Consider the following 57,671-nt stretch of genomic DNA (forward strand, 5'->3'; position numbering starts at 1 on the left):
CACGGTTTCACAAAAAAGGTTACCAGATCTTCGCCCAGGGGATTTTTGGAGCCGGTGTATCTGTTTTGTATCTTTCAGCCTACGCTTCCTTCAATTATTACCACCTGGTCTCCCAGACAGCCGCCTTTGCATTGATGTCAGCAGTAACCTTAACAGCATTTTTCATGGCGTTTCGTTACGATTCACTGGCGATATCACTGCTCGGCTGGGCCGGCGGCTCACTTACTCCTTTTCTGCTGAGCACCGGACAGGCCAATGAGATCGGCCTGTTTATCTACCTTTCCCTACTTCAAGCGGGCTTTCTTATTGTCCTGACCAAGAAAACATCCTGGACAATCCTTGAACCGCTTACATTTATTACGACATACCTGATATACTTCCTTTGGTTTAACAAGTATTACAGCCCGGCGGACATCATTGCCACAATTGTTTTCCTGACAATATTCTGGGGATTGTTCCACTTATTCTACATTTTCAATATTCTTCGTACCAAAGTGGTGCAGATGAGCCAGGCCATCGCGGTGCTGAACGCTTTTATTTATTATGCGGCGATGTATTTGGTTATTAACCATGATCATCACCAATGGATGGGCCTTGCCACCCTGGCAATTTGTTTTGCCTATTTTATTCCTCTTATCCTGTTTAAACAGAGGCTCGCCGGCGACGCTAAAATATATGCTCAATATGTTCTATCATCAATACTATTTTTAGTAATAGCAACCGCGAACCATTTTGACGGCTTTAAAATCCCTATTTTTTGGTCTATTGAAGCAGCTTTTTTAGCATGGTATGGAAACCGCTACAAGATAAATTATGTGTGGTTATCCGCCGTAGGGCTGCTTGCCCTGTCATCAATTTGGCTTGCCTTAACCAAAGGAGCATTTTATTATTTGCCAGTTGACCAGTTCAACCTTATCTTAAACCTGCGCTCACTTGCCTTTATCATACTTGCCGCATCGCTGGGGCTGACCTCTTCTTTCTGCAAAAACATCGAGTATAAGTTTAAAGACATGATTGCAGCATCTCTCCATTATGGATGGTGTGTAACACTCCTCATACTCTTCACAATAGAAATCAATGATTATTTCCGTAGCATGCTGCTTAACGTTAACAGCTTAGATGCCCAAAGCCTAATTTTCAAAGAATATTTAACATTATCAATGGTTTGGATGGTTTATTCACTCATCTTGACGGTAACTGGAATAAAAAGAAGGGTCCTTTCCGTTTTGCACTGCGGAGTTGGTGTATTGGCTCTATCCGCCGCGGCTGCCATATATTCAGGTTTATCATACAAACCTATTGACTACTTTACACTGGTGTTTAATTACCGCTTTGCCGCATTCCTTGTAATTATTGCCGGGCTTTACATCAACAGCCGTGTTTTCGCGGGTGAAGGTGAAAAATTCACATGGATGGGAAAGGCGGCGTTAGCCGCACAGGTTGTTCTGGCACTCACGATATTTGAACTGGTTACTGTGGAGACAATCGATTATTTTAGTAAACTGACTGAAGGAATGAAAGTTTATTCTCCCGATTACAAATTCCTTGAATTTTATAAGTGGCTGACTTTGGCAGTAGTTTGGATAGCATACAGCTTGCCGGTTTCCCTATTGTCGCTCAGAAAGAAACTGCTGCCTGTTTTTTACTGCGGCGCCGGCGCCTTTGTATTATCGGTGCTAACTGCGACTATACGGGGAATTGCTTTTGCACCTATAGATTATTTCAGTTTGCTGCTCAATTACCGGGCTGCCGCCATGCTGTTTGTAATCGGCGGTACACTTGTTATTGCAAGGGCTCTTAAAAATTATTCACATTCATACAAATGGCTGGAGCTGCCGGCGGCAGCTGTACAGGTTGTCCTGGCACTCACTATATTTGAACTGGTTACCGTGGAGACAATCGACCATTTCAGTAAACTCATTAAAGAAGCCGGAGTTGCTCTAACAATTTATAGAACCTATGAATTATACTCGCGCATGACTCTGGCGATGGTGTGGATGGCGTACTGTCTGCCGGTTTCCCTGTGGGCGCTAAAGAAAAAAAATTTACCTGTCCTATACTGCGGAGCGGGCGCATTTGTATTATCGGTAATATCTGCGGCAATTCGTGGAACTATTTTCACACCTATTGATGATTTCAGCGTACTGTGCAACTACCGGGCTGCCGCAATGATGTTTGTAATTTTCGGAACACTCTTTATTGCCAGGGTTCTTAAAAAATACTCTCATTTATACAACTGGCTGGAAAAGTCTTTAACTGCGGCGCAGGTGTGTGCCATTGTATTAGGGTTTCTCCTCATATCGGGTGAAACATATGACTACTTTAGAAAAGAAATTTATTTATTAAGCATGTCCGGCACGGACTTCCGCGACGGATACTCCAATTTAAAGAACATGCAGCAGATGGCCATGTCGCTGGCCTGGCTAATCTATTCCATATTTTTAATGGTCCTTGGTTTCAGCCGGAGAATCAGGAATATCCGTATTATATCAATAATCCTTTTTGGGTTGACAATAATAAAAATATTTTCATATGACCTGTCATTCCTCGAAACTTTATACCGGATTTTCTCGTTTATCACCCTCGGCCTAATTTTATTGGCTGCATCTTTCTTATACTCGCGTTATAAATCAGTTATTCTCGATTTTGACAACAAAAAGGGGCCTTCGGAGCCCCCAACCGCATAACCAAGGAAAGTTATGTTACATTCGGGGACGGTTCTTGCCTGTGGCATTCTACAACAAACTAGACACAGAACCGCACCCATTGTCAACCATCGTCAACAATTGTCAAACCATGGTCACGCGTTTTCCGCAAATTTCACATGTACAATATTGGAGCTTTTGGTTTTGTCACTTTGTGCCATGTAGTCAATTATTTTCTGGTTCCAGAAATCCTTGTTCTCCAGGCGTGAAAACAGCGGGTATTCATCTAACACCTCTATCCTGGGGTCCCACCCGGACATTGTTTTCACGTCATTAATACCCCATTTGAGAAAGGCGGACTCATCGTGGCCGGTTGCTTTAAGGCCGTTGTTCACGAAAGGCATGCTGTACTCCGACACCGTGTCAAAAACTATTTCTCCTCCCGAATAGTGGTCGGCCAGCAGCCTGAATAATCCTTTTACTTCCGGTTCTTTGAAATAGTACAGCACCCCCCCGGCCAGGAACAGGATATTGGCACTCGCCGCCTGTATTTCCTCCATCCAGGACGGATCAAACAAGGATTTTGCTATACATTTGGAACGGTCGCTTTCCGGGATTATTTTTTTTCTAACCTCGATAACATCAGGCAAATCCAGATCATACCAGCGCAACCGCCCGTTATCCACTCTGAAAAATGTAGTGTCCAGACCGGCGCCGAGATTTACAATCACAGCTTCAGGCTGCCCTGACAAAAAAGTCCTTATTGTATCGTCAAACATCCTCGCCCTGGTTACCCAGCCGACATTAAAAAAATCAGTAAAAATCTTCTGTATGCTTTCAAAATCACTTTCAGCCAGCTGCTCAACGATCTCTGCCGCTTTGGGATCATTTAAAACCGGGTTCCCCATTTTAGTCAGCTTCGCCCTGCCCCACAACGGCAGGAGCAGCGTCTTCTGGACGTCTCTTAATCCAATTTCCATCTAAACAACCACCTTTCTTCTGGATGAAAACAAAAAGAACGACCCTCTTTCTCGCAGTCAGGAGCGCTCTAACGTCCTTCCTGATGCTGCTTTGTTCTTTTTAAATGCAACACCGAGAACCGTCCCCACTGTCGCACGCGACTGTCGCAGAGTTAACAAGAGACGGTTTCGTGTCAACAGAACCGTCCCCTTGACACGAACGTGTCAAGAGAACCGTCCCCTTGACACGAATGCGACAGCCGAGAACCGTCCCTGCTGTCGCACTCTGTCACCCTAATTTGTCAGGGTTGTATCTTCTGTTTTCGGCACGTATTTTTTCTTCCTAAGCTTCAGGCCCCAGTCGTCCAGGATACTGTAGACGACCGGCACCAGGAACAGGGTGACAAAGGTGGTGGCCAAAAGGCCCCCGATAACCACGGTAGCCAGCGGAGCATTGGTCTCGCCGCCTTCTCCCAGTCCTGTCACCATCGGGCTCATAGCCAGGATGGTGGCCAGGGCCGTCATTAATATGGGCCGCAGCCTGACCCTGCCGGTCTCTGCCAGCGCGGCCGTCCTGTCCATGCCCGAAGCAATCATTTGTTTCAGGTAGTCAATATAAACAATAGCGTTGGCGACAGCTATCCCAACCAGCATGATCAGCCCGATAAACGCCGAGACGCTGAAGCTCCTCCCCGTCAGCAGCAGCGCAAAAATGACGCCGATTACCGCTCCGGGCAGGGAGAACAGGATCACAAACGGGTCTCTGAAGGACTCATACTGTATCACCAGGACCACGTATACGAGCAAGACCGCCATTATAAATGCCAGCAGCAGGCTGCCGAAAGATTCCGCCATCTGCTCATTGGCCCCGCCGAAGTCAATGGTGTAGCCGGCCGGGAGCACTATATCCGCGAGCTGTGCCTGAATATCCTTGGTAACACTGTTCAAATCCCTGTTTAACAAATCGCAGGAAATGGTCGCCTGGCGGGACTGGTCCTGACGGTCAATCTGCACCGGCCCGGTTGACAGGCCAAAACTGGCAATATCGGATAACGGGATGCTGTTGCCCTGAACGGTGAGGATCTGCAGTTGTTTCAAGGTCTCCATATCACTGTTTTCGTTTACCGTGCTGGTTACCCTGATATCCATCTCGTCCCCCTCGACGCGGAATTTTGAGGCAACTGAGCCGTTAATGGCAGTTCTGATTTCGTTGGAAACCTGGACCGGAGTCAACCCAAAATACGCGGCCCGCTGGCGGTTGATCTTCACCTGCACCTCAGGATTTCCGTCCCCCATTGAGGATTTCACTTCACGGGTTCCGGGGACCTTTTTCACAATGCCTTCAATCTGTTTGGAGATGCTCCGGAGCGTATCAAGATCATCACCCTGGAGATTGATTTGGACGGCGCTTTCGCTGCCCATAGACATTTCTTCGCTTACGCTTACTGACTTTTTAACACCGGATATGTCATTGAGTGACTGCCTTATTTCTTCAGCCACCTGTTCCACCCCTGGCCGCTGGCCTTTGGGGATCAGCTGGACGCTGAAAGTGGCTGTATTGGTTGGGGCGCCGTTAATCGACATCATCCCTTCACTGCCGATCCTGGTATATACTATATCGACAGCAGGATTGCCGAGCAGCTTCTCCTCGGCTACCATGGCGATTTTGTCCACATCCTCAATGATTGATCCCTTGTCTGCTTCGAGCGTGACCGCAATACTGCCGGAGTCGGAGGCCGGCATAAACTCAGCGCCGACGAGGGGAAGCACACAAAGGGATAAAACTATTAAGCCCGTCACGCCGAGTATGACTCTGCGCCTGTGGCCCAGTGCCCATAGGATTGCTTTTTTATATTTTTCGCCCAAGCCGTCCAGCCAGTCTCCCAGGCGGTGGAACTTTCTGCTGATGAAGCCCCTGCCCGCGCCTTTTTTCTCCATGGCTTTATCTGTCAGCAAGCGGGATGACATAAACGGGACCACCGTCAGGGATATCAGCAGGGAACAGCCGATGGCTATAGCGATAGTAAAGGCCAGCGGCTTGAACATGACCCCCGCGATCCCCTCCGCTAAGCCAATGGGCATAAACACCATGATCATAGTCAAGGTGCTGGCCAGGACTGCCCCGCCCACTTCACCGGTGCCCTTCAGGGCTGCTTCCCCGGCAGAAAGGCCCAGGCTCCGATGGCGGTAGATATTTTCAAAAACCACGATGGAGTCGTCGATCATTCGCCCCACCCCGAGGGCCAGGCCCCCGAGCGTAATGATATTCAAGGTGCTGCCGTTATAAAACATCACGATAAAAGTCGCCACCAGCGACAGGGGTATGGCTATGCCGACAATGGCCGTACTGCGCAGGTTGCGCATGAACAGGAAGATAATCAGGACCGCCAGAATGGCCCCCTCGACCAGCGTCTTGGCAGTACTGCCAATAGATTTATTAATATAATCAGACTGGTCCATGAGGTAATCCACATCTATTTTGTCACCGAGTTCGGCCTTGATTTTCTCCATTTCTTTTTTTACATCTTCACAGGCTGAGACAGTATTGGCGTCGGTCCCTTTCTGGCACAGGATGCTCACCGCGGCCCTGCCGTTAACACGGCTGATTTGTTCAGTCTCTTTATATCCTTCACTAATTTCGGCAATTTCTTTAAGCTGGATTTTGCTGCCGCCGGCAGTTGTAAGCGCCACGTCTCCGACATCATCAACGCTTTCAAATTCCTGCAAACTGCGGACAAAGTACTTTCTTTCTCCAAAGGAGATATCTCCGCTGGACATATTGTAATTCTCCGCGGCCAGAACACTGGTTACCTGGCTGAGGCTCAAGCCGTAATTCTGGGCTTTCACCGGGTCGACCGCCACTTTCACCTCACGTTCACGGCCTCCCAGAATGCTCACCGAAGCTATTTCAGAGATGCGCGACAGCCGGGGTTCTATGTCATCTTCAGCAATGCTCTGCAATTGCGCCAGGGACAGCTCGTCGGAACCAATGGCAACCGCGATGACCGGCATCATGTTCAGGTCCATTTTCATCACCTGGGGTTTAGCCGCGTCTTCCGGAAGAAAAGAATCAGCCAACGAGATTTTATCCCGGAGATTGGCCATGGCAGTGTCCATATTTGTTCCAAAGTTGAAGCCGATCAAGACCACGGATGAACCGGACCTGGACTGGGATATCAATATGTCGATGTCACTCACCGTGGCAACCATATTTTCAATTGGTTTGCTGACCTGCTCTTCGATTTCTTCAGGGCCGGCCCCGCTGTAGCTGGTGACAACAGCCACGTAAGGCAGATCCATTTGCGGCATCAGGGCAACAGGTATCTGGGCCAAACTCATCACGCCGATCAGGATAAGCGCTGTAATCAGTATGATCACCGTTGCCGACCTATTTACCGCAAACTGGGCAATTTTCCTGATCATTGAGCAATTCCTCCGTCAACAAAATTCAGGGCGCTGTTTTCATCAATGAGGGTATTGCCCCTGGTGACAACTCTTTGCCCCACCTGAAGGCCGCTGGTTATTTCGGTATAGGAGCCGTCATTCAGCCCGGTTTGGACTACTACGGCCTGGGCCCGGTTTTCCCCGTTTATAACAAACACGGTATTCTCACCGCTTTTCGGCAGTACCGCCACCATGGGAATACCGATGACACCTGTCCGGTGCTGTGTCCCGAGCATAACCTCGGCAAACATGCCGGATTTCACCTGTGCCGCCCCATTATTGGTGAGGGAAACCTTTACCGGATAAGTGCGCGTAACCTGGTCGGCGACAGACGCCACACTCTTGACCGTACCTGTAAGCGGTTCTTTGCCGACGGCGTCGATCATCACCTTGACAGCCGTGCCGTCCTGGACAGATGAAATATCCGCTTCACTTACCTTAACTTCAACTTCCAGGTCAGCGGTATTATTTATTACGGCTACAGGGCTCTGCGTACCGGCCATGTCTCCAACCTTTACATCAACCCGCCCCACGATACCGTCCATGGGACTGGTAATCTGACAATCGGACAGATTCTGCAGGGCCATGCTGAGCGCGGCCTCAGCCTGGGCTACACCAGCCTCCGCGGCGCCGGTGTTGAGCGCGTCATACTGGGCCTTGGCCGCCTCCAGCGCCTGGTCGGAAATGGCATTGGCATTGTGCAGCTCCAGCATGCGGTTGTAATTGTTCAGGGCTGTCTGCCGCTGGACCTCATTGGCAGCCAGCGCGGCCCTGGCGGATGCCACCGCCGCTTCAGCCTGCCGGACGGCTATATCCAGCTTGCTGCTGTCCAGGCTTACAATAACCTGCCCCTGGCGGACCGGCTGCCCTTCGCTCACATGGACCGCTGTGACCCGGCCCGACAGCTTGGGCATCACTGCTTCTTCATTGCTGCCTTTAACCCTGCCGGAATAGCCGGCATATTTCGTTATGTCCATAACCTTTACGACTGCCGTTTCAACGTTTATGGCATCCGGGGCTGCCTCTTCTTCCTTTTTGCCACAGCCGCTTACAACGATTAGCAGCAGCATGATCACCAGCACTACTATGATATTGCGACGCCTTGTTTCCACCAAAAAATCCTCCTCTTTAATGAATAAATATATTGAATAATTCTTCATACCATTTTAATAACGTCCTATATCGCAACCGTAACCAACTGTTTATTCATCTAACTTATAAAAACTTATACCCGCCCCGCCGGCCAACTCATTTTTCAATTATACTTACCGATGATTTTCATAGTCAAGCAGATTATGGCAAGTACGCATCAAACCGTTTTTGGCAGCCCGCACGTTACCATATCAAGCTCCCTGATTTTGCTCTCACAGCTTAATACTCCGCACATGACCATCTTCCAGAACTCAGCAAGCACCTGCTTGGTGCCGGGGTCGCTGCCGTCGAGGCTGAGCAGCGCCTCAACACAGGTATGTATAATGGTCCCCAAAAGGTCTATGTCTATATCCGGCCTTATATCTCCGCTGGCCATGCCCTGCTCTATAAAGCTCCTTTTTTGCCGGGACAAAAAGCGCTGCATGGCCATAAATTTCTGCCATTCAGCCGGGTAATGCTTTTTGAGCTCGATAATCCTTTCCGGATCGCCGCTGATAATCGCCGTAATCTTGTCCATCCAGGCACTGTCGGACTCAAGTATGCCAAGGATCCTTTCCTTTTCCATATCCATAAAGCTTGTACAAACAGCGCTGATAATATCGTCTTTTCCTTCAAAATACTTGTAGACGGTCTTAGTGCTGATCCCCAGGTCGGCAGTGATATCTTTGATCGTAAATCTCCGGAAACCGTATTTTTTAATCTGCTCCATGGCCGAGAGTATAATTTTGTCTCTCATTCGGCTGCCCTCCCCATGGAAAATATTTTATTTTCTATCTTTTCCATACTAGCACTGCCCTGCTGGAAAATCAACCATTATTTCTATAAACAGTACTCACAGATTCATCCTGCCATATATGTATAAAAAATCGGGGACATTCCTCCGTAGAGGCCTGTCCCCGCTTCTTATTGGGGGGCTCATTAGCCCGCCATTATGCTCATACTGCTTTTTAACACTTGAGGCTATTCATGATTCTCGCACCCACATCCTACGTCTCACTTCACCCGCTCAAAAAGATAATTCCCCGTACATTCAAGCCTCCGGACCTTGTCCTGCTGACGGAGGTGCTCCAGGTGGGAGATGGCCTCCCCGGTGGCAAACCACATCTGCTCCAGGGGGAACTGCTCCCAGGAAGTGTAGGACAAATCCCAGGTTATCCCTGCTGCAACCTGGTAGGCACTCATTATTTCATCGCCCAGAACAGTCAAAACCTCATTCAGCCTGTTCTCGTAATGGTGTTTCAGTTCGGCAATCCTTTTATGCACATCGCCGATTACCTGCCTGTGACCTGGTAAAACCAGTCCGATCTCCATCCGGTCTATCTTATCCAGGCTCCGCAGATATTGGCCCAGCGGGTCCGGCAGCCCTTTATAAAACATGGTGATATTGGGCGAAATATTGCCCAGGATATGGTCGCCGGAAATCAGCATTTTTTTGTCCGGCTCATAAAGGCATATATGCCCAGGCGTGTGCCCCGGGGTTTCCACGATGGTAAAACGGTAATCGCCAACTTCCAGGATATCGCCTTCCCTGACGATGCTGAAATCATGCTCAGTGTCGGGGCTGTATTTCTGGCCGGGATGTTTAAGGAGAGCCGCGCCGAACTCACGCAGCGGGAAGCCGTATGATGCCACAAAGGACAGGTTTTCCGGCCAGTATTCGGGCGAAAGCCCCCAGTTAATACGTCTCGCGTCAACCTCGCTGCAATATACCACGTTCTTATCGGTGGCCACGGCCGAGACCAGGCCGCAGTGGTCCGCGTGCAGGTGGGTGATGAAAATGTCCGTCTGGTCAAGGGAGGCGCCCAGCGACTTCAATCCGTCGAACAGCGCCGTCCTGCATTCTTCCTGGTTAAACCCGGTGTCAATGAGCAGGCTGCGTTCCGGGCCTTCGATCAGGTAGCTGTTTAAAGCCTTGAGGGGATTGCCCGGGAGAGGCACTTCTATTTTGTAAATGCCGGGCAGGATTTCATCAACTATTTGTGTTCACTCCTAACTTAGCTGTCAAGTAAAGCTGATTATTTCACGGGAATGGATATCCTGGTCAGAAGCTCGCTGTCCGGAACTTCATTCGGCGCGTTATAGTAATATTCATAGTAAGCGCCGGCTGGTTCAAGGCCCTTTTCTTCCATCCATCTGAATATTTCCACGTATGTTTTCTCCATCATGCCGTACGGCCCTTTATACATGCAGGAAACATACTTACCCGCGGGGACCTCGCCCGGTTTAATATCATCTTTTCCAGGCAGGGGCTTCGCTACCGGGAATCCCATTTCCACGTCCAAATCCAGCATGTCCAGGTTGTAATAAGCCGTGTAAGGCGCGCACGCCGGCGGCTCACCCAGCTCAGCCATGTACTCCGCAATCTTCCTGTAGGATTCGCCAATGAGTATCGGCAGCTCATCAAATGGCGTCTTAGCCCTGATGCACAAAACCGGCTGCGCCTCCTGCTCGTTCAGCTCGATATTAAGATCCATAAAGATTACCTCGCTTTCGGTTACTTGGTTTATGCACAACTGGCTTAAAATAGCTGGAATTACTTTTTTAGAATATCACAATTTGGGTGCAGTAATTTAGTTTTTATTATTATGCCATTAATTGATGATACGAATTAATGGGGGAGATAGAAATACCAGGTTCCCGGCTTATAGCGATCTTTTTTGATTTCACCTGCCTTTTCTCCTTTCTTCTCAAATTCCTCCCACACTGTTTGCGCTTCCTGCCCTGTGGGAGTATTGTATATTTCATAGCCTACACCAGTTCCTTAATAGTAAACAAATGCAGATTCTATAATTTTTTTGGCTTCTATTAAATCTGAACCAACGTAACATTGTTTCGTCGCGCCGGCATGAAGCCTTGCCCTATCATCATCAGAAAGTGTCAATAACCCTGCCCTATCTGGAATATTAATAGTGAGTTCAATAAAAATTGAGTCTTTGTAGGTGGCTAGCTTTAAGACTCTTTTTTTGCCGTGCCAGTAAGAATAGCCTGATTTGCCCTTTGTTTCAGCTAACCATTTAGCTGCTATTCCTCTTAATTCATCTAATGTGGATAAAGGCAACCCCTAACCGTGTTTTGCATAAAAAGGTCTAGTCAGCATTAGTACAACCCCCTATTATATCTTTGTCCCTTAGTTTGTGCCTAATAAGAACTAACCAACCTCTTTAAACCTGTTATACCTGATCTCAAGTCTGTTCTGGTCTGGCCAGAGCTTTTTACTTTTAGGCAAAATTATTTTTTGTTCATGAAGCTGCTGGATACCATGCCTTAACATCGGACCATCAATCTCCTCCAAGATATCATCTCTTACTACCAGATTATAATCTGGGGTTACACCTATAATATTACTGTCAAATGCAGCATGGTGTATTTTGCACAAAGAAAGTCCGTTGTTTACTATTGGCTCTCCTAACTCTTCAGAATCACAAATAATATGGGCAGCATCTAGTAACTCAACATGTCTGAGTCTGCAAAACGCACACTGGCAACTGTACGCTTCCAGTACTCTTTCTCGAAATGACTTTTGATGCAATCTTTGTTTGATGGTCGACGTTATATAATTTCGTTTATAATATGTGCCATCATCGGCAACGTATGGTAATTTGTTATATGAATTATTGTTTAAATACTGCTTGATTGACCCAGGCATATCCTCAGCAATTGTAAATGATAACGTTGCTGGGTTGTCTCTAATTATGTAAACAGGCCATATAGTGAGATACCTACTCTTCACGACGCCATGAAAATAAATAAGTGGAATCTGCCGCTTCATCGCCTCGCGCAATCCAACATTGTCTCTGTGATTTGGATTATCTCCTCTATAACGATATACCAAAAAACCGTCTTTTGTGAAAAAGTCATTATATGGGCCGCCAGCAACAGTAGTGATAGTAAGAGGTATTTGTTCAAATAACTTGGGCTTCCATATCCCTTGAGGCCCAATTAAGGTTATTCTTTGATCATCAAATATAAAGCCCTTTTCAAGAAGATTACGCGGAAGCACATCCCCGTGTATCTGTATTTGCTCCGCTATCCAATTAAATGCTGCAACCCTTATTTGCTCTTCCATATTGATCCTGCTCTTTTATTTTGATATACATTTGTTAATCACTCAAATATCTGGTTGGTCCTCTGAAAACTTCTTTCAAATGCCAATTGATGTATGTTTCCTTTGGTTTATATACAGGATTTTGTGGAGGTCGTATACTTTTTCCGTGGAACTTCAAAAGCCATTCATCAAAACCAACCGAACCATAAGCTGCTTCAGCAACCCGGAATTGCAAGTTATCACTAAGAGTAAAAACTCCCAGGTCAAACAACTTATGGTGCATTGTACATAATGCTATACCGTTTTCTTCGATATCCGGGCCTCCTGCTTGATGCCATTTTATATGGGCAGCCTCAACACCAACCAATAGGTTCCCTAAATGAACACTAAATCCGCAAACCGCACACCTGTATTCGTAAGCCCTTAAAATACGCTCACGGAATAGTGGATTTCGATTATGTTTACCCGTTGATTCCATATTTAGGCCAATTTCATTGAGAATATCCTCACGCATTGTATCCGGAAAATTTTGTTCTAAAATAATGCTGGCTAATTCACGTATAAGGTTTTCATCCTTAGATATTAAGGAATAAACCTCTTCTGTAAAGCCTCCCTGTGTTTCATTTTCCAGAAGTATTTGTTCATTCCAATCATGACTGGTATCCAAATCTTTCTTTCCTCTTATTTGCCAAATTCCATCATTAGAAAGACGTACAAAAGGATATCTTGGTGTAGTACGCCTGTTGGGGCCAAATTCCACCAGGAGATGCATAAGTATTTCCTCTGCCTCTGAATATGAAATCAACCTTGGTTCATTCCTATCCACACGGCTAAGGGCATAAAGAAGCAATAATGGCTTATGTGGAGCACGCTCTCCATTCCGTTTCTATGTATTAATTTTAGAAAAAATTTTTTTTAATTCTGTAGAATCCATATTGATAATACTTCGACAAAATATTCCATAATCCTTTACATAATATGGTTAGAGGTAGGGAATCTAGTAATTAAAAGAAAGAAGCATGAAAAAAGCCCCTGCAACTGCAAAGGCTTTACCGTTATTGTTGATCAAAACTTACTTGCTCTTCCTTTATTTCAACTAATTTACTTCTCCCAATCAATCCAAGGTTTTATCCTCTTCTTCACTGCAATTTAAAACAAAACCCAAACCAGGTAGATGAACAGTACACGTTCAGGCTCGAAGTAATTATAAGCGCTGGGCTGTAGGGATAAGCATTCATCCCGCTGGTCTTAAAGAGTACGTAATGGGTGTTGAAAAAAACAGTCGCGCTGAACCCGGCAGACAGAAGCAGCAGCCTTTTGTCCTTGAGATATATGAAAGCTAGGATCGCTAGGGCGACTGCCGGGAACAGGTATCTTTCATAGCATCTCGGTGGACAGGTTGAATACGCCGTAACGGGAGCAAAAAGGCTGCTCCTACCCTTGTAGTATAGAAACCACGCTAGCAGAGTCACCGCCACGATGGAGATCATCCCCCAGGTGTGGTAGTTGAGGCCCCAAAAGACAGCCGAGTCCGACATCCAATTTTTCTCGAGCAAACTGAAGAAGTTGCAGGCGTTTACAGAAGCATAGGGGTACTCCTTCGTGGTTTTTGCAAAGAGGTTGTAATCCACATCACACCCTTGTTATATGAAAACGGCAGGACGATGGATTTTCTCTCTGGATTATCGAGAGGAGCATTCCGTAGACTGTGTCATGAGGACAGTTTCTAAGAGAGTTTTTCCTGAGAACGTGTCATGAGGACAGTTCTCCTGACACGATTTTCTTTCTGGATATAAAATTCGCAATCGTGTCAGGAAAACCGTCCCCAAGACACGCTCCCAAGGACTGTTACCTACCTTGCCCTAACTTTGCTCTCTTAATTTAACATCCGTATGCTTAATGGGGACGCACCTCCATCTCAAGCCGGTTTCTTGGGCCGAGGGATGTCCCCTCTAGGCCCTCCGTCGTTTCAACGCCTTGACTGTCAGGATCATCCCCGTTACCGTCATGAAAATCAGGCTGATGGCCACTAAATCCAGCACAATTGAGATGTCCGTGCCGCCTATTCTGCCGGAGTGCAGGCCTTTGACAAATGACGCGAAGCTGCTTCCCTGGCCGGCGGGGTTAAGTTTGCCGTCTTCTTCCATCACCAGTTTGTCTGGACCACGCCTGCCTGGCACCTGGCCTGAATTGGATTGATCTGCTGTGGCCTGCTGTCCCGCCTGCTGCTGGCCTGCCGCAGGTACTTCCGGCACCTGTCCGGTGGTGGGCTTGTTAATCATTACTCGCTGTTCTCCCCGCAGCTGGCCCATGAGCGCGGGTTCCACCAATAAAAGTCCTGTGACAGCCTCGATCAGTATCAGCAGTGAAGTAAACAAACCTATCCATAAATGCAGGTTGCGAGTTTTTCTCACGGTATCCTCTCTCCTTGTTAACATGGCATTTTTTGATTAATCCCCAATATCGATTTCGTATAATGTGCCCCCGCCCGTGGAACCGCCCTGCGGGCCGCTTTGAGCGGAAGTGTTGTCCTGTCATTCCTCTTTAAGCACCTCAGTGCTGTTGGCGATGATCCAGCTGGTCACCTCACCGGTTCCGCCCCTGTGTCCGCCTCCGCGCCGGAACCTAACTCGTATGCAGCCCGTGGCAGGGCTTAGGCTATTAATTATTAAAAGAATTATATCCACGTTAGCTGAATTGTTTCTTAATGGTAACTGAAGGTTCATTGAGTAAAAGCTGAATGTATGCTGAAAATAAAAAGGGCCGGGTACCAGCTCAGAAATGAGAAATGAGAAGTGGGACGTGAGAAATGCAGGCCTGCTTCAGGGGTAAAAACAAAAAACGGTCGGATAAATCCGACCCTACATAGAAATGGGGACACAACTCTGCCTGGAGAAACCCGGGAAATTTCCCCGGTTGGAGTAGCGGGTTAAAACCCGCCATACAGGAGGCTTGTAGTGACAAAGGGTGGTTCTCTGTCACCTATAACTTTGAATTCACCTGGCTGCTTCTCTGCGGAACGTATTTAGAGGATAGTGCTATAGACACGGTTCAATTTTGGATCGTGTCAGGTTCAAGCGAAAATGTCTCCGAGTTCTTATTCAGTGGAACGTGTCATGAGGACGGTTTCTTAGAGAGTTTTTCCTGGGAACGTGTCATGAGGACAGTTCTCCTGACACGATTTTCTTTCTGGATATAAAATTCGCAATCGTGTCACGAAAACCGTCCCCAAGACACGCTCCCGCGGCACTTGTGCGTATTATGGTTTTTCTTTCAGGTACAGCGCGCCCGGGTTTAGCCCGTAGTAAATATTGTCCCGGCGGGGATCAACGTTGATGTCGACGTTGTTGAAGATCAGCAGTACGGATACTTCCTGTGTTTCCAGCCGCAGGCTCATGTCCTCGAAAGACGCCTCGGTGGGTTTTCCCTCGCCCGGCGGGTATTTTGCGGAAATCCGGTCTATATAGGAGTTCATGTATTGCTCGAGGACCACGCGACCGTCAAGCTCGATTTTTAAAGTCGCCACGCCATTGGGGGGGTTCACGGTCCAGCTGATCCGGTACGTACCTTTGACGCCGTCTACCGTGACTGAATCATTCCCCTTCCCGTAGTAATTCTGCAGGTTTACCGCCCAGTTGAAATCGCTGATGTCAACGGCACCCGGCGGCAGCATCAGCGCGATACCCATTCTTCCCCCGTTATATATATCCTCTGTTATGGGCCAGGTCTGTTCAAAGCCGAGTTTGCTCTTAAATACATTGCTTTCGCCAAGGCGCCGGTCAAACCAGTCCGGCAGCTTCGCGTCCCCGGCATAGGCTAGGAAGGTGACCGCGTCGGTAATTGACTCGCGCACGTCCTGTTCCGGTACGGTTTTCGCGGGGGTCAGCTGTTCGCCCGCCAGCATCCCCTGGCTGGCCAGCAGTTTTTCCAGGCGGCTCACCTGGGCGGTAACCGGCAGGGCATGGTAACCAACCGCCGGCAGCACCGAAAAAACAGCTGCCGCGCAGACCAGGGCGGCGATCGCCGTATGGGCTCTGGCCTTCCGGACCAGCAGCAGCACGGCGGACACCACGGCGATAACCCAGATCAGGGCGAAGGAATATTCGGTTGTTTTGAGGCCCGTCCGGCCCAGCTGGATAAAAAGTGCCCAGGCCTCAAAAGCCAGGATCACCAGCGTGGTGACCGGATAGACACGTCTATAGAATTTCGCCGGCCCGGATTCAAGGTGGGTGACCATTACATGCAGCCAGATCCCGCCGGCGGCGTAACCGGTCGCTATACCGTACAGCTGCACGAATACTGGCCACGTCCCGGTAACAACAGTGCGGCCGGCCCAGAGCAGCAGGACGGCGGTCAAAGCCAGTACGATCGGGACCAGGATGTACTCGAAAAGGATTTCGATAAAACGCGGCTGTTTCTGGGCTTCTTCGCGGTGCTCGTCCACCCGGCCCCGGCGAAAGTCCGGAAAATAGCCGGCAAAAATGGTAAAGCCCAGGAAGCCGGTCATGGTCGCGATATACATGTATACTTTTTCACTCATTTCAGGATAAAGCAGGGCCTGGACTGCGCCCGCGACGCTGGAGGCGCCGGCCGTAATCACCCCGCCGTAGACCAGGGCGATAAACAAGGCCTTTTGGGTCATGAAAAGGGAACGGGCGAAGTCCGACTGGTCCTCCGGGTAGCCGGCCAGGACAATAAAGGCCAGGAAACTGGCCAGGATGGCCACGAGGACACGTGACGTGGCGATGCCCGAGACCACCATGTAACGGGAAACAGCCGCGTCCGGGCTCGTCCCGCTGGTCAGGTAAAGCGCCAGGAAGGTCACGGCCGCGGCCGCGGCGCCCAGCAGGTTGGCAGCCAGGAAAGCCCGGGCGTTGTTGAAACGGCTTTGGGCCGCGGTGATCGCCGCCAGGCTGAATACGGCGCCCATGGCGAATGACCAGTGCAGGCAGTCGAACAGGAAATTGTATGGCTCCTGCATCGGCCAGTCCAGCTGGATCCTGATCATCGTGACAATGGCGAACGCCAGCGCGCAGGCGATCGCGGCGGGAAAGGTCTGAAAGGCTGAGGCTGCTCCTTTGAAAATTTGCGAGATTGACCGGATAAAAGCATTCATGGCCCGCACCTCCTAAAAGACAGGATCCGGATTATTTTATCGATATTGCAATAAATTACCGCTCCTTTGACACTTATTATACTGGATATTGGCTATGAAATTATTAAGCAAATCTTAAATTTGTACCCAAAGCGTGTCAAGGGGACGGTTCTTTTAGATGTGTCAAGAATAAGGTTTCTCCTGACACGCTATCTCCGAGGTTACTTTTTCCGTGGAACGTGTCATGAGGACAGTTCTCCTGACACGATTTTCTTTCTGGATATAAAATTCGCAATCGTGTCACGAAAACCGTCCCCAAGACACGCTCCCGCGTTCAACAAAACCGTCCCCAAGACACGCTCGCCGAACCGTCACCTGTCACCCTTGCGAAAAAAACGTGTCAAGAGAACCGTCCCCTTGACACGTTTTGTGCGCCTCAATCCTTCTAATCCAAGTTAAACTCATCAAAGACCAGCGGTATGGGCCAGAAGAAATAGAACTCAACATTATCAGCCGATTCCACAATAAGCGGAACGGGCTGCTCATCAGCCTCTTCTCTCTGTTCTGTTGCTGGCGCGCTGTTCATGGCTATACTTGGCAGGACTCCCCGCTCTATTTCTTTTTTGCCATCGCCGGGGTCCACCGCCGGCATGCTGAGTCCCGGCATCAATAATACTGAAGAGATACTCATTAGCAATACCCCCTTCTATTTTTACTTCTCAAAGCGGAGCGCTTCGATCGGGTCCATGCCTGATGCTTTTTTAGCGGGATAATAGCCGAAGAAAATGCCAATTAGAGCTGAAAAACCCGCCGATAATAAAATGGAGTAAAATGTCACGTAGGTGTTCCACCCGGCGAACTTTGAAATTAAACTGGCTCCCACAGCCCCGAGCAGGATGCCCGCGAAGCCGCCTGCCAGGCAGAGCACTAGGGACTCCACCAGGAACTGGTTGCGGATATTGCTCTCGGTGGCTCCGACCGCCATGCGCAGTCCGATCTCCTTGGTCCTCTCCGTCACGGAAACGAGCATGATATTCATGATACCGATGCCGCCCACCAGCAGTGACACCGCCGCGATACTGGCCAGCAGCATGGTCATGGTGCCGGTGGCTGTTTCCATCGCTTCCAGGACAGAGGTCAGGTTGCGCACGTTGAAGTCATTTTCCGCGGCATCGGCAATGCGGTGCCGCTGTCTGAGAAGTTCTTCTATATTACTTTGGACGTAAGTCATGCTGTTTTCGGTTTCAGCCTGGACATTAATTGTACGGACATTTTTTGAGCCGACCATCCTGGTTTGCACCGTGGTAATCGGCACATAGATCATGTCGTCCTGGTCCTGGCCCATCATGGCCGCGCCCTTGGAGTCCAGTACGCCGATGACGGTGAAGCCCAGTTTGTTAATCGTGATTTTTTCACCCACCGGGTCGATGCCGGATGAAAAAAGGTTTTCCGCGACCGTGCTGCCGATTACCGCCACCATGCCGGTGTTGGCCACGTCTTCGCCGGTGAAAAATGAGCCGGAGATGAGTGTCCACTGCTTGATTTCCTGCATTTCCGGCGTAGTGCCGTCCACCGTGGAGGTCCAGGTCTGGTTGCCGTACTGCACGTTGCCGCTGGTGCTCAGTTCAGGCACGGAATTGGCCACCAGGGGCAGCTCGCCGATGGCCTCGGCGTCCTCCAGGGTGAGGGTGTTGACGCTGCCCGTGCCGCCCCGCATGGGGCCGGCGCTGGCGCCGGGGTAAATCATGAGCAGGTTCGAGCCCATGCTGGAAATTTGGTCGGAGATCCTCTTGCTGGCTCCCTGGCCCACCGAGATCATGATGATCACTGCTGCGACGCCGATGATGATGCCGAGCATGGTCAGGGAAGACCTCAATTTATTTGCTTTTATCCCGTTGAGGGCTACTTCAAAGTTATTTGAGAATTTCAACTCACCGCCCCCGCTTCCTCCGGCAATGCGGCCAGGTCCGCGGCGGCGCTGCCGGTATTTGTCACCGGGGTGTCTTCTATGATGCGGCCGTCCCTCAGGATAATCAGGCGGCGGCAGTATTGGGCGATTTCTTTTTCGTGGGTAACAATGATGACAGTAATGCCCTTCTCGCTGTTTAGACGCTGAAGCACGGATATAATCTCCACGCTGGTCCTGGAATCGAGAGCGCCTGTCGGTTCGTCCGCCAGGATCAGGGAAGGGCCGTTCACCAGTGCCCGGGCGATGGCGACCCTCTGCTGCTGGCCGCCGGACATTTGGCCGGGGTAGTGGTTAATGTACTGCGACAGCCCGACCCAGGCCAGGGCTTCTTTCACCCTTTCCTCCATCTCGTGTTTTGGAGTGCCGGCGTAGACCAGAGGGAGCAGCACGTTGTCACACACGGACACTTTGCCCAGCAGGTTGAAGCCCTGGAACACGAAGCCAAGCCTCTTGTTGCGTATTTTGGCCAGCTGGTCTTTATCTAAATCTGAAACATTGTCGCCGTCCAGGTAGTAGGTGCCCTCAGTCGGCCGGTCAAGGCAACCGATCAGGTTGAGCAGTGTGCTTTTGCCCGAACCGGAAGACCCCATGATTGCTGCCATCTCGCCTTCCTGCACGCTAAGTGAGACGCCCCTCAGGGCAAAGACCTGGGTTTCTCCCATGTCATATGTCTTTTTGATATTTTCCATCACGATTGCTGCTTTTCCGGACATATCGTACCATCCCAAGTTCAATTTGCATTCAGGCGTTGGACCAAGAGCCGTCCTACCGGGGCGGCCCGCCCATAAACACGGCGCCGCCTGTGCCTCTGTTATTGCCGCTGCTGCCGCCGCTGCCCGAACCTGGATTTGTGCCTGAGCCTGACGTGCCGGAATTGCCGCTGCCGGCGCCGATCACCACTGTTTCGCCTTCACTGAGCCCTTCTTTTACTTCGTAGCTGCTGGAGTCCGACAGCCCCAGTACCACCGGCCGGGTTGATAAGTTGCCGGACTTATCCATAACAATGACGCTGGCGCCGCGGCCGGGGCCGTTTCCTGTCCCGGCGGACTGTTTGGCGGCATAGGTGACTGCTCCCTTGGGCACGGTAAGGACGTCTTCAGACTCCTCGACAATTATGGTTATGGTCGCCGGCATGCCGGCTTTCAACTCGTTCTGGTTGTCATCCAGTGTGATCACCGTATCATAGACCTGCACGTTTGACACCGTGGTGGCTATGGGCGAGACGCTGCTGACCTTGCCGGTAAAGGTCTTGTTGGGAAAAGCGTTGACGGTAAGCTCCGCTGTCTGGCCTATTTTCAGACTGCCGATGTCAGCCTCGTTGACCTTGGCCTCCACCTGCAGCTTTTCCGAGATTACGGTCATAAAACCGCTGCTGCTGCTGGTGGTATTGTTGTTGGCGGTAGCCCGCTGGCCTTCGCCGCCGTTGATCACACTGACGATACCGTTCATCGGGCTGGTCATCTTCGCCCCGGTCAGTTCCTTCTGTGCCATCTTAAGCTGGGCGCTGCTGCTTTCATAGGTGGCTTCCGCCGCCGCCAGGTCTGCCGCCGTGGCGCCGGCCAGGGTCGTCCTCAGCGCGGCCTCGGCCTGCTTCAGGCTGCTTTCAGCGCTGATGTATGTACTCTCCGCCGAGTCCAGGTCGGCCCGGGAAACGGCCCCCGCCTGGAAAAGCTGCTGGTAGCGCTCCAGGTTTGTCTTGGCCTGGTCGTATGAATTCTGTGCGGTTTTGACGCTGGTCTCAGCCTTGATTATTTCTTCCTCCGTCGCGCCGTCTGCCAGGTCTGCCAGCTTGGCGGCGGCGCTTTTCAGGCTGGCCGAGCTCTGGGACACCTGCGCCTGCAGGTCGTCTTCTTCCTGTTCAGCCAGGAGCTGCCCGGCGGTCACGTAGTCGCCCACCTTGACGTAAATTTTCCTGATGATCTCCGCGTTTTCAAAGCTCAGCGACACGGTGCTCACCGGCTCTATGGTGCCGGTGGCCGGGATGGTATTTGAGACAGTGCCTTTTTTAACGGTGCTGGTTATGTATGTGCTGTCCTGTTTGCTGCCGCCCCAGAAAAAATAGCCGCATATGATTAACAGAACTGCCGCGGCTATTGTGCCATAAAGAAATTTTTTCTTTTTAAAGATTCCCGTGACCTTATTAAGTTTTAGTGAGCTGAAGATATTTTTCATACGGTATCCCCTCGGCATTTTAATCTCGCAGAACCTTTATTTAACAATAATATCTTTGTTACCTGAATTATCCCTTAACGGAAACTGAACATTAACTGAAAGTGTGCCAAGCGTGTCAAGGGGACGGTTCTCTTGACACGGTTTTGCGGGAAGCGTGTCAAGGGGACGGTTCTCTTGACACGATTTGTGGGTAATTTGAGCAGTTAATTGGCATTTAATGATGACGGGTCGTTTAGGAATCACGGGAACGTTCCTAATGATTCATCGCGAGCTTGTTAGCCGGGATTCATCAGGCTATTTGGAAGAGCACCTCATAAACAAAAATAGGCGGGTAAAATCCCGCCCTGCCAGGCAACTTCTGTTTTTTTGAGAATATCTATTTGGTAGTGAGCGGGATTCAAATATTGCATCTCATATTACCATTTTTCAATGGTGTTTCCCTTTTCACTCTGTATTCAAGAATGCGACAGGAGAAAACCGTCCCCCTGACACGTTTTTAGGGGAGCCAAATGATAAAAGTACAGCCTTCTCCTTCTTTGCTTTCCACGCTGATGGTTCCACCGTGGGCGTTTACAATGGACCTGGTAATCGCCAGGCCGAGGCCGGCCCCGCCGTATTTGCGCGTGCGCGAGGAGTCGCTGCGGTAAAAACGGTCAAAGACATGGGGGAGGTGGCTTTCGCTGATCCCCGGCCCGTTATCCCGGACCGTCAGCTGCACGCCGCTGTCCATTTTAGCGAGCGAAATCCTGATCTGTCCCTTTTCAGGGTCAGTGTGCTGCACCGCGTTGTGAAACAGGTTCAGCACCACCTGTTTCATTTTGTCAGTGTCAAAACTGCATATTATCTCAGGCTCGATATCCAGGTCAAGCTTCCTGCCGCCGGCGAGAATGCGCAGCTGCGGCTCCATATCCTCGAACACGGTGTCCAGCCGCCCTTCCTTGAGATCGATGTTTGGCTCGCGGTCCAGCTTGCTCAAGAGCAGCAGGTCGTGCACAAGTTTGGTCAGGCGCACCGATTCGCCGTGCATGCTGTTTAAAGCTTTATGCAGCTGTTCCGGCTGGTCGGCAGCGCCGCGCAGCAGCACCTCCAAAAAACCACGGATGGAGGTCAGCGGCGTGCGCAGTTCGTGCGAGGCGTCCGATATGAAGCGGCGCATCTGCTCCTGGGTTTCCTTTTCCGCCTCAAACGAAGCTTCCAGCCGCTCCAGCATCCCGTTAAATGATTCCGCCAGGCGGTCTATTTCCACCTGCCCCTGGTTGGTCGGAAATCGCTTGTCTAAATTACCGGCGTCGATCTGACCGGCGGTGTCTACCATGTTGGACAGGGGATCCAGTGTCCTTCGCAGAACCGGCAAAAAGGCGAGCAGCCCGAAGATCATGGCGGCCAGGGAAAGGAACAGGAATGTGAACAGCTGGCGAAGAAGCAGGTCTGTCAGCGGGCCGGTCTTAGTACTTACCTGCACGATGCCGAGGTTCTGGCCGTGCTCAAAAACCGGCTGCAGTACCAGTAACTGTTCCACTCCCCCGCTCTCAACAACCTTAAAGTTTGACCTTATCACCAGCTTTGCCCCCGATCTGGGCTCCGGCCTGGTATCCTGCATAGGCCTCCTGTTTAAGAATTCCATATACTCCTGCGTGCCCAGCCTCGGCGGCTCTAAGCCGTCCGGCCCGTTGGAGAGCACGGTGTAATTGCCCTGCGTGTCTATAAAGGCCAGTTCGGTCTCGGGAAAAAAGAACCGCGGCAGTCGCGTGTCGCCGTTTTCCTTTATTGAGCCGAGACGCTCCCAGATAGCGGGGTAGAAGGATATGAGCTGGCTCTGCATGCTCTCCGCTTTATTTCTGTAGATAACCTCTTTCATGAAAACATATTGAAATATGCCGATCAGCGCCAGCAAAACGGCCATGATCAGCAGGGTGCGGGACAAAAGCTGGACCCGGAGCGAGTTGGGAGTTAATAAAGATTTGAGCCGGGTGGCGAATTTCTGGTTCATGGCAGGTCAACCCGGTACCCGGATCCGCGCAGGGTCCTGATCAGCTGGTGGTCCTTGTCGTTCAGCTTATCCCGCAGGGAACGGATGTAAACCTCGACTATGTTTTCTTCTCCCCCGAAGTCATAGCCCCATACCTTATCCAGGATCATGGTCTTGCTCAGAACCAGACCGTGGTTGAGCACCATAAATTTCAGCAGTTCGTACTCGGTCGGCGAAAGCTCCAGGACCCGGTCATTCAGCCTGATTTCTTTGCGGCGGTCATCGATCTGAAACGGCCCGATTACCACTTCCCCGAACAAATGGGGAAACTGGTTGCGGATCCTGGCGTAGATCCTGGCCAGCAGCTCTTCAAAGCTGAACGGCTTCACCATGTAGTCGTCGGCCCCAAGATTGAGGCCCTTCACCCGGTCGTCCACCTCGTCCTTGGCCGTGAGCATGATTACCGCTACGTTCCCGGTTTTTTTGATCATGCGGCAGACTTCAAAACCGTCCATGCCCGGCATCATGACGTCGAGGATAGCCACATGGGGCTGGAACTCCTTCAGCAGGGTGATGGCCGTCATGCCGTCCTGGGCGCTTTTTACCTCAAAACCCTCGTTTCGCAGGCCGAGCTCCAAAAACTGCAGTATGTTCGGCTCGTCGTCCACCAGCAATATTTTTATTCCTTTCAGCTGCTGCATAACTGTCAACCACCTCTTCGAGCGTGTCAAGGACGGTTCTTTTCGTGTCATGAGGACAGTTCTGTTGACACGCTTTTGTCCCAAGATTTAATATTAGTAATCGTGTCAACAAAACCGTCCCCAAGACACGGAACCGTCCCCTTGACACACATTGAATTTTTATCCAGTGCCCCTGCTTATATTATCCGGGCCATTGCTGAAACCATTCTGAATGGAAACTGAAAATTTGTTGAATAAGTGAATATATAACCAAATTTTATTAATTGTAAATATGATTACTTCGTTATTCCACGAAAAAAAGACAAATCCTCGTTAAGAGGACTTATAATCCCGTCATCGAAATTTATATTAGCAATCCTCCTGAAGGAAGTGGATATTATGTCCCCTGTACTAACAGATCTCTTTGACCAGCTCTACCGGGACAATCAGGACAAGGTATACAGGCTGGCCCTGGGGCTTACGAACAAGCCGGGCGACGCCGAGGATATTACCCAGGAGGCCTTTTTCCGGGCTTTTCGTTCCTATCATACCTTTCGTGGAGAAAGCTCTTTTTTTACCTGGATATATAGAATTACCCTGAATGTGGCCAACAGCTACCTGAAAAAAAGGAACAAGCTGCCGATTTACGTGATGACCGAAGATTTGGGCATCCCGGTCGAGGAGATCCTCGACCTCAACCCGTCTCACGACCCGGAAACCGAACTGCTGGCCCGGGAGGCCAGGATCCGCTGCATGCACTGCTTTACGGAATGCCTTCCTGTCAACCAACGCAAAGTTTTCTGCCTGGCGTATACCATAGGCCTGCCCTACAAGCACATCGCTGAAATTTTAGACTGCTCGGTCAGTTCAGTTAAAACCACACTGCACCGGGCCAAGAAAAGAATTACCGGCTACCTGGAAAACCAGTGCCAGTTAATTAAAAAATCAAACCCCTGTCACTGCAGCCAGTGGGTCCGCTACGGTCTGAAGCAGGGCTGGATTAAAAAAGAATACCTGGTAAATCCCCGCCCTGAAATCATCATCAAAGCCGAGGATGAGATCGTCGAACTGAAGATGCTGCGAGATGTCTACCAGTCCCTTTACCGGGACACCGCCGACGAATCTTTATCAAAAAGGGTCAGGGAAGGCATAAAAAATAAAGAATGGGAAATTTTGTCCTGAACTTTTTGTAACCTTTCAGTACCCGCGGCAGTCTAACTGATAAAACAAGGGAAAGGAGGCTACCGTTATGAAAGGCTCAGCTGATTTTACTCTAACAGGACCGTGCGGCATTTACTGCGGTGAATGTGAGGCCTACAAAGCAAAGGACGACCCCGCTTTATTGGAATACATGAAGAAAGCTCTCAACACAGACGCGCTGCCCTGCCCCGGCTGCAGGACAGTCCAGGGAAAATGCCCGGCCATAGCCGGCACATGTGAAACTTATACCTGCGCAGCTGAACACGCGGTTGATTTTTGCTACGAGTGTAAAGGATTCCCATGCGCCAGGTTAAACCCGGCTGCAGACCGGGCAGAAAGGCTGCCCCATAATATTAAAGTTTTCAGCCTGTGCACCATCCAGAACCAGGGACTGGCCAGCCTGGTTGAGAAGTACCCAGAGATAAAACAAAGGTATTTCAAGGGCAAAATGGCTATCGGCAGGGGACCGCAGCTGTGATAACCCGCTTTGGGTGTAAATGGAAGGAAATTATATTAAGAGAGGGGATAGTGAAACATGGATAGTAAAAAACCCAGTGTCCCGGACAAAAAGCTGGCCGCCGTTTGCGGGCTGTTCTGCCCTTCTTGCACTGTATATATCGGCAACCATAAGGACCCCGGGAGGCTTGAGGCGATGTCCAGGCGTATCGGTCAGCCGCTCGACAAGCTGCAGTGCAACGGCTGCCGCTCGGATAAACGCTCTTATTATTGTGAGAATATCTGCAAGATGTATAAATGCGCCGCTGAAAAAGGGATCGACTTTTGCGGAGAATGCGGGGAATACCCGTGTGCCGACCTGAAATCGTTTCAGGCAGAGATGCCGCACAGGCTGGAACTGTGGAAATCCCAGGAACGAATTAAAGAAGCAGGCTATGAAAAGTGGTTCGAGGAAATGGACCGGCATTACTCCTGTCCCTCCTGCGGCACAATCAACTCCGCCTACGACATGGCCTGCTGGAAATGCGGCACGGCTCCCGGTTGTAACTTTGTGAGCGAGCACAAGGAAGAAACCATCAGGATGATGGCCAGTAAAAAGTAAAACCGTGTCAAGGGGACGGTTCTCTTGACACGATTTTACCTGTTCTATTGCAAAAAATGCGATTATACCGGCTTCAGGTACTCCACCTTAAAGTGCGCGTTGGCCAGGATGGCGGGCCATTTTTCCACCATGCTGCTGACGCGCTTTTTCCACTCTTCGTTCAAGACGTCCCAGGACACCAGGTTGGGGTCGGTTTTCAGCTGTTCGTCACGGGATACACCGAATTTCCAGCCCAACTCTTTTCTATGTGCAAACCAGTTGTCATGCGTATATTCGGCCAGGCTGAGTATTTCCTTTTCACTCAGCTTGATTGCCTCGGATTTTCCAATTACCGAAACGATATCATATTGAAGCCGCACCATGGCGTCCGGGATCTGCCTGATGTGCTCCCGGTAGAAATTCCTCTCATCCTCCGGCATGGCTTCCCAGCGTTTTTTCACTGTTTCATGGCTGATACCGTCTTTTTCGATGGTTTTCTGGACCATTTCAAAAATAGCGTGGGTCAGGCTTTCAATTTTTTCACTGTAGAACACGTCATGCATCAAGTGGCGGGTGAACTGCTCTTCATCCACGTGCAGCTTCAGCTGCTCCTTGGAAGGCAGGTGTGACTGCTCCCATTTTTTGGCGTTGGTCAGTATGCTCATGTCCATGATCGCTTCCATGGACCTTGATTCATGCTTGTACCTGGGGACCTTCAACAATGCCCGCAGCACCCCGTTATCGATCTGCGCCTCACCCCTGTCGTTAATCAGGTGAGGCAGCTTTCTCTCAAAAAAGGACCTGAGCAGCATCGCCCTGCGGATGACAAAAAGCTGGTCCACCCGGTGGTTCGCCGGGTTCGGGCCGAGGATGTTGACGTTCCCCCTCAGACGGCTGATGAAATCCGGTCCTTTCGCGCTTTTAAAATCCATTACAAACCGTTTCTTTTCCTCTTCGTCCGTGATTGTCTCGCCGCAGAATTCCTCAAATGTGCTGCTGGTCCCGCCCGCGAAAACAAAAATTGCCTTTCCGATCGGGTGCACAGCGTCCTCTTCTCTGAACAGCCCGTCCTGCATGGGAGCCAAAAAGTACTTCAGCCAACCCAGCTTTCCTTCAAAAGAAGTGTCAAATTCATCAAAAACAATCAGCGGCACCTTCCCCCGCAGCGAAAAATCCCTTGCCTTATGAAAGACCTTCGCCAAATCGGAAGGAGACCGGAACTGGGACAGGTTAAAGTTCAGCTTGGTGATCAGGTCAGGCGCGATATTCGCCGCCACCTCGGTTACCCCAAAAGATTTTCCGGAGCCTGGAGTCCCGAATACGGCGATGGAAAGGGGCCTGAGCGCGTTTTTCGTGGCAATGTACTCGCCCATCAGGTTGTTGATGCTGCGGTAGCTTTCGATCTCTGTCCGGTCCACGGTTTTCAGCTGGCCGAACCTGGCCACCGGGATAAACTTCAGGACCTTCTCATCGCCGTTTTTTACAATTTCCGCGGCAATTTCCACCAGGTTGGACGGGCTTTTATCATTTAAAATATACCATTTGTCCTGGCTGTTATCATTGATTGGAATGTGGATCTTTACATCCTGCACACTTTCTTTTGAAATTGCATCACTGTCATCTTCCGAGAAGATTTTTGGATTGGGGAAAGTAATCCCAGATGTACTCCCGCCAAAACCCTCGATATAATACTTTTGCGCGGCCACGATGCCTTCGCGTATGCCGTCATTGATTGAAAAAACCAGTTCTTCCTCTTTCATTCCATTCGCAACAATACTTTTTACCAACCCGGCGACAAAACAGGAGGTATATCCGTACATCCCGCCCTGGATTTCCTTCAGGAAATCCCCCTCGAACTGATAGGGCATAAAATAGAGCCGTGATTCGGTAACACCGTTACATTTATAATAGATCGCTCCCTCCAGCCCGAAAGTAAAAATCAGGTGCCTGCACCCCACCAGAAATGAAAGGTTCGGGTTGTTGTTCAGCTGCCATACAAAATCCTGTGCCGTCCTTTCCCAGGAGATGCTTTTGCTGATGTTCACGCCCTTGGCACGGAGGTCTTCACTGTTGATGATGATGATCATTTTTTCAATATGTGTTTCCACCAGGTGCTTCCATAAAGCGCTGGACATGTTCGGATTATTCACTTTATACAGGACCAGGGGATTTTTCCCTGCACTTTTCAGGGCCAGCGGCCAAAAGTCCGGCTGCTCGTTGAATCCATTGTTCTCGTCGTCAATGACGACCATGGCCGCGTCCGCGTCATCATCAAAAACAGGGAGCAATTTTGGCAATCCGGATGGCGTTCCTGTAAAACCAAGAAAGCGGCTGGTCCGGTATACTTTACTGGTGTCCTTTCTCCCTGGAATTCTGGGAAACAGTTCTATCTCTGCTGTGGAATGAAGGAATTCATTAAAATTAATGGATGCCGTATTCCGCATATCCGGAGCAAGGACCGTTTGGCCGGTTGCCAGGGAGATAAGCCTGGCCAACAGCATGGATTCACCCGGCACCGATATCCTGCTCATATTTTCCTGGGTCTGCCAGTTCCAGCCGTTCTGAACCTGCGGGGAGGTGGTCCAAAGAAGTTTATTAATGCAAATATCGCCGCTTGCTACGACTGTGTTGTTCCGCTCACTCATATATTTTACCTCAATAAAAATTTCTGCTGTGTCACCGATGCTAAAATACCGGTACAACTATAAAATTCACCATCCAAACAATATCCCCTCTCTAAGAAAGGGGATATTTGCGGGTGTTTTGATTTAACTTTATTCCAGCCACTGCTTCCATACCTCGGGGCGGTAGCCGACTGTCGCCCTTGGGCCGCTCCTGACCAGCGGCGTTTTAAACAGGAGAGGGTTGGTCAGCAGCGCCTCTTCCACATCGTGCGCGATATACTTCAGGTTGCGCCTGGCATATTCTTTCCCGGCTTTGTCGATCAGGTTTTCCAGGCCGACTGCCTGCTTGACCTTTTCCAGTTCGCCCTTGCTCAGGCCGCGCACGGTCAGGTCGATGAAATGGTAGGGGATGCCTCGCTCCTTGAAGAAGCGCTCCGCTTTCCTGGTGTCCTGGCATTTCTTCAGTCCGAAGACCTGGATATTGTACTTCTCTGCCATCAGTCGATCACTTCCTGCACTCTGCCAATTATTCCGTTATCCAGACGCACTTTGATACCGCGGTTGTGGAAGGGGCTTTTGGTAAGGATGTCTTTTACCACTCCCTCGGTTAACTGCCCGGTACGCTGGTGCTGTTTCTGAATTACTTTTACTTTCAAGCCCGGTCGTATGTTTTTTCGTTCGTTCCCAATCACGGCATATCCTCTATAAATTTAAATTTTCCAGAAAGTGTGAGACTTCCGCGCGAAACTCGTCCGGCCGGCTCTGCATCAGTGTATGTGCCCCGGTCGCGTAGAACACGGCTTTAGACGACAGTATCTGCCTGGCAACACCGGCGACGCGGCCTTCAATATTGACGACCAGGTCATCCGCCAGGCTGGCTGTCAGCAACACGGGGCATTGGATTTCACCCAGCCTGCCTTTATAAAAGCTTTCCCCTGCCCTGGCATTTTTTACGACCAGTCTTGTATCTAGACTGATCACATCCAGCCAGTCCTCGCCATGCGCCCTGGCCCAGAAACGGGCCTGCCTCTCTGTGATAACCTTGCGCGCGTTCGTCACAGACACAATGTCGTCTTCACCGGGGAACTCGCCGGGTATGCTGTCGGCAACAACGCATTTAACCGATCCACGGGACAGTATCGCCACATTGAGTCCAATCAACCCCCCGCCGCTGGTGCCGATAACAAAAATGCCGGGGATCTGCAAAGAGTTGATCAACTCCACGCACATCAGGGCGTTATACCACCAGAAGTCAATGGGGAAACTCTCCACCCTGCCTGACTTCCCGTACCCGTGGTAGTCTGGACATATCACCCGGTAACGCTGTGAAAAGTATTCAATATCGCCTTTGTGAACGGACGAAGAGCATGTGTTACCAGGCAGCAGCAGTACTGTTTCTCCTTCTCCTTCATCTCTGTAAAATATCTTATTACTATTCCAGCTGAAATATGGCATGGTAATCACTCCGCGTCGGAATATTATACAATTTAAGTATATCAGAAAAATTCCCGCATTTATTAATGTGTTATCAAAAACAAAAAGCCAGAGAAAGGCCCCTGGCTCATTTTCGATATTTACAACAGGGAATTCAGTTGTTCCAGCGCCTCAGCGGCCGTCTCGAAACCGTCCTCCCGGGCTAAAAGCCTCGACAGGAAGCCCGTGAAAGGCCGCGAGAGAGGCAATACCTCCTGCCATGGCATTTCAAATAAAGCTTCGTCCTCTACCCAACTGGTGAAAAGGTCCACAGCCACGACCCCGGCCCCGAAAAGGTCGCTGCGCGGGGAAATTTCCGTGCGCAGCAGCCGGTAAGTCTCCGCGCCCGGTATCTTTTTTCTTGACGGCAGATCGCCAAGCCGCCTCAAGAGGAGCTCACCGCCTAAGCTGTTGCTGTATTTGTATTCCAGCGGGTCGGGGCAGGAGAGATTCCTGGGCAGGTCGAGATATCTCGCGAATCCAAAATCTATTAAAAATAGTTTGTCGTCTTTCAGCAGCAGGTTGGAAAGTCTCAGGTCGCGGTGGACCACGGCGTTCTCCCGCCGTGGCGGAGAGTGCAGGCTGTTCAAAATGGAAAGAAGCTGCAGGAGAAGTCCCTTTACCTCTCCCTCGCTGAAACGGCGGCCCGCTTCCAACAGGCTGCTTAAAGGCATTCCCGCCACGAACTCCTGGACGATGCAGTAGATATCGCCGGCTGTGAAGGATTCCACAAAACCCGGTACCCGTGGGTGCGCAATCCCCCTGAGGATTTCTGACTCCAGCTGAAAAGGAAGTTCACCCCGCGGTTGGTCTTCCCTGTCTATCAACGCCTTAATAGCGTAATGACGTCCATCCCGGCCGGCCTTTATTGCCACCCCGTAGCTTCCCTGACCGAGTAATGCTTCAACAGTATATACCCCGAGCCGGGGATGCTCCCTTCAGGAAGAAAAGATGCGGCCCAGGAAACCCCGCTTATGGCGCCGGCGGGAACTGCTGCCGTGATGGTACCCGTGCTGGTACTGGTCCCGCGGGTAATGATGCTGCGACGGCGGTGGCGGGGGAGAATTTGCCGGATACTGCTGGTTCGGCTGCCCCTTTAACGACGTGCCGCAGTGGGGGCAGGACACCCAGGCCGGATCGACCTTCTTCCCGCATGAGTAACAGCTGCTCACTATTTGCGCGCCGCAATACGGGCAAAATTTAAAATCTTCCTGCAGGGCTTTCTTACAGCTAGGACAGTTCATTCAAAAACCTCCTTTTGTTTGTAGATTCAAATCTCCATGCTCAAGCATCTCAAGGCTTCCATTTTTATTTGTTTCCATATTTAGTATATCACAGCATAACCAGTGTTAGCCATAAGGTGTCTGAGGAACGGTTCTCCTGGGACACTGGGACAAGGAACCTGTCCTCCTGTCCCTGCCTGCAATTTCAAAAGGCACTCTCCCCTGAGCAAGGCGTGAGGTTTACTTTTCACCAAGCGCTGCATTTGTCTTCTGAAACTCAACTCAACCCTTTCGCTTTTCCAAAACATATTGTTTCCCTTATTGTATCTCATTATAATCATCTACTTGACAAAATAATTTTTATGTGTTATCATAAAATTTTTATCTATTGACTGTAATTCCTCAAATATGATATATAATATGTGCACGAAAATTACGGGGGTCGCCCCATTGGAGGAGATAGGATGAAGGTAGCTGATGGAGTGGAAATGCTGGAGCTCTCTGCGGTTGTTATGGGAGAGCAAAATGTTGTTAATCCCACGCTGATCTGGGACGATGTCGAAGTGATCCTGGTGGACACGGGATTTCCCGGCCAACTGCCAAAAATCCGCGCAGCGATGGAGAAAGCGGGTATGCCGTTTGGACGCATCGGCAAAATTATTTTCACCCACCACGACATAGACCATGTGGGAGGGATGCCGGCTGTTCTGCAGGACCTGCCCCAAAAGCCGGAAGTGCTGGCCCACGAGGTCGAGAAACCTTATATCCAGGGCGAGCTGCCCTCGGTCAAGCTGACGCCGGAAAGGATGGCGCTGATTGACTCACAGCTTGTCTCCCTGCCGGAGGAACAGCGCCTGGTCATGAAAAAAGTTTTTGAAAACTTCAGGGACCTCAAGGTTGGGGTAGACCGCACCTTTACTGACGGCGAGGAACTGCCTTATTGCGGCGGCATCATTGTGGTCCACACCCCGGGCCACACCCCGGGCCATACCTGCCTTTACCTAAAACGAAGTAAGACTTTAATCGCCGGGGACTCCCTGTTTGTTACCGGCGGCCTTCTGGTGCCTGCCCCGCAATTCATTAACCATGACAGTGAAACCGCGTTAAAGTCTCTGAAGAAACTTACCCTTTTTGACATTGATACGGTGATCTGCTACCACGGCGGCCTGTACCGGGACAACCCCGGCCGGTGTATCGCGGAGCTTGCCGGCTGAAGTCAAAACCGTGTCAAGGGGACGGTTCTCTTGACACGCAGAACCGACAGGGGGACAGGTCCCTCGTACCCAATCCTGAAAAATTCCTTAAGCAAGGTGAAATACTTGAAACAAAACAAGGGCAGCCTCACCGCGCTGTTGACCGCCTACGCCCGGGCCTACCACGCAGTGCACGGCGAAGCAAAGATTTTTGACGACCACTTGGCGTATCATTTTTTTACAGCAGAAGAACGGGCAGATCTTGAACGCAACCTGGCGGAGTCCCTGAAATTTTTCGATCCCGAGCGCGCAGCCTCCTGCCCCGACCAGGCATCCGCCCTGGCCTGGTACATGCGCATTCAGGGCTGTCCGGCAACCATCAGCCGCTCGCGGTATGCGGAAGACTGCCTTGAAACCGCGATGCAAAAGGGCGTGTGCCAGTACGTGATCCTGGGCGCCGGCATGGACACGTTCGCCTTCCGGCGGCCCGACCTGTCTGGCCGGCTCGAGGTCTTCGAGATCGACCACCCCCTGACCCAGGCTTTCAAGCTCAGCCGCCTTAAGGAACTGGGCTGGGAGATGCCCGGGCACATGCACTTTATTCCGGTTGACTTCACAAAAGAAAACCTGGCGGGCGCACTGGGGCAATCTTCGTATGACCCTGGTAAACTAAGCTTTTTCAGCTGGCTGGGAGTAACCATTTACCTGGACCGCGCCGAGGTCATAGCCACGCTGCGGGCCATTGCCGGCATCGCGCCCGCAGGCAGCCAGGTTGTCTTCGATTATCTGGACACCGACGCGTTTACCCCCGGGAAAGCGTCCAGACAGGTCCAGTTGATGCGGGAAATCGTACAGAGGGTGGGCGAACCGCTCAAAGGCGGCTTCGATCCGGACGCGCTGGCTGCGGACCTTGCCGGCGCAGGCATGGTCCTCCAGGAGAATTTAAGCCCGTCCGACATCGAAAAACGTTATTTCCTGGGACGCACCGACGGCTACCATGCCGCCGGGCACATGCACTTCTGTCTATGGGGTCAGGCTTGAGTTATTTACTTTTGGTGGGACAAGGGGGCTGTCACCCTGTCCCACCTTTATTTATATAATAAGCATAAATTTTAGGGGGATACTATTCTTGGAAAAAACTTTAGAAATTTTTTGGAGAGGGCAGCTTGGAAAACACGCACAATTTTTTATTACCCCCGAAAAATTTAATTGGTATAGGGGCTTTTAAAGACCTCCCAAATGAAATGCTGGCCTATAAGCTGAGCAAAGTACTGATTGTTACCGATAAAAACATGATCAGTCTGGGATATGTTGAATTTTTGGAAAAGGTATTAAAAAACCTTTTTATCTCCTATGACATTTTTGATGGTGTGCTGCACCCAAATCCAACGGTTTCTTTCGTTGAAGACGGTATAGCATATTTTAAATCCCTGCAAATAAGAGGCTATAAATTAATTTTTTCCATAGGCGGCGGGACAAACCACGACTGCGCCAAAGCCATCGCGACAGTTGCCGCCAATGGCGGTTCAATCATCGATTATGAAGGATATAATAAGGTAAGCAGACCGGTTATCCCGCAAATTGCCATAAATACCACGGCTGGATCCGGCGCTGAGTTAACAATGACTGCAATAATTGCTGACACTTCAAGGAAAGTCAAAATGACTATAACCTCACCTATGTTGACACCGTTCTTATCTGTTAATGACCCAATATTTATGACAACCATGCCTAAAGAGGTTACTGCAAGTTCGGGAATAGATGTTGTCTCACATGCCCTTGAAGCATATTCTTCGCTGGAAGCTTCTCCTATAACTGACGCCCTGGCTCTTGGAGCTATAAGGCTGGCTTTTGAGTATCTCCCCAGGGCTTATGAAAACGGCAATGATATGGAAGCCAGGGAGAAAATGATGTATGCGGAAATTATGGCAGCTATGGCTTTCAACAGTGCCGGATTGGGGTATCTTCATTCTCTTGCGCACCAAATGGGCGGATTTTATAAAGGGCCGCATGGTGATTATACTGCTGTATTGCTGCCATACGTCCTGGAATTTAATTCGGTTTCAATTCCCGGGGAACGGATAATGAATATGGCTAAAGCAATGAATCTGAAAGCAGGCACCAAATCTAAGGCTGTAGACAAAATAATGAGTGCGCTAAAAAAACTCAGTAAACAAATAGGAATACCGGACCGGGCGGCCCAGATGGGCCTGGCAGCCGAAGATATCGAGGAAATGTCACAAAATGCGTTGAAGGATATATGTTCTCTCACCAATCCCAGACAGGGAACCATTGAAGATATAATGAATATCTACAAAGCATCAATGTAAGGCAAGACAAGAGGCTATTCATTCTTCTGTTTTATCACCTTCTTTGATTAATGGTTTATTGAACTCCGGTTGAAGTATAGGTACGGATTTTTTAATAGCAGGAACTAAAGCGCCTTCCTGCCACATTTGGTACAAGTATAATAGCAAAGAAAGAACGGTAGTTATTATTAAAACCGTTATTCTGCCGGTATTCAAATCCTTAATCCCTCGCGTTACCAACCATGGTGTCATTAAAAAAGAGAATACAATATTAAACAATAAATCGCTGCCAATGAACAGCCAGAACTTTCCATAAGTTAACTTAAATACCCACATAGCAACTACTGGCGCCAGACCATATATGTAAGATATTGTATAACTGAGCGGATACATAGTTTCCTTAATCCGCCATAAATTAAATGTACTGCCTATTTCAATTGTTAAGCTGGTAATTACTATAGTAAACAAAGCGATCGGCATAAAACGTTTTATATCTTCTTTTTTCATAAAGAAAATCGTAAACCAGGGCACGATTAACATTGACCATAATATCGCTTGATTACTCATGAATCCTCCATAATAATATTATTTTCTTGGTATTTTTGCCTGGAGCTGAAGAATTATACATGAGCAGTCTTTTTGATTCTGGCAATAGGTAATTGCCCGCCCCAAATAAGTAAATAACTCAAGCCTGACCCCTATCTTTCAACAACTGCCGGTATTCTCCGTCCAGGCGGCTTCGCTCCTCTTCGTCCCTGCACTCGGCTAACTTGCCGGCCAGCTCGGAAAGCCTGAGCCGGAGTACCATGTCCTCCATTTCTTTTTCTCTGGCGCCGGGCCTGGTGCTAGATTCTCTGATATAATCCTCCAGAGTTCCCTCGTAAGTTATGATCGAGCATTTTTCGATCATAAGCACCCGGTCGGACACGTTGTTCAGAAACTTGCGGTCGTGTGATATGATCAGCATCGTTCCCTTGTAATCACGCAGCACCGACTCCAGGGCTTCCATTGAGATTATGTCCAGGTAGTTGGTCGGCTCGTCCAGGATGATAAAGTTGGCGCCGCCTGTCAATATTTTCGCCAGCGATAGTTTTACCTTCTCGCCGCCGCTGAGACGCGCCACCTCTTTGTAAACGTCGTCGCCCCTGAAAAGGAAGCGCGCCAGGATAGTCCTGACCAGCGACTCTGGCTGGGCGCTGTTCTTAATCACGCTGCCCAATACGTTGTCCCGGTAATCAAGGTTGCCTGCCAGGTCCTGGTTGAAATAACCGGTTATCGTGCCGGGAGCAAGCCTGGTACCCGCCGCGCCGCTGACAATCATATTGGCCAGGGTAGTCTTGCCGCTGCCGTTGGCGCCCACCAGGGCTGTCTTCCTGCCCCGGGGAATTTCAAAACACGCCTTCTTAAAGAGGCACCTGCTGCCAAAATACAGGTCTATGTCCTCCCCTGCCGCCACGGTCCGGGCAACAGGGTCGCCAACCTGGCTGATGTTAATTTTTACCTGCGGGAGCGCCCGCGGCTTTTCTTTAACTTCGAGTTTCTCCAGCCTGGTTTCGATGGCCTTGACCGTTTTGTTCAGCTTTTCCTGGATTTCAGTCGAATCCCTCTTGTGCAGGCGCGCTTCAGAAGTGCCCATCCTTTTGGGGTTTTTTCTGACCTTTTTAACATTGACGCGCCGCTCGGCCAGGGTATCATAAAGCCTTTTTTTCTCCGACACATACTGGCGGTATTCAAAGAGCTGCCGCTCGAAAGCCGCTTCCCGCTGGCTCAGGTAGTCCGAGTAGTTGCCCTGGAATACCTGCAGCCCGGCGTCCCGGATTTCGATAATCTTAGAGCACAGGCGGTCCAGGAACTCCCGGTCGTGGGAAACCAGCAGCATGGCTCCCCTGAAAGCCGCCAGCTTGTCTTCCAGCAGCCTTATCCCGTCAAGGTCCAGGTTGGCGGTGGGCTCGTCGGCAAACAGGACGCCAGCGCTTTCCTCAAAACCAGCCGCGATCTTCAGCCGCGTCTTTTCGCCGCCGCTGGCAGCGCCGCCGTCTACACCGCTGACCCGGAACTCCCTGGCCAGCTTCCGGTCCGGGCCGGTCCCCGGGCCTCCTTCCTGCCCGATGTAGGAAAGGCCGGCGCGCAGTTCCAGGCGCCCCTCGTCAGGTCTCAGGCGCCCGGAAAGAAGGTCTAGCAGCGTCGTTTTGCCGGCGCCGTTGGCCCCGACTATGCCGATCCTGTCACCATAGTATATTTTCAAATCGTCAAACTGGACGATTACCCTGTCACCGTATGATTTTTTTATATTGCAAGCCTGCAGTACCAACAAAAAAATCCCCCCGAACATAAATACTCGGGAGGATTATCCTCGTCAGAACCCGTTAAAAATGGCTGAAAAACCTTATTATAAGGCCAGCGGTTTAGAATCTTATTAATTACGGGTAAATTTAAAAAAAAGGCGAGGATAACCCCATCCCGGAACAGAACTGCCCCCGGCAATTCGCATGAAATTTGTTTGTTCCAGAACTAGCTGTTCCTCATTCCTCGCTACCCGTCCCTTTCTGCAGTGTACAACATTATATTATCAGAACTATCTTAGATATTCAACCTGTGCAGGTGGTTGAAACTTCAGTTTGCGCAAGTGATTTAACAAAGGTGTCAACAACCCCGTCCACCTGACACAAGCAATTTGATGTTTTCATGAGTGCCTTTTTTGTGGTAATATATTACCATGAAAAACTTAGATTATTATTTAAGCCTGAAATATGATGTAAAGCTGATAGGCGCCGCCGGGGCGTGGGCGGCCGCCATCCCCGCCCTGCCCGACTGCGTAGCCGAGGGCAAGACGCCGCAGGAAGCCATGGCTAAACTGGAAGAAGCGAAAAAAGCCTGGCTTGCAAACCGCCTGAAATCAGGCCAACCCGTACCTGAACCTTAAAAAAGACGCTTGAGAGCGTCTTTCATTTTAAAGGCGGTGACTATATGAATAACAATTTCAAAGCTGTTTTTTTTGAGTACGCCAAAATTATTATATTAGCTCTTGTAATATCACTTCTCGTGAGGACGTACGTGGCCGAGGCCAGGTTCATTCCCTCCGAGTCCATGCTGCCCACTTTAAAAATCGGGGACCACCTCATCGTAGAAAAAATTTCATTTGAAATTAAAGGGCTCAGAGATATCGAAAGGGGCGATATCGTTGTCTTCGATCCCCCGGCATCCGTTAAGTCGGAAGATGACATCCCTTTTATTAAAAGGGTCATCGGCCTGCCGGGCGAAACAGTTTCTATTAAAAAAGGGACTGTATATATAAATGGAGAACCGCTGAACGAACCATACATTTTGGAGAAACCGGTTGTTGACTTTAAACCATATGTAATCCCCGAAAATACATTATTCGTTATGGGCGACAACCGTAATCACAGTAACGACAGCAGGTACTGGGGGCCGCTGCCGGTGCAGAACATAATCGGCAAGGCGGAATTCCGCTATTATCCCTTTGGCGATATAGGAATACTCAATTAACAAATAATATAAATAATGCTGGTGTTTAACTCACCAGCTTTTTTTATTTGAGAGGTCACTGACCCCATTCTATTAGCCTCTCTTGGATATCACCTGGGGAGGGGAAGCCATGAGATTTCTGCTGCTCCCCATTTTACACAGCTTGTTGATATTGTCGATTTCCTCTGTTATGAAACCCTTGAAAATTGCCCTGTATTCATCGCTGATAGTAGCTGAATAAGCCCTTATATGCTGGTTTAAAAGATACTGGCTAGCCGTTATGACGACATTGGCCACCTCGTCATCGGATAAAGCGATTTGGCCGATAACACCGGGCGGCCGCTGGCGCATCCTGGTCACCGGCCGGGGCGGCACAGTAAAACCGGCGGCTTTTAACACATCCTCGACTTTTTTCAATTGCGGGTAGGCAATATTGTATAGTCCATGCTCCAGGAGTTTTTTCAGCTCCTTGTCATTGGTGTTGCTTAAATAAGATTCCAGCAGGATGATACTGGAGCTCCTGAAGAATTCCATTTCAGCCCATAGCCAGTAAACATCGCCTATTGTCGGCCCTTTTGGCGCCGACACCGCCATGGGGGGCTGGTTAAAGGCGAGCCTGCTCTTGCCGAAAGAAATAATGGCTTCATGCTGCTTAATGTCCTGCTTTAAAAGGTCAATGAACAGCCCTCTGATTGTATCGTCGGTTGTTACAGCACTGACAGCCCGCCCGTCAAGAATAATCAACGCGCTTGACAGGTTGAACATGATCCTGGTGATTTCCTCATCTGTGAGTATTACTTCGTTGCCCACCCCCGGCCTTCCCTGGAGAGTTTTAGAAGATGACCTGGGCGGAACGGTAAAACCGGCGTCTTTCAGCAGGCCTTCCAGCCTGGGTATGCGCTGGTCCCTCATTTGGGCCGCGAAATCCTTTATAACCTTGTGCATCCCTTTATCATCCGTATTCATCTGAAAAGTTTCCAGGGAATTTACCAGCTGGTGCGAAGCGGTGAGGGATTCCCAGAGGTGGTATATTTCCCCGGCGTGCATTGGTTTTTTCGCGGTATTTAAAGTGTATGATGACGGGAGTATTTTTTTTAATATTTTGAATTGCATTTTTTCCACCCCTCTTTTAAACTTTTGCTGTTACGTTTGGCGGGTATTCCATCAGGTTTCGCTTGCCGCCCAGGTTGATCAGCATTGTCAAATACTCTATTTCGTCAAAAATAAAGCCTTTAATCAATTCCCTCATATCCGCGCGGTAGGTTGACCCCAGGGAGTTGGTGTGTATGTCCAGCATTACCTGGGTCGCTGTGATCACAACACTTAGGATCTCGCTGTCCCTTAAGATGATTTTACCTGTCCTTCCCGCGGGCAGCTGTTTCGTCCTGGTGACAGGGCGGGCCGGAACGGTAAACCCCTCGTTTTTCAGGAGCGTCTCTATGTTTTGCAGCTGGGGGAGGGCAACTTTTTGCAAGCCGTGGTTAAGAACCTTCTTTAACTCAGCGTCGTTGGAGTTGGTGAAATAGGTTTCAAGCAGGACAATGGTGGAATGCCTGTAACCGAGGTGATCAAAGAGCCAGTATACTTCCCCGAGGTTCAGGGCGCCGGGCGACGCTGTGGCGGGAGGCGACGGGTTAAAGGCCTGCCTGCCGGTCCCCAATTTCATTAAGATATCGTGCGCCATGATAGTTTTTTTGAGTAAATCGATAAATACTTCCCGGATGGCCTGGTTGGTGGTAGCCGTCCCCACCCCCCTCGCGTCAAGGATCAGCAGGGAATGGGCCAAAGTAAGCATTACTTTTAAGACTTCTTCATCGGTCAATTTAACTTCCTGGCCCACCCCCGGCTTGCCCTGCAGGGTCTTGCTGGCCGGGCGCGGGGGCACGGCAAAACCAGCGTCTTTCAGCAGGTTTTCCAGCCTGGGTATTCTCAATAGCAGGGTGCCCTGCACCAGACCTTTCAGAAACAGGTGGACCTCCTGGTCCTGGGTGTTCATCTGGTAAGTTTCCGCAATATTGATCACCCTGTAGCTTGCGGTCAGGGCGTCCCACAGGTGGTAAATTTCTCCCGAGTGCATTGGCTTTTGAGCTGTGTTCATCGTGTACGACTGAGGCAGTATTTTTTTTAAGATTTTTGGTTTCAAACAGCTTCCCCCCAATTAAAAAATGCTTGCTATTAAGATTTACAAATAAGGCAATTTTTATTATGTGAAACAAGGGGCGTTCTTATTGTTTCCCTTTTATGGGGGTACTTGATTAAATGAGCACAAAAAAATAAAATAAATGGAAGAATAATTGTTAAAATCAGGGTAAAAATGAAGGAGTAAGCAAATATAATTTACATATGTCATTGCCGGGAAGGGGAACATGCATTGGAAGCAGCCACAGTGAAGGAACTGTACACGGAGAAAGAAAAATACCTGAATAAAAAAATACTTATATCCGGCTGGGTGAGGACGGTCAGGTCTTCCAAGAACTTTGGATTTATTGAACTCAACGACGGGTCATTCTTTTCCAACCTCCAGGTTGTTTTTGAGGATAAGCTGGACAATTATATTGAAGTGTCCAAACTGATTACAGGCTCAGCCATAATAGCCGCCGGGCAGCTGGTTGAATCCCCCGGGACGAAACAGCCTTTCGAGCTGAAGGCGGAGTCTATAGAAATCGAAGGGCTTTCATCGCCGGATTACCCCCTGCAGAAAAAAAGGCACACCTTTGAATACCTGCGCACCATTGCTCACCTGCGCCCGCGCACGAATACATTTGCCGCCATTTTTAGAATCAGGTCGGTCGCCGCATACGCCATCCATAAATTCTTCCAGGAGAACGGCTTTGTCCACGTGCACACGCCCATAATCACTGGCAGCGACGCGGAGGGCGCCGGAGAAATGTTCCGGGTAAGCACGCTGGATTCTGACAGAACCCCCCGTGATAATAAGGGCGCGGTCGACTTCACTAAAGATTTTTTCGGCAAAGAAACAAACTTAACGGTCAGCGGTCAGCTGGAAGCGGAAACATACTGTATGGCGTTTAACAAAGTTTATACTTTTGGCCCCACATTCCGGGCTGAAAACTCCAACACGCCGCGCCACGCGGCCGAATTTTGGATGATCGAGCCGGAAATTGCCTTTGCCGGCCTTACTGAAAATATGGACCTGGCCGAAGATATGCTCAAGTCCATTGTTAGCTACGTGCTGGAACAAACCCCGGCAGAAATGCAGTTCCTTAACAACTTTATCGACAAGTCGCTGCTGGAGCGCCTGGAAAGTATGGTTGGGTCGGACTTTGGCCATGTCACTTACACCGAGGCGGTCGAAATCCTGAAAAATTCCGGCCAGCAGTTCGAATACCCCGTTGAATGGGGCATCGACCTGCAGACCGAGCACGAGCGTTATATAACCGAAAAACACTTCGGCAGGCCGGTTTTCATAACGGATTACCCGAAAGAAATCAAGGCCTTTTACATGAGGATGAACGATGACAACAGGACTGTCGCAGCCATGGACCTCCTGGTGCCGGGCGTGGGTGAGCTCGTCGGCGGCAGCCAGAGAGAAGAAAGGCTCGACTTCCTGGCAAAAAGGATGGGCGAATTGGGGTTAAACAAAGAGGATTACTGGTGGTACCTGGATATCCGCAAATACGGGGGCGTCAGGCACGCGGGCTTTGGCCTGGGGTTCGAAAGGCTTCTGATGTACCTGACCGGGATGACCAACATCCGCGACGTTATCTCCTTTCCCAGGACCCCTAAAAATGCCGAGTTTTAAATACCATGATACAGAGGGATGTCCTTTGAAACAAGGGGCGTTCTTTTTGCTTCCCAAGGCCGGCCGCTGGTTACGGCCGGCTCTTTTTACCCTTATCTCCCCTCCGGCCGGGTACAGATGTAAGTCAGGCTGCGAGGAAAATTGGAAAACTTCTGCTCCGTTTTGAAACCGACCCGCTCAACCATCCCGTCAATTACCCAGTCAAAGGTGCTGTACTCGTCACGGATATGGACTATACTCTCATCCGCCATCGACTGGCCGGCCCTCTCGCGCATACCGTTAACCCAGCTGTCAAACTCACTCCGGTATGACTCAACCGGAAAAGTAAAGATGATGTCAAAAAGATACAGCTTGCCACCGGGCTTAAGCATATCGTACATACGCTTAAAAGCGACAGCTTTCCAGAAATCAGGCAGGTGGTGCAGCGCGGCGACGGAAACAACCGCGTCCACCGGATCTCCATTATGTTTGTAAGACAGGAAGCCGGCACAGTGTGTTTCAATATTGTCAAGTCCCTCTGCCCTGGCTTTCTCCTGGCACCTGTCCAGCATGGCCGGCGAGATATCCACGGCATAGACCTTCCGGCATGAGCGGGCCGCCGGTATTACGAAGGCGCCGGTGCCGCATCCCAGGTCAATGACCGTGTGATCAGGTTTCAAATCAAGCAGCTGCATTACTGCCCGGGCATCTTTTTCAAAATCACGAAACTTGCCGTGCTGTTTATCATATTCAGCCGCGACTGACGCATCTTTGTAATCCACACCGGCTTTAGCCCGCTCGTCATACTGCCATAATGGCACAGCTGATCCAGTATCCATAATTTCCACTCCTCGCCCCGCCATAATTTTTTAATAATATCCATTTCAAAGACAACTATAAAATCCCTTTTATTTCTTGTTTAAATTTAAATATTTTTTGGAGACAAAGAACGTCTATCCTGTCTCCCTAATGTAATGAGGTGAAAAGTACGATAAAACATATTGGGAGTATTTTAAAAATTACTTTTCAGTGACATCGTTTAATCAAAATGGGTGACTTTATTATATCCGCATAAAAATGCGACAGGAGCTGCAGGTAAGTTGGAAAGACTACAGTCTATACGAAAATATGCTAATATAGCCCTTTTTGCCTATATAGTAATTTATTATGGGCTTTTATTGATTTACCCGGGCCATAAGGTAATCATATCCGATTTACTTAACCCCCTGGGCCTTTTGGTCAGCATTTGCATCATCGGCTGGAGTACGAAACGGCAGCTTGCCCAATATAAAAAAGCCTGGGCCGCCTTTTTGCTGGGCAATGTTGTTTTTCTCATTGCCGACCTGCTCTGGTTCTACTATGAAATTCTGCTGAAACAAGAAGTCGCCTTTCCTTCCATTTGCGATGTCTTCTATCTGATCAGCACATTTTGCTACTTCATAGGCGTAATTTTCTATATTAACATTAGAAGTATTTACAATATCATCCGTACCGGCTTTGACATTATAATTACAATGGTCGCGCTTATTACGCTGTGCTGGGAATACATATTAATGCCGATTTACCACGATGTCTCACTGAATGCCGCGGAAAAGCTTGTTTCACTGTTATATCCGATAACTGATCTCAGCTGCATTGCCGCTTTATTATTACTATTCTTAACCTGCCGTCCAGGTCAGGGAAAAAGCAAAGGCAATATGCTCATTGTAGCTGCTTTTACGATATGGTTTATCGGCAACCAGCTGTTTTCCGCGGGAATTGCCGTTAATACATATGAGTCGGGCAGCCTCATTGACCCGTTATGGCCGGTAGGCGCCTGGTTGCTGGGAATTGCCTCGCTTTGGACAGGGACGCTGGCGCCTGATACGGATATGGGATCATCTCCGGAGCCCGCGGTGGACAATGCCGGGCCTTTCGTGCAATTCCTGCGCATTACGGCCCCCTACCTCAGCTTTTTTCTTCTGATCATTGTTGTGAGCATGAAGTATCTTGCCAAAGACCCCCTCATAGCCGGCGCTGTTATTATAACGCTGCTGATCATTACCCGCCAGGTTTTAACACTGCTGGATAACCAACGCCTGCTATTTGCGATAAAGCAGTCTAACCAATCACTCGCGGAAAGCAAACAGCATTTGGAGATCCAGAATACATGGCTGCAAAATTTAAATTATTTAAAAGAGCAAGAAGCGCAGACCGATTTCCTCACCGGCCTGTATAACCGGCGCTGCGTTGATCTTAAGATGAAAACATTGCTGGAGGAAGTCCCGGGCAGCCAGAAACCCCTGTCATTGTTGTTAATTGATATTGATAATTTCAAGCAAATCAACGACAGTTGGGGCCATGATGTGGGTGATATGGTCCTGCAGCAGGTTTCAGTTATTATAAAAAATAACATACGTTCTCTGGATATAGCCGGAAGGTTTGGCGGAGACGAATTTATCATTATATTGCCTGACGCCGATCTTGACACAGCAAAAAATATAGGTGAAAGGCTGCGCGAACAGGTAGCCAACAATCTATTTACTATAGAAAACAAGGTGCTGACCATTACCGTAAGCATTGGAGCCACTCATTGGCAGAAAAACAATGTGGACGAAGATATGAAGTCAATGATTTTCCGGGCGGATACAGCCTTATATAAAGTAAAAAATTCCGGCCGCAACCAGATTATCGCTATTTAGTACTCTTTTTATTCTCGTTACCGATCCCTAATTTGCGCGCCGCCTGGCGCGGGAGCAGGGGTATAACCTCCCTGCTGAAGTCTATCAGCATTTTTTTGGCGTCGGATAGTTTTACATTGCTGATCAACAAAAAGGCCAGTCCACCCAAAACTGTGAATCCCAGGATCCACCCCACCGCCTTCCACGCCCCCCCGGATGCGCCTGTTGATTTTCCAGGGGATGCCGCCCCTGTGGGAGCGGGAGATACAGGGCTTATTCCCAGGGCTTGGGGCAGCGCTTCGGCAAACAGGTCAACGCCCCGCTCGGCTTCTTCCCTGCTGTTAGTGTAAGTACCCGCCTCGATAAGCAGGGCGGTCGGCAGCAAATCCTGGTTATAGTCCCCTTTGCCAACAAAAATCTCTTTTACCACTTTAGGATGGACATTATTTACCGCGGCCAGCATCTGTTTGGCAAAATCCAGGTTAGCCGACATGCGCGGGTTCTGCCTGCCTACTACAATGCGGATAGCGGCGACATCCTGGCCGCTGACTTTTTCTCTGTAAAAATTCGGATCAACTACGCCGTCACGGTGCACGTCAAACATCGCCGCCGGGTTGGTGCTCAACAGTTTCGCGGCTGTCCTGCGCGAACGCACATAGGCGTTATTGTCGTGCGGGTCGTGCGCGGTCTGGTCGTGGTTTACCTCCATCCCGATCTTTCTTAAACGTTCTGCCATAACCGTGCCCACTTTGTAAATGCCGCCCTTAAACCTTATGGACTGGGTGCCGTCGGAGGGTATGTATGACTCGCCGGTGTGCGTGTGGTAAATAGCGAAGCTCGCTGGCGGAGCCGGTGTGTTATCTGATTTTTCTTTAGTTACCGGCACTTCCTGGGAAGTGAAGAATTCATTAAACGCTGTTATTTGCGGATCTACACCCATGAACCGCGCTGAAGCCAGGTCGCCCTGTACCTTTTCGAGCCTATAGATTTTCCCTTCGGAAGTGTAAATTTCATCGCCCGCGTATACAGCCCGGGACATCATTGACAGTATGTTTTCCTGATCGTCTATGATTGTTGTATACATACCCGGCTGGTACTCGGGCGCTTCCCCGGTCCGCTTTTGAAAAAACTCTCCAGGTGACAGGGCGGCAATTGAATTGCTTTTTACTGCGGATATATAGAAAAGAGCGGAAAATAAGGATATCGCTGCAAATGTTATAAACAATACCTTTGCGCTTTTATTATGAAATTTCTTTTTATTCATGTAAATATTATCTTAACTTTATATTAGCTTTATTCATTTATAGATAACGTGTCAAGAGAACCGTCACCTTGACACGATCGTGTCAAGGGGACGGTTCTCTTGACACGATCGAAAAGAACTTCCCCCGTTATTCAACTACATCGCCTTGCGGTTAAACCGACCCAGCAGCGGGTAGATATAAAGGGCGTGGACCAGGAAGCCGGCGGCTATAAGAATTCCGAAAAGAGGTCTCCCCTCCATGCCGGCCAGAAATGACCTCGACACCCAGTAAGGGGGCAGGACACCCGCCGCCAGCTGCCAGGGAGATTTTATTAAATAACCGGGGAGAGGCGCCAGCAGGAATATCCCGAAGGCCTTGGTCAACGCCAGCCCTTCAATCCTGTTGGCGGCAAAAGCCCCCAGAAAAAGCGCCATCATAGGCGCTTCCAGGGAAGCCATCAGCAAAACAAGGATGAGCCTGGGATAATTTACAGGCACGAGCCCGATAATCCATACCATCACAAGGGTTAAGAAAAAGCTGAGCAAAGCGGGCGCTGTTACGCGGTAGACCAGGTAGCCCGCCTTTGAAACCGGGGTTACGGCAAAATAGGCGAGCATATTTTCGTCCAGGTCCTCCAGGATTATTAACCCGGCCAGCATCCCGACCAGCATGGGTACAAACGGGAAAGTCATGCTGAGAATGAAAGGGTAATGGACAGTCAGGTCAATAGACAGCCTGTCCATGGCAACCGCCGCCGCCAGCGGAAGCACCGCCTTCATGACTACAGCCAGTAGCAGGGGTGAGATCAGGACTATCGAAAGCATGGGGTCCCTGCTGATATTCTTCAGGTCCCCCAGGGACAGCAACAGCATCCTCTTCATCGGCGGCCAACCTCCAAACCAAGCACGGTGTACCTGTAAAACCAGCTGTGGGCCCACCGGTAAGCAATCAAGATCCATACACACAGGGCAACTACCGCATATAACGTTTGGCCCGGGGTTATACGCCCCATTGCTCCCTCAATCAAAAGCAGCTCCGGCCTGGAGGGCAAAAGGTAGTACAGCCACGTGTCCGGCAGGCCCAGGTATTTCAACAGGGGCAAGTCGAATATCGCCGTGGGGATCGAGTAAAAAAAATACTGGTTCAGGCTCCTGGCGCGCGCCGCCAGGGCAAATCCCAGCAGGGTAAAGAAAACAGAGCCCAAACTTACGCCCAGTGCCAGCAGCGCTATATTAACGCCGGCGCCCAGGGTGAAGACCGCAATGACCAGGCTGCTCAGCAGCGACAGCATGGTTAAAGAAGCGACCTTAGCCCAAATGTACTCGTTTACCCGCAGCGGGGTGACAAAAAGGCTTTCCAGGGTGTTCTGCCCCTTTTCCAGCAGCATGATGCCGCCGATAAAGAAAAAACCCAGGACGCTCGGGTCGGTAAAGATGACCAGGCCGGTAAGAAAAGGTCTGTAAGTTTCGGGCACTAGCCTCAGGCCGGCGATATAGACCACGGTTAAAAACAGGTAGGCATAATAGAAACCGTGTCTGAACTGAAACTTGACGTCATATTTAAAGGCGGAAAGAATTCTCATCCAGGCTCCTCCCCGTTACATCGATGAATATGTCTTCCAGGGTGGCTTCCAGGGTGTGCATTGTCACGATTTTCTTTTCCCTGATCAACCTGAGAAAAGTATCGTTGACTCCGATACCGGCCAGGTCGAAATCAGCTTTTGCCGCGGCCCCGTCTTCCTCGAACTCCACCCTCAGAGTCCTCCTGCCCCGGTCGACCTTGAGCTTGCGCGGGGAGTCGATTAAAACAATATCCCCGTTCACGATAAACGCTACCCTGTCGCACAGGTCCTCCGCCACATTCATGTTGTGGGTGGTGAGAAAGATGGTTTTGCCATCTCCCTTTTTATCCAGGATGATATCCTTGATCCGCTTGGCGTTGACCGGGTCCAGCCCGGCGGTGGGTTCGTCCAGAAAAACTACTTCCGGCTTGTTGAGGAAGGCCCTGCAGAAATTAAGGCGCATTTTCATGCCCTTGGAAAACCTGGACACCCTGGCGCCGGCGTCATCTGACAGTCCTACCAGGGCCAGCAGCTTTTGGGGCTCCTCCGTTTCACCCGCGTAAAAGGAGCGAAAAAAAGACAGGTTTTCCAGGGCGGTAAACTTGCCGTACAGGTTCGGCAGCTCAAAGGAAACACCGATTTTCTCATAGTAATCAGAATTTGTTTCCCGGATTTCCCTTTCCATCACCCTGACGCTGCCCTCATAGTTTTTCAATATGCCTGTGATAATTTTTTGCGTGGTGCTTTTACCGGCGCCGGACGGCCCGAGAAAACCAAAAATTTCACCTTTTTCCACATGGAAATCCAGCCCTTTGATGGTTTTCTCACGACTGTCCGGATAAGTAAAGCACAGGCCTTCAACGTCAATCATTTTTGTCTTCCTCTCCCAGACCTGCCCTGGAATTGTCACTTTGACACCGTGATTTATCGGCAATCCATTTTGACATCACGTCCAGGGCAAGCCCTACATTCCCGATCTGGCAGTGGTTTTGCCCCTGCTCTTCCCTGGTGAAGATACGTCCGGTAACAGATCCGGCGTTTTTAAGGGCCGCCACCTGCTTGTAATGCATTTTCAAAGGGATAAAATGGTCTTCCGACCCAGTCAAAATAAGTACGTCTTGTTTTACCAATTCCGAGTGGAGATTAGAATCGTTGAGCTCCAATATTGCTTTGCTGGCTCCAAACGGCGTTTCCGTCCTGGTAATATACATGAGGTTGTGGATACCCCACTTCTCCTGGTCGAGCACCTTCGTTTTAAGTTCCGCCAGATAATTCATCACACGCGGAAAATGGAGCAGCGCCCGGGCGAATATCTCAACGGGGGCGGGCGGTATCTGCATATAATCAAAAGCGATACTGGACGCTATGACCCTGCTGATCCTCGGCTCAAACGCGGCTGCCCTGAAGCACAGCCAGCCCCCCATGGAGATTCCCAGCCAGGTAACGTCATTCAGTTCAAAATAGTCGAGGACCGCCCTGGCCGGTTTCTCCCATTTATACGTCAGGGGCAGATTGTATTTTTTCAAAGCGGCGCCCTGGCCGGGGCCTTCAAACATAATGACCTCATACCCCAGGCCGGAGAAATAACAGGCCATGGAATAGAATTCTTCAATGAACGAATCAAACCCGCCGTGGATCACGATGGCACTGTTTTTTTTATCTTTTCCCGGGGGTACGCGGATTGCCGGCAGGAATGCTTTTTCATAAGGGACAAAAACCCTTTCGATTTTATCCACGACAAAAACAGTATTATAAAAGAGATCTGTAAACCTGTCATACAGGGCCAGTTTATCGGGATCTGACGGCAGGGTGAAAAATTCAGCCGCCCTGAAATAAAAAGCCGCGTTCATCGCCCTGTCCCCGGCCAGTGCCTTCTCCGCCTGCCTGATCATCTCTTCTTTCCAGTCGTCTATCCTTTTTATCCTTCCGGCTGCTTCCGCCATGTCTTCCAGGCGGGCGTACCCGAACGAGTACCACCTGTTCAGCTGAAAATCTATTATCTTTATCCTGTGCATCGTATGGTACCCTACCGGGAAATTAAAGCTGTCCATCAGCTTAAATCCTCCAACCCTTTGCACGTATCATCTGTTAGCTTCCCCAAAAAAAGACATAGAAAACGTGTCAAGAGAACCGTCCCCTTGACACGATCGTGTCAAGGGGACGGTTCTCTTGACACGCTAAAATATATCGACTGACCCTGTTGACAGCTTTGGGATTACAGATGTAGTATTCAAATAAACTTTAAATATAATCCATCATGGGGTGGCTGACAGCCATAAGAAACTGCTGGACGAGGAGGCGTGATTATAAAGATGGAGGGATTTTTCAACAGCCGCAGGAATATTGCGCTGGTGCTGTGTTTGCTTTGCCTCGCGGTGCTCGGCGCCGCCCTGCTGACAGACGGCCTGCCCGGTAAATACCCCGCGTCTGGTTATACCGGGTATAACGCAGCAGCACTGTATAAATATAAAACCGCTTACGTGGGAGACAACAGCAAGGTGGTAAACCTGATCAACAACCTGCCGTATGCTGAAATGCGCGGGGAGATCTCACTGCAGACCGAGTCCCCGCCCTATGGCGTCACGGTTGAATACGATTTTAGTTACGCCGATTTCGACACCAGGCCGGTCGGATCGGATTTGCGCGATAATGCGGTTGTATTGTTCGCGCTGATTGATAATGTCGACGTGATCGCCTTTAATGTCAGAGGAGCGGGCGAACCGTCCAAACACCTGTATACAAGAGCCGAGGTCCAGGCAAACTGTGGCCGGGACCTGCGGGAATACTCAAAGGACATCGATGCCCTTAAGGCGCTGTTAAACAGCATAGCCTTCAAACTGCACACCCACCCTGAAAAATATGCCCTGGTCATGTCCCACACGCCGGGGATACGGATCGCTGCGGAATACCGCGGAAAGGCCGCCAAGGCGCGTTATGCGACGGAAAACGGGCTGCTTCTCACATGGGATATCTCTACCGGGGAGGTGTCAAAGGGTATGTCATCAATTGAACTGACTTTAGGCACCCCGGTCTACTGGTCGCCTCTTGGTCCTGACGGCCATATCTTTGGGGACGGCACAAACCCGGTAACCGTAACGCTCTTGGACGGACAGGGAAAGAGTATAGACGAAAAACAGCTCTTGATAGATTACGACGGTTCGTCCTATTATACAGTCCAGCCCTCGGTGGGTATTGTTATTGGTGAGAAAACCCTTTAACTTTAACCAAGAACCTGCAGGTATTGACAGCGCGGCGGGTCCAAGCGATTAACTCGATCATTTCCTCTATAAACCCAATCAATGGTGCTGTACTCGTCGCGGATATGGATGATGATCTCCATGGCCATCGTTCTGCCACATTATTCTTATATCTGCAGCCTCACCAATTAACTTTTCCAGCTCGTCAATACTGTCAAACGGTTTCATTAAAAAATCATACGCCCCATGCCGGATAGCCCTGATCGCTTCGCGGGTGGTGCTTAATCCCGTCATCATAATGACCACGCAGAAGGGCTGCAATACCTTGATTTCTTTTAGCAGCTCCATTCCATTGGTGTCGGGCAGCACAAGGTCCAAAAGGACAACCGATATCGTTTGCTCACGCAACAATCGCAGGGCTTGCTCACCGCTGTGCGCAAGCAAAATATCAACATCCTTGTTTTTTAGAAGGCGCTGAAAAAATACGCATATATCCTTTTCATCATCAACAACCAGTATTTTCTTTTTCTTGTTCAACCTTATCATCTCCATAATGCGTATGAGAAGCAAATCCCATGCCACAAATACTTCACTACCCGATCTGTACATAAAAAACCAGGTGGCAAATTTTACAATTCCGCAAATTATGCGCGCAGACTGTGTTTGTTGCTTGCAGCCCCTTTAACAAAGCCAGGCCTGAAATAGTTTTTAAGGGCCGTCATGAGAGCTCCGGCTCTCTTCAAAAGACAATGGCACATGTCTCAACTGAAACATGTGCCATTATGCTACATGGTTTATTGTATATGTGTCTTTGTTTTATTGCAGAAATACTTTGCCATCGTCCCCGTCTACTGTTATTATTTGGCCGTCCTTGACGGCGCTCATGGCGCCCCGCACGTTCACCACGGCGGGCACCCCGAACTCCCTGGCCACAAGGGACCCGTGGGACAGGTACCCCCCGGTTTCCATGACCAGGGCGCAGGCTCTTAAAAACAGCGGGGTCCAGCCCGGGTCGGTGGATGGCGCCACCAGGACATCGCCAGGCTGCAGCATGTTGCCTTCAGCCGGGTGCCTGATCAGCCGGGCCATGCCGGAGGCCTTACCAGAGGCTGCCGCCACCCCCGGCAGGAAATCACCGGAACCTGATAATACAGGCTTCGAAAAGACGGGTTCTTCACCCATGATAACGTCCGGCGGGGCGAGGGCCTCTTTCTCACGCTGCCTTTCTTTTCGGTCCGCCACCAGGGCTTTCAGTCCGGCGCCGGTCCAATCACCATCCAGGATGGAAACTAGATCCGGCCAGGTGCAGTAGAAGATATCCCCTGCCTCGCCGATAATGCCCCGCTCCGAAAAACGGCTGCCCAGTTCCAGGGCCATTAAACGATAGGGTTCCAGGGCCAGGACTATAACCGACTTTGACATTTCGCGCACCGCGGCACCCTCCTGCGCATCCCCGATCCCTTTCCGGATCTCCGCCAGCTCGGCAGGGGGCAATTTTTCAGTTACTTCCCGCCAGGTCCGGTCAAATTTCTCCTTTTGCAGTGCTTTCCACTGCTCGGGATCCGCTGTCGCCATGCTGCTCTTAATGATGTCCAACAGGTACGAGGGGTCTTCCTTCCAGCGGGGGTTTACGATATCCAGCTCGTAAACCGCGCGGTGCCCGTACTCCTTTATAAACTCCCGGAATTCCTTCTTAAAAAGAGAGCTTTCAGGCAGGCGATCTTCCCAGGAAAGGGGATCAAAACTGTCCCCGGTCAGATATTGGACGGCGTCTTTATCCTGACAGGCCAGAGATGCCAGCTCCATCAGGCGGTAGCCTTGATCAGCGCTGGTTATACCGGATTCACCACCCACCATTAAGCCGTTTATAATGTTCATCACTCCCGGCCCAAAATAACCTGCCAGTTTCTGCAGCAGCATCATCAGCGGCAGGGTGGCGATACCACCTAAAAAAGTGAATTTCTCGCAATAGGCCTTAATGATTTGGCCAAGCTGATCATATTTTTTAATAAAGCCACGGTCAGGCAATTGATCAAACCCGGTTCCAATCAGGGACGCGACGGAAGCGGCCAAATCGGCAAAGGTAGCGGAGGCTCCGGCGGCAGCCTCCATGATCAAAGCTCCGCCTTTCATCGCCCGGCGTTGTCTCTCCCGGCCGGCCTCGCCGCTGTAGGGGTCGGTGTCTCCCACATCAATATCGGGCTGGTGCCCGCCCCAGAACGGGTTGAAATCACCGGGCAGCGCTCCCGTGGAATCATAATAAGCCCATAACAGGGCGCCGATGTCGCAGTACAACCGGCCATTTACCAGGCGTGAGAACTGTAAGCCTTCCGGTATCGGATAGCCGGGCATGGAAAAGGAAGCGTACTGGATGGCGTCGATAGCGTTTTTCATAACCTTCCGGTGCAGGGGGCTGATTACCATGGGGACAGCTTCCCGGTAATTGCCGTTGGAAAAAACCCGGGTTTTGTTCTTTAAAGCCTTAAAAGTATAAACCGGCAGGGCGGTAACCGGCCGCGCCTGCAGTAAAAAGAAATCCTTCCCGTCAAAGGCCCATTCCACGTCCTGTTGTTCCTCGCATTCTCCCAGGGACTCGAAGACCCGCTCCAGCAGCAAACCCAGTTTTACAATCTTTTCATCCGGCAGCGCCTGCCTCTGAGCCTTATCCTCACCTTGCACAAAACGGGTTCCGCCGCCCTCGCGGGACATGGTCATACCCTGCTTGGACCCGATTTTCTTCACTTTTAGTTTGGGCAAAGCATTAAAAGCCGACACATCGAGATAATATGTGTCGGGCTCAACCGCCCCGTTTACCACCGACTCTCCCAGCCCGTGGTTGGCGCTGACCACGAAAATATCCTGGCGGCCGGTCTGCGGGTCGCAGGTGAAAGCCACCCCGGCTGCCCGGGCCTCCACCATTTCCATAATCACCACGGCCTGGCTCATATCTTCGTCGCTGACGTTCATTTTCCGCCTGTAGGCGACGGCCCGGGGCGTCCAGAGGGAGGCGTAGCACTCTTTTATGGCAGATAAAATATTATCCGCGCCCCTGATATTTAAAAATGATTCGTGAATGCCGGCAAAAGAAGCCTTCCCCGAGTCCTCGGCAGAGGCCGAAGACCTGACCGCCACCGGCTTATCCAGTATGCCCTCGGTTTCCAGACGGCTGATGAGTTCCTCCCAGATATTTAGAGGGATTTGCCCGGCCTTTACTTTTTCTCTGAGCAGGGCAAGCTTTTCCTCAACCTTCTTCTCTCCGATGTTGCCGGCGTATACACTTTCAGTAATACCTCTTATTTCTTCAAGCAGGCCGTTTTCTTTAATGTAACTCTGGTATGCCCCCGCACAAAGGACACCTCCAACGGGGACCCTAAACCCGTAACGGTCGAGCCTGGCCAGGTTCCATCCTTTGCCCCCGGCAGCCCCGGCTCCGGCTTGAAAAGCTTCGGGCCAGCTTAAGAACAACTCTCCGTTAATCTTTTTCACGCGCTCTCTCCCTCTCTGAAAAAATCATTATACAGGCCCTGTTTCGCATGTTTTCTAAATTAGCCAGCTGTGACAATGCCAAAAGAATCTCTTTTTCTATACCTTGCTTCCGTCCCTTTGCATCGCTCCGTTTATGAAAAGGTCTACAATCTTGGCCATCTCTTTGCGCAGTTCGAACCTCGATTTATCGCCCAGCCAGTCCATGACTACCGCGCCGCGCATTATATCCAGCTGCATTACCAGCCTTTTTATTGATATATCCCGCCTGATCTCCCCCGTCTCCTGGCCCAGCCTGATGATCTCGGCCATAATGCTCTGGGTGCCTGTTTCTCCACCACTATAGCCGGGCCCCCGGCACATGTTTTTATGGCGGTAGCCAAGGGTTATGCCCACAATCTCCGGGTTGAACTCCACCCACTCGTAAGCTTTATCCAGAGTTTCCAACAGACGTGTTTTGGTGTCAGGCAGCTTGTACAGGTTTGACAGGGTCTCCCGGGCCAGCCCCTTTGAAGCCCCCCTGACATACTCATCGACAATAGCCTCTTTGACGGGAAAGTGGTTATAGAGCGTTTTTCTGGCGATATCCGCTTCTTCGGCTATTTGCTCCATGGTCGTGCTGTCAAATCCCTGGCGCTGAATTAACTCCATGGCCACTTTAACGATTTTTTGCCGGGTCTCCCTTTTCTTCCTCTCCATCCTGCCTTCGCCCTGTGTGTCGCCTTGATCCATTGTTTTTTCCTCCCATATCTGCCTCATTGCCAGGATACATATTATGTTTTTATACATAATGTAAATTTACACAATGTGTAATATTTTTTATTTTCTCTCTATATCAATCACGTGTCAATACCTAAATTTATTTTTCTCAATCTCAGGAATCAGAAATCAAGTCCCCCTGTTCCTGAGGTTGGAATCACTTCAAACTAATTTTTATACTATTCCTCTCTTAAAACAAAGGAGGGGTGTCGAATGACGTCGAATGTATACGCACAAAGGCTAACTAAATAAATTGGAAAGGGGCTTGAAGTGCGCTTTGCTTAATAAAAAGACCGCTTTCCCCCTGGTTGTACTGGCAATTTTAGCATGCTTTTTAACTTGGCAGTCACTCGAAAATCCATCCCTGGTTATACCGTCAGCCGGCAGTGCCGGAGCCAGTAACGCTACGCCGGAAGAAATCCGGCAAAATGCAAAAACAGTGGGAGCCAACGAACTTGGACAGGTGCCGGTTTTTTCATATCACCAGATCGATTATGATCAGAGTCCATTGTCCCGCACTCCGGAAGAATTCAGAAGTGACTTGCAGGAGTTGTATGACAGAAACTACGTTCTGATCAGCCTGAGCGACTATATTACCGGCAGTATTGATATCCCCGCCGGTAAGTCCCCGGCCGTATTGACATTTGATGGAGGCTCCCCGGGCCAATTCCGGCTGTTGGAGCAGCAGAACGGCGGACCTGTTCCGGACCCCGACAGCGCTGTTGGCATACTAATGGATTTTAGCAGCAAACACCCGGGATTCGGGCACACTGCCACGTTTTTTGCAAACGCCGAACCCTTCGGGCAGCCGCAGTACCTGCAGGATAAGCTTCAGATGTTAAACCAGTGGGGTTTTGAAATAGAAAGCCAGGACTTTGACCTGACGCAATTTAAGCGCATTCAGGTATTTGCGGACAACGGCAGGAGCTCTTTAGTCAACTGGCTGGACAGAATAAGCGGGTCTCGCTATGTAAGTGACGGCAGAAATGACACCACGGCAGTTCCCGGGGGATGGGAGAAGTACGCAAAAGACGAACCCGGCAAGAGACTTGTCACCTATACCAGGGAGGAGCCTTACCGCACTCCCGCAAAAGATCTATTGTCTTCAAATGCCAGGGGTGTGCACGTTTCTTTTGCGTGGGCCGGGTCAACGGAAAGGTGGAATGAGGTGCTGGCCCTGGTTGACAGCGCCAAATTAAATACCGTGCAGCTTGACGTAAAGGATGAGACCGGCAGGATTGGGTACGGCTCGCAGGTCGGCATGGCTGTCGACACTGGCGCCGGAGAAAGCGTTATGCCCGTTAACGAACGCCTTAAAGACCTTAAAGACCGGGGCGTCTATTCTATCGCCCGGATCGTGGTTTTCCGCGATCCCTTTTTAGCGCAGGCAAGGCCGGATTTAATGGTAAGGGCCTCCGACGGCAGTCCCCTGGCCGGAGGCGTATGGGTGGACCCGTACAGTAAAGAAGTCCAGGATTATAATTTAGCCCTTGCCGTTGAAGCTTACCAGCTGGGGTTTGACGAGGTCCAGCTCGACTACATCAGGTTTCCGGAAGGCCTGACAGCCGAAACGGCATTATACAACAGCAAGACCGGGAGCGATACCCGTGGCAGGGTTGATGTGATAGCCGACTACCTGAGTTACTCCAGGTCGGTGATAACCTGGGACAGGCCGTTTTCAGCCACTGTATTCGGGTTTATGTCCATAGCCCTGGACGACCAGGGCATAGGCCAGCGGCCTGAACGCATGGCTCCTTTTGTTGATTACCTTTCACCCATGTCCTACCCGTCCCACTACGGGCCGGGCAATTATGGCTTTGACAATCCCAACGCCCACCCCTATGAGGTTATCGACGCCTCACTAAAAGGTTTCCAGTCACTTGTCGAATCATCAGGATGCCGGCTGCGTCCCTGGCTGCAGGGGTTTTCCATGGGACAGCCCCCGTACGGCAGAGATGAAATCAGGGCGCAGATCAACGCCACCGAGGACAACAACATCAACACCTGGCTGCTCTGGAACTCGGGTGTATCCTATCAGGCGGAAGAGATTGCTGAATAATGCCCGGGTGTCGGTGTCAGGGGGACGGGGTTGTTGGCGTGTCAGGGGGACGGGGTTGTTGACACATTTATGCCTTATGCTCTTAAAACAACACTCCTATTGATTCCTGTGAGCCTCTCAATTTGTCTGATAGATATACTATGTAATCCTTTAAGCTCTTTTAAATGACTATTCCTTTTTAATTTATCTAATTTTTGCAAATCAGTTGGATTCTGCACTTTGCACACCCTATTAATTACATTTCTTGCTTCTTCATCTGTTATTCGAAATTTGTCCTCAATATCCAAACATA

The 57,671-nt window shown here is 50.1% G+C and carries 49 protein-coding genes and 2 pseudogenes (2 of these 51 running past the window's edge); 13 read left to right on the forward strand and 38 right to left on the reverse strand.

All coding sequences use genetic code 11. From position 1 onward, the window contains the following. A protein-coding gene (locus ACOBQJ_RS11470; protein ID WP_421071905.1) for a DUF2339 domain-containing protein crosses the window boundary here: on the forward strand, nucleotides 1–2,687 show its 3' portion. It extends 781 nt beyond the left edge of the window; only the last 2,687 of its 3,468 coding nucleotides appear in the window; its start codon lies beyond the left edge, outside the window; the stop codon is at nucleotides 2,685–2,687. 113 nt (nucleotides 2,688–2,800) lie between these two features. Here ACOBQJ_RS11470 and ACOBQJ_RS11475 read toward each other — a convergent pair whose 3' ends face one another. The 18 genes and pseudogenes from ACOBQJ_RS11475 to ACOBQJ_RS11560 form a co-directional block, all read right to left on the reverse strand. Continuing rightward, on the reverse strand, nucleotides 2,801–3,625 hold the full coding sequence (locus ACOBQJ_RS11475; protein ID WP_421071906.1) for a class I SAM-dependent methyltransferase: 825 nt from the start codon (nucleotides 3,623–3,625) through the stop codon (nucleotides 2,801–2,803). 273 nt (nucleotides 3,626–3,898) lie between these two features. Continuing rightward, the gene (locus tag ACOBQJ_RS11480; RefSeq protein ID WP_421071907.1) at nucleotides 3,899–7,027 is read right to left on the reverse strand and encodes an efflux RND transporter permease subunit; all 3,129 of its coding nucleotides are present in this window, start codon (nucleotides 7,025–7,027) and stop codon (nucleotides 3,899–3,901) included. After that, entirely contained in the window at nucleotides 7,024–8,160 is a 1,137-nt protein-coding gene (locus ACOBQJ_RS11485; RefSeq protein ID WP_421071908.1) for an efflux RND transporter periplasmic adaptor subunit, read from the reverse strand. The genes ACOBQJ_RS11480 and ACOBQJ_RS11485 overlap by 4 nt, the downstream gene beginning before the upstream one ends. A gap of 197 nt (nucleotides 8,161–8,357) precedes the next feature. Then, nucleotides 8,358–8,936: a TetR/AcrR family transcriptional regulator gene (locus ACOBQJ_RS11490; RefSeq protein ID WP_421071909.1), complete on the reverse strand. Its 579-nt coding sequence runs from the start codon at nucleotides 8,934–8,936 to the stop codon at nucleotides 8,358–8,360. Nucleotides 8,937–9,193: 257 nt separating this feature from the next. Then, nucleotides 9,194–10,138: an MBL fold metallo-hydrolase gene (locus ACOBQJ_RS11495; RefSeq protein ID WP_421071910.1), complete on the reverse strand. Its 945-nt coding sequence runs from the start codon at nucleotides 10,136–10,138 to the stop codon at nucleotides 9,194–9,196. A 77-nt stretch (nucleotides 10,139–10,215) separates the two neighbouring features. Beyond that, complete coding sequence (locus tag ACOBQJ_RS11500) at nucleotides 10,216–10,674, reverse strand: GyrI-like domain-containing protein (RefSeq protein WP_421071911.1); 459 nt, start codon at nucleotides 10,672–10,674, stop codon at nucleotides 10,216–10,218. A 287-nt stretch (nucleotides 10,675–10,961) separates the two neighbouring features. Further along, the gene (locus ACOBQJ_RS11505) at nucleotides 10,962–11,258 is read right to left on the reverse strand and encodes a hypothetical protein (RefSeq protein WP_421071912.1); all 297 of its coding nucleotides are present in this window, start codon (nucleotides 11,256–11,258) and stop codon (nucleotides 10,962–10,964) included. 90 nt (nucleotides 11,259–11,348) lie between these two features. After that, nucleotides 11,349–12,266, reverse strand: coding sequence for an HNH endonuclease (locus ACOBQJ_RS11510; protein WP_421071913.1), 918 nt, complete (start codon nucleotides 12,264–12,266; stop codon nucleotides 11,349–11,351). Between the two features lie 34 nt (nucleotides 12,267–12,300). Beyond that, a pseudogene (locus ACOBQJ_RS11515) lies at nucleotides 12,301–13,119 on the reverse strand (phosphorothioated DNA-binding restriction endonuclease); the annotation flags it as partial. Nucleotides 13,120–13,384: 265 nt separating this feature from the next. Then, nucleotides 13,385–13,801: a hypothetical protein gene (locus ACOBQJ_RS11520; protein WP_421071914.1), complete on the reverse strand. Its 417-nt coding sequence runs from the start codon at nucleotides 13,799–13,801 to the stop codon at nucleotides 13,385–13,387. 396 nt (nucleotides 13,802–14,197) lie between these two features. After that, nucleotides 14,198–14,683: a PepSY-associated TM helix domain-containing protein gene (locus tag ACOBQJ_RS11525; RefSeq protein ID WP_421071915.1), complete on the reverse strand. Its 486-nt coding sequence runs from the start codon at nucleotides 14,681–14,683 to the stop codon at nucleotides 14,198–14,200. A gap of 821 nt (nucleotides 14,684–15,504) precedes the next feature. Next, nucleotides 15,505–17,361 (reverse strand): DUF4153 domain-containing protein, encoded by a 1,857-nt coding sequence (locus tag ACOBQJ_RS11530; RefSeq protein ID WP_421071916.1) that lies wholly within the window; start codon nucleotides 17,359–17,361, stop codon nucleotides 15,505–15,507. 424 nt (nucleotides 17,362–17,785) lie between these two features. Next, nucleotides 17,786–18,031, reverse strand: coding sequence for a hypothetical protein (locus tag ACOBQJ_RS11535; protein ID WP_421071917.1), 246 nt, complete (start codon nucleotides 18,029–18,031; stop codon nucleotides 17,786–17,788). A gap of 21 nt (nucleotides 18,032–18,052) precedes the next feature. Next, complete coding sequence (locus tag ACOBQJ_RS11540; protein WP_421071957.1) at nucleotides 18,053–19,198, reverse strand: ABC transporter permease; 1,146 nt, start codon at nucleotides 19,196–19,198, stop codon at nucleotides 18,053–18,055. 68 nt (nucleotides 19,199–19,266) lie between these two features. Continuing rightward, a complete protein-coding gene (locus ACOBQJ_RS11545) occupies nucleotides 19,267–20,022 on the reverse strand; it encodes an ABC transporter ATP-binding protein (protein ID WP_421071918.1) in 756 nt (251 codons plus the stop codon). A gap of 52 nt (nucleotides 20,023–20,074) precedes the next feature. Then, the gene (locus ACOBQJ_RS11550; protein ID WP_421071919.1) at nucleotides 20,075–21,481 is read right to left on the reverse strand and encodes an efflux RND transporter periplasmic adaptor subunit; all 1,407 of its coding nucleotides are present in this window, start codon (nucleotides 21,479–21,481) and stop codon (nucleotides 20,075–20,077) included. Between the two features lie 496 nt (nucleotides 21,482–21,977). Next, nucleotides 21,978–23,471, reverse strand: a complete 1,494-nt coding sequence (locus ACOBQJ_RS11555; RefSeq protein ID WP_421071920.1) for an ATP-binding protein — start codon at nucleotides 23,469–23,471, stop codon at nucleotides 21,978–21,980. Further along, entirely contained in the window at nucleotides 23,468–24,151 is a 684-nt protein-coding gene (locus ACOBQJ_RS11560; RefSeq protein ID WP_421071921.1) for a response regulator transcription factor, read from the reverse strand. The genes ACOBQJ_RS11555 and ACOBQJ_RS11560 overlap by 4 nt, the downstream gene beginning before the upstream one ends. A 378-nt stretch (nucleotides 24,152–24,529) precedes the next feature. Here ACOBQJ_RS11560 and ACOBQJ_RS11565 point away from each other — a divergent pair, with 378 nt between their 5' ends. The 3 genes from ACOBQJ_RS11565 to ACOBQJ_RS11575 all read left to right on the forward strand — a co-directional run bounded on the left by ACOBQJ_RS11565 (nucleotide 24,530) and on the right by ACOBQJ_RS11575 (nucleotide 26,387). Continuing rightward, nucleotides 24,530–25,312 carry an RNA polymerase sigma factor gene (locus ACOBQJ_RS11565; RefSeq protein ID WP_421071922.1) on the forward strand — a complete coding sequence of 261 codons (783 nt, stop codon included), beginning with the start codon at nucleotides 24,530–24,532 and terminating at the stop codon, nucleotides 25,310–25,312. 67 nt (nucleotides 25,313–25,379) lie between these two features. Further along, entirely contained in the window at nucleotides 25,380–25,808 is a 429-nt protein-coding gene (locus ACOBQJ_RS11570) for a DUF3795 domain-containing protein (protein ID WP_421071923.1), read from the forward strand. Between the two features lie 57 nt (nucleotides 25,809–25,865). Next, the gene (locus ACOBQJ_RS11575) at nucleotides 25,866–26,387 is read left to right on the forward strand and encodes a DUF3795 domain-containing protein (protein WP_421071924.1); all 522 of its coding nucleotides are present in this window, start codon (nucleotides 25,866–25,868) and stop codon (nucleotides 26,385–26,387) included. 62 nt (nucleotides 26,388–26,449) lie between these two features. Here the strand turns inward: ACOBQJ_RS11575 and ACOBQJ_RS11580 are convergent, their stop codons facing one another. The 6 genes and pseudogenes from ACOBQJ_RS11580 to ACOBQJ_RS11605 form a co-directional block, all read right to left on the reverse strand. After that, a complete protein-coding gene (locus ACOBQJ_RS11580; protein ID WP_421071925.1) occupies nucleotides 26,450–29,011 on the reverse strand; it encodes a RyR domain-containing protein in 2,562 nt (853 codons plus the stop codon). A 129-nt stretch (nucleotides 29,012–29,140) separates the two neighbouring features. Further along, entirely contained in the window at nucleotides 29,141–29,488 is a 348-nt protein-coding gene (locus ACOBQJ_RS11585) for an arsenate reductase family protein (protein ID WP_421071926.1), read from the reverse strand. Further along, the gene (locus ACOBQJ_RS11590) at nucleotides 29,488–29,682 is read right to left on the reverse strand and encodes a YwbE family protein (protein WP_421071927.1); all 195 of its coding nucleotides are present in this window, start codon (nucleotides 29,680–29,682) and stop codon (nucleotides 29,488–29,490) included. Before ACOBQJ_RS11590 ends, ACOBQJ_RS11585 begins: the two co-directional genes overlap by 1 nt. Nucleotides 29,683–29,692: 10 nt before the next feature. Beyond that, complete coding sequence (locus tag ACOBQJ_RS11595; RefSeq protein WP_421071928.1) at nucleotides 29,693–30,445, reverse strand: alpha/beta fold hydrolase; 753 nt, start codon at nucleotides 30,443–30,445, stop codon at nucleotides 29,693–29,695. A gap of 119 nt (nucleotides 30,446–30,564) precedes the next feature. Then, nucleotides 30,565–31,365, reverse strand: a pseudogene (locus ACOBQJ_RS11600) (protein kinase domain-containing protein); the annotation flags it as partial. 36 nt (nucleotides 31,366–31,401) lie between these two features. Continuing rightward, on the reverse strand, nucleotides 31,402–31,707 hold the full coding sequence (locus tag ACOBQJ_RS11605) for a zinc ribbon domain-containing protein (protein WP_421071929.1): 306 nt from the start codon (nucleotides 31,705–31,707) through the stop codon (nucleotides 31,402–31,404). A 443-nt stretch (nucleotides 31,708–32,150) separates the two neighbouring features. Between ACOBQJ_RS11605 and ACOBQJ_RS11610 the strand changes: the two genes are divergently transcribed. The 3 genes from ACOBQJ_RS11610 (at nucleotide 32,151) to ACOBQJ_RS11620 (ending at nucleotide 35,209) form a co-directional block, all read left to right on the forward strand. Beyond that, nucleotides 32,151–32,900, forward strand: a complete 750-nt coding sequence (locus ACOBQJ_RS11610; protein WP_421071930.1) for an MBL fold metallo-hydrolase — start codon at nucleotides 32,151–32,153, stop codon at nucleotides 32,898–32,900. A gap of 30 nt (nucleotides 32,901–32,930) precedes the next feature. Further along, nucleotides 32,931–33,920 (forward strand): class I SAM-dependent methyltransferase, encoded by a 990-nt coding sequence (locus tag ACOBQJ_RS11615; protein ID WP_421071931.1) that lies wholly within the window; start codon nucleotides 32,931–32,933, stop codon nucleotides 33,918–33,920. 125 nt (nucleotides 33,921–34,045) lie between these two features. Beyond that, on the forward strand, nucleotides 34,046–35,209 hold the full coding sequence (locus ACOBQJ_RS11620; protein WP_421071932.1) for an iron-containing alcohol dehydrogenase: 1,164 nt from the start codon (nucleotides 34,046–34,048) through the stop codon (nucleotides 35,207–35,209). Nucleotides 35,210–35,227: 18 nt separating this feature from the next. On the opposite strand, the gene ACOBQJ_RS11625 is transcribed toward ACOBQJ_RS11620, so the two are convergent. Next, the gene (locus ACOBQJ_RS11625; RefSeq protein ID WP_421071933.1) at nucleotides 35,228–35,755 is read right to left on the reverse strand and encodes a hypothetical protein; all 528 of its coding nucleotides are present in this window, start codon (nucleotides 35,753–35,755) and stop codon (nucleotides 35,228–35,230) included. A 118-nt stretch (nucleotides 35,756–35,873) separates the two neighbouring features. Beyond that, nucleotides 35,874–37,502: a ribosomal protection-like ABC-F family protein gene (gene abc-f / locus ACOBQJ_RS11630; protein WP_421071934.1), complete on the reverse strand. Its 1,629-nt coding sequence runs from the start codon at nucleotides 37,500–37,502 to the stop codon at nucleotides 35,874–35,876. 402 nt (nucleotides 37,503–37,904) lie between these two features. Here abc-f and ACOBQJ_RS11635 point away from each other — a divergent pair, with 402 nt between their 5' ends. Further along, a complete protein-coding gene (locus ACOBQJ_RS11635; protein WP_421071935.1) occupies nucleotides 37,905–38,111 on the forward strand; it encodes a type II toxin-antitoxin system HicB family antitoxin in 207 nt (68 codons plus the stop codon). 44 nt (nucleotides 38,112–38,155) lie between these two features. Further along, nucleotides 38,156–38,695, forward strand: a complete 540-nt coding sequence (lepB, locus tag ACOBQJ_RS11640) for a signal peptidase I (protein ID WP_421071936.1) — start codon at nucleotides 38,156–38,158, stop codon at nucleotides 38,693–38,695. Nucleotides 38,696–38,767: 72 nt separating this feature from the next. On the opposite strand, the gene ACOBQJ_RS11645 is transcribed toward lepB, so the two are convergent. Further along, a complete protein-coding gene (locus tag ACOBQJ_RS11645; protein WP_421071937.1) occupies nucleotides 38,768–39,787 on the reverse strand; it encodes a DUF3231 family protein in 1,020 nt (339 codons plus the stop codon). 16 nt (nucleotides 39,788–39,803) lie between these two features. Beyond that, a complete protein-coding gene (locus ACOBQJ_RS11650) occupies nucleotides 39,804–40,817 on the reverse strand; it encodes a DUF3231 family protein (protein WP_421071938.1) in 1,014 nt (337 codons plus the stop codon). Nucleotides 40,818–41,045: 228 nt separating this feature from the next. Here ACOBQJ_RS11650 and asnS point away from each other — a divergent pair, with 228 nt between their 5' ends. Next, nucleotides 41,046–42,437, forward strand: a complete 1,392-nt coding sequence (asnS, locus tag ACOBQJ_RS11655; protein WP_421071939.1) for an asparagine--tRNA ligase — start codon at nucleotides 41,046–41,048, stop codon at nucleotides 42,435–42,437. A 92-nt stretch (nucleotides 42,438–42,529) separates the two neighbouring features. Here asnS and ACOBQJ_RS11660 read toward each other — a convergent pair whose 3' ends face one another. Beyond that, nucleotides 42,530–43,255 (reverse strand): class I SAM-dependent methyltransferase, encoded by a 726-nt coding sequence (locus tag ACOBQJ_RS11660; RefSeq protein ID WP_421071940.1) that lies wholly within the window; start codon nucleotides 43,253–43,255, stop codon nucleotides 42,530–42,532. Nucleotides 43,256–43,516: 261 nt separating this feature from the next. Between ACOBQJ_RS11660 and ACOBQJ_RS11665 the strand changes: the two genes are divergently transcribed. Then, nucleotides 43,517–45,097 carry a GGDEF domain-containing protein gene (locus ACOBQJ_RS11665; protein ID WP_421071941.1) on the forward strand — a complete coding sequence of 527 codons (1,581 nt, stop codon included), beginning with the start codon at nucleotides 43,517–43,519 and terminating at the stop codon, nucleotides 45,095–45,097. On the opposite strand, the gene spoIIP is transcribed toward ACOBQJ_RS11665, so the two are convergent. The 5 genes from spoIIP to ACOBQJ_RS11690 form a co-directional block, all read right to left on the reverse strand. After that, a complete protein-coding gene (gene spoIIP / locus ACOBQJ_RS11670; protein ID WP_421071942.1) occupies nucleotides 45,090–46,301 on the reverse strand; it encodes a stage II sporulation protein P in 1,212 nt (403 codons plus the stop codon). The genes ACOBQJ_RS11665 and spoIIP overlap by 8 nt on opposite strands. A gap of 174 nt (nucleotides 46,302–46,475) precedes the next feature. Continuing rightward, nucleotides 46,476–47,201 (reverse strand): hypothetical protein, encoded by a 726-nt coding sequence (locus tag ACOBQJ_RS11675; RefSeq protein ID WP_421071943.1) that lies wholly within the window; start codon nucleotides 47,199–47,201, stop codon nucleotides 46,476–46,478. Continuing rightward, nucleotides 47,198–47,902 carry an ABC transporter permease gene (locus tag ACOBQJ_RS11680; RefSeq protein ID WP_421071944.1) on the reverse strand — a complete coding sequence of 235 codons (705 nt, stop codon included), beginning with the start codon at nucleotides 47,900–47,902 and terminating at the stop codon, nucleotides 47,198–47,200. Before ACOBQJ_RS11680 ends, ACOBQJ_RS11675 begins: the two co-directional genes overlap by 4 nt. After that, on the reverse strand, nucleotides 47,880–48,752 hold the full coding sequence (locus ACOBQJ_RS11685; protein ID WP_421071945.1) for an ABC transporter ATP-binding protein: 873 nt from the start codon (nucleotides 48,750–48,752) through the stop codon (nucleotides 47,880–47,882). Before ACOBQJ_RS11685 ends, ACOBQJ_RS11680 begins: the two co-directional genes overlap by 23 nt. Then, on the reverse strand, nucleotides 48,745–49,932 hold the full coding sequence (locus tag ACOBQJ_RS11690) for an alpha/beta hydrolase (RefSeq protein WP_421071946.1): 1,188 nt from the start codon (nucleotides 49,930–49,932) through the stop codon (nucleotides 48,745–48,747). Before ACOBQJ_RS11690 ends, ACOBQJ_RS11685 begins: the two co-directional genes overlap by 8 nt. A gap of 249 nt (nucleotides 49,933–50,181) precedes the next feature. On the opposite strand from ACOBQJ_RS11690, the gene ACOBQJ_RS11695 reads away from it, so the two are divergent. Continuing rightward, a complete protein-coding gene (locus ACOBQJ_RS11695; RefSeq protein WP_421071947.1) occupies nucleotides 50,182–51,099 on the forward strand; it encodes a DUF4825 domain-containing protein in 918 nt (305 codons plus the stop codon). 78 nt (nucleotides 51,100–51,177) lie between these two features. Here the strand turns inward: ACOBQJ_RS11695 and ACOBQJ_RS11700 are convergent, their stop codons facing one another. The 3 genes from ACOBQJ_RS11700 to ACOBQJ_RS11710 form a co-directional block, all read right to left on the reverse strand. After that, nucleotides 51,178–51,615, reverse strand: a complete 438-nt coding sequence (locus ACOBQJ_RS11700) for a response regulator (protein WP_421071948.1) — start codon at nucleotides 51,613–51,615, stop codon at nucleotides 51,178–51,180. A 279-nt stretch (nucleotides 51,616–51,894) separates the two neighbouring features. After that, nucleotides 51,895–54,564: a PEP/pyruvate-binding domain-containing protein gene (locus tag ACOBQJ_RS11705; RefSeq protein WP_421071949.1), complete on the reverse strand. Its 2,670-nt coding sequence runs from the start codon at nucleotides 54,562–54,564 to the stop codon at nucleotides 51,895–51,897. Between the two features lie 96 nt (nucleotides 54,565–54,660). Continuing rightward, the gene (locus tag ACOBQJ_RS11710) at nucleotides 54,661–55,293 is read right to left on the reverse strand and encodes a TetR/AcrR family transcriptional regulator (protein ID WP_421071950.1); all 633 of its coding nucleotides are present in this window, start codon (nucleotides 55,291–55,293) and stop codon (nucleotides 54,661–54,663) included. A gap of 304 nt (nucleotides 55,294–55,597) precedes the next feature. Here ACOBQJ_RS11710 and ACOBQJ_RS11715 point away from each other — a divergent pair, with 304 nt between their 5' ends. Beyond that, nucleotides 55,598–57,379, forward strand: coding sequence for a putative glycoside hydrolase (locus tag ACOBQJ_RS11715; protein ID WP_421071951.1), 1,782 nt, complete (start codon nucleotides 55,598–55,600; stop codon nucleotides 57,377–57,379). Nucleotides 57,380–57,453: 74 nt separating this feature from the next. On the opposite strand, the gene ACOBQJ_RS11720 is transcribed toward ACOBQJ_RS11715, so the two are convergent. Then, nucleotides 57,454–57,671, reverse strand: the final stretch of a protein-coding gene (locus ACOBQJ_RS11720) for a transposase (RefSeq protein ID WP_421071952.1). It continues 544 nt past the right edge of the window; 218 of the gene's 762 nt are visible here — the last part of the coding sequence; its start codon lies off the right edge, out of view; it ends in the stop codon at nucleotides 57,454–57,456.

The sequence above is a fragment of the Pelotomaculum propionicicum genome (assembly GCF_048984525.1).
Classification (GTDB): Bacteria; Bacillota; Desulfotomaculia; order Desulfotomaculales; family Pelotomaculaceae; genus Syntrophopropionicum; species Syntrophopropionicum propionicicum_A.

Bases quoted from the DNA above. Each gene is read 5' to 3' on its own strand.
- ACOBQJ_RS11685 (WP_421071945.1), bottom strand. From the start codon at position 48,752: ATGATTGACGTTGAAGGCCTGTGCTTTACTTATCCGGACAGTCGTGAG.
- ACOBQJ_RS11690 (WP_421071946.1), bottom strand. From the start codon at position 49,932: ATGGACAGCTTTAATTTCCCGGTAGGGTACCATACGATGCACAGGATA.
- ACOBQJ_RS11680 (WP_421071944.1), bottom strand. From the start codon at position 47,902: ATGAGAATTCTTTCCGCCTTTAAATATGACGTCAAGTTTCAGTTCAGA.
- ACOBQJ_RS11580 (WP_421071925.1), bottom strand. From the start codon at position 29,011: ATGAGTGAGCGGAACAACACAGTCGTAGCAAGCGGCGATATTTGCATT.
- ACOBQJ_RS11645 (WP_421071937.1), bottom strand. From the start codon at position 39,787: ATGCAATTCAAAATATTAAAAAAAATACTCCCGTCATCATACACTTTA.
- ACOBQJ_RS11560 (WP_421071921.1), bottom strand. From the start codon at position 24,151: ATGCAGCAGCTGAAAGGAATAAAAATATTGCTGGTGGACGACGAGCCG.
- ACOBQJ_RS11585 (WP_421071926.1), bottom strand. From the start codon at position 29,488: ATGGCAGAGAAGTACAATATCCAGGTCTTCGGACTGAAGAAATGCCAG.
- ACOBQJ_RS11575 (WP_421071924.1), top strand. From the start codon at position 25,866: ATGGATAGTAAAAAACCCAGTGTCCCGGACAAAAAGCTGGCCGCCGTT.
- ACOBQJ_RS11710 (WP_421071950.1), bottom strand. From the start codon at position 55,293: ATGGATCAAGGCGACACACAGGGCGAAGGCAGGATGGAGAGGAAGAAA.
- ACOBQJ_RS11675 (WP_421071943.1), bottom strand. From the start codon at position 47,201: ATGAAGAGGATGCTGTTGCTGTCCCTGGGGGACCTGAAGAATATCAGC.
- ACOBQJ_RS11570 (WP_421071923.1), top strand. From the start codon at position 25,380: ATGAAAGGCTCAGCTGATTTTACTCTAACAGGACCGTGCGGCATTTAC.
- ACOBQJ_RS11490 (WP_421071909.1), bottom strand. From the start codon at position 8,936: ATGAGAGACAAAATTATACTCTCGGCCATGGAGCAGATTAAAAAATAC.
- ACOBQJ_RS11500 (WP_421071911.1), bottom strand. From the start codon at position 10,674: ATGGATCTTAATATCGAGCTGAACGAGCAGGAGGCGCAGCCGGTTTTG.
- ACOBQJ_RS11610 (WP_421071930.1), top strand. From the start codon at position 32,151: ATGAAGGTAGCTGATGGAGTGGAAATGCTGGAGCTCTCTGCGGTTGTT.
- ACOBQJ_RS11555 (WP_421071920.1), bottom strand. From the start codon at position 23,471: ATGAACCAGAAATTCGCCACCCGGCTCAAATCTTTATTAACTCCCAAC.
- ACOBQJ_RS11510 (WP_421071913.1), bottom strand. From the start codon at position 12,266: ATGGAAGAGCAAATAAGGGTTGCAGCATTTAATTGGATAGCGGAGCAA.
- ACOBQJ_RS11525 (WP_421071915.1), bottom strand. From the start codon at position 14,683: ATGTTAACAAGGAGAGAGGATACCGTGAGAAAAACTCGCAACCTGCAT.
- ACOBQJ_RS11545 (WP_421071918.1), bottom strand. From the start codon at position 20,022: ATGTCCGGAAAAGCAGCAATCGTGATGGAAAATATCAAAAAGACATAT.
- ACOBQJ_RS11625 (WP_421071933.1), bottom strand. From the start codon at position 35,755: ATGAGTAATCAAGCGATATTATGGTCAATGTTAATCGTGCCCTGGTTT.
- ACOBQJ_RS11475 (WP_421071906.1), bottom strand. From the start codon at position 3,625: ATGGAAATTGGATTAAGAGACGTCCAGAAGACGCTGCTCCTGCCGTTG.
- ACOBQJ_RS11605 (WP_421071929.1), bottom strand. From the start codon at position 31,707: ATGAACTGTCCTAGCTGTAAGAAAGCCCTGCAGGAAGATTTTAAATTT.
- ACOBQJ_RS11540 (WP_421071957.1), bottom strand. From the start codon at position 19,198: ATGCTCGGCATCATCATCGGCGTCGCAGCAGTGATCATCATGATCTCG.
- ACOBQJ_RS11535 (WP_421071917.1), bottom strand. From the start codon at position 18,031: ATGAGTATCTCTTCAGTATTATTGATGCCGGGACTCAGCATGCCGGCG.
- ACOBQJ_RS11660 (WP_421071940.1), bottom strand. From the start codon at position 43,255: ATGGATACTGGATCAGCTGTGCCATTATGGCAGTATGACGAGCGGGCT.
- lepB (WP_421071936.1), top strand. From the start codon at position 38,156: ATGAATAACAATTTCAAAGCTGTTTTTTTTGAGTACGCCAAAATTATT.
- ACOBQJ_RS11565 (WP_421071922.1), top strand. From the start codon at position 24,530: ATGTCCCCTGTACTAACAGATCTCTTTGACCAGCTCTACCGGGACAAT.
- ACOBQJ_RS11480 (WP_421071907.1), bottom strand. From the start codon at position 7,027: ATGATCAGGAAAATTGCCCAGTTTGCGGTAAATAGGTCGGCAACGGTG.
- ACOBQJ_RS11635 (WP_421071935.1), top strand. From the start codon at position 37,905: ATGAAAAACTTAGATTATTATTTAAGCCTGAAATATGATGTAAAGCTG.
- ACOBQJ_RS11595 (WP_421071928.1), bottom strand. From the start codon at position 30,445: ATGCCATATTTCAGCTGGAATAGTAATAAGATATTTTACAGAGATGAA.
- ACOBQJ_RS11550 (WP_421071919.1), bottom strand. From the start codon at position 21,481: ATGAAAAATATCTTCAGCTCACTAAAACTTAATAAGGTCACGGGAATC.
- ACOBQJ_RS11530 (WP_421071916.1), bottom strand. From the start codon at position 17,361: ATGAATGCTTTTATCCGGTCAATCTCGCAAATTTTCAAAGGAGCAGCC.